Origin of the sequence: Ramlibacter sp. PS4R-6, assembly GCF_037572775.1 — a bacterium.
In the GTDB taxonomy this organism is placed as follows: Bacteria; Pseudomonadota; Gammaproteobacteria; order Burkholderiales; family Burkholderiaceae_C; genus Ramlibacter.
The window spans coordinates 446251-501972 of sequence record NZ_JBBHKA010000001.1 but is presented as its reverse complement, the minus strand read 5'-3'; the positions used below and the strand labels follow the sequence as shown (position 1 = coordinate 501972).

56 protein-coding genes and 1 tRNA gene (1 of these 57 only partly in view) are annotated in these 55722 nt (G+C 69.1%); 30 read left to right on the top strand and 27 right to left on the bottom strand.

All coding sequences use genetic code 11. The features are described 5' to 3' along the window. The 11 genes from rpoC to WG903_RS02390 all read left to right on the top strand — a co-directional run. Nucleotides 1–895 carry the 3' portion of a DNA-directed RNA polymerase subunit beta' gene (gene rpoC / locus WG903_RS02440; RefSeq protein ID WP_340072609.1) on the top strand. The gene continues 3338 nt to the left of window position 1, outside the view, so only the last 895 of its 4233 coding nucleotides appear in the window; the start codon falls outside the window, past its left edge; it ends in the stop codon at nt 893–895. 74 nt (nt 896–969) lie between these two features. After that, a complete protein-coding gene (locus tag WG903_RS02435; protein ID WP_340072608.1) occupies nt 970–1548 on the top strand; it encodes a LemA family protein in 579 nt (192 codons plus the stop codon). Nucleotides 1549–1553: 5 nt separating this feature from the next. Continuing rightward, on the top strand, nt 1554–2885 hold the full coding sequence (gene rsmB, locus WG903_RS02430; RefSeq protein ID WP_340072607.1) for a 16S rRNA (cytosine(967)-C(5))-methyltransferase RsmB: 1332 nt from the start codon (nt 1554–1556) through the stop codon (nt 2883–2885). Continuing rightward, nucleotides 2824–3468 carry a DUF4390 domain-containing protein gene (locus tag WG903_RS02425; protein ID WP_340072606.1) on the top strand — a complete coding sequence of 215 codons (645 nt, stop codon included), beginning with the start codon at nt 2824–2826 and terminating at the stop codon, nt 3466–3468. Before rsmB ends, WG903_RS02425 begins: the two co-directional genes overlap by 62 nt. A 5-nt stretch (nt 3469–3473) precedes the next feature. After that, nucleotides 3474–5729 carry a sensor histidine kinase gene (locus tag WG903_RS02420; RefSeq protein ID WP_340072604.1) on the top strand — a complete coding sequence of 752 codons (2256 nt, stop codon included), beginning with the start codon at nt 3474–3476 and terminating at the stop codon, nt 5727–5729. Between the two features lie 42 nt (nt 5730–5771). Further along, nucleotides 5772–6476: a response regulator gene (locus WG903_RS02415; protein ID WP_340072603.1), complete on the top strand. Its 705-nt coding sequence runs from the start codon at nt 5772–5774 to the stop codon at nt 6474–6476. 27 nt (nt 6477–6503) lie between these two features. Then, a tRNA-Phe gene (locus tag WG903_RS02410) sits at nt 6504–6579 on the top strand. 166 nt (nt 6580–6745) lie between these two features. Next, nucleotides 6746–6931 (top strand): hypothetical protein, encoded by a 186-nt coding sequence (locus tag WG903_RS02405; protein ID WP_340072602.1) that lies wholly within the window; start codon nt 6746–6748, stop codon nt 6929–6931. A gap of 17 nt (nt 6932–6948) precedes the next feature. After that, a complete protein-coding gene (locus tag WG903_RS02400; protein WP_340072601.1) occupies nt 6949–7272 on the top strand; it encodes a hypothetical protein in 324 nt (107 codons plus the stop codon). 365 nt (nt 7273–7637) lie between these two features. Beyond that, complete coding sequence (locus WG903_RS02395; RefSeq protein ID WP_340072600.1) at nt 7638–8129, top strand: hypothetical protein; 492 nt, start codon at nt 7638–7640, stop codon at nt 8127–8129. A 73-nt stretch (nt 8130–8202) separates the two neighbouring features. Further along, nucleotides 8203–9111 (top strand): tetratricopeptide repeat protein, encoded by a 909-nt coding sequence (locus tag WG903_RS02390; protein WP_340072599.1) that lies wholly within the window; start codon nt 8203–8205, stop codon nt 9109–9111. A gap of 15 nt (nt 9112–9126) precedes the next feature. Here the strand turns inward: WG903_RS02390 and WG903_RS02385 are convergent, their stop codons facing one another. Beyond that, the gene (locus tag WG903_RS02385; protein ID WP_340072598.1) at nt 9127–10155 is read right to left on the bottom strand and encodes a lysozyme inhibitor LprI family protein; all 1029 of its coding nucleotides are present in this window, start codon (nt 10153–10155) and stop codon (nt 9127–9129) included. A 179-nt stretch (nt 10156–10334) separates the two neighbouring features. On the opposite strand from WG903_RS02385, the gene WG903_RS02380 reads away from it, so the two are divergent. Continuing rightward, nucleotides 10335–10517 (top strand): hypothetical protein, encoded by a 183-nt coding sequence (locus tag WG903_RS02380; protein ID WP_340072597.1) that lies wholly within the window; start codon nt 10335–10337, stop codon nt 10515–10517. 2 nt (nt 10518–10519) lie between these two features. Beyond that, nucleotides 10520–10687: a hypothetical protein gene (locus tag WG903_RS02375; protein ID WP_340072596.1), complete on the top strand. Its 168-nt coding sequence runs from the start codon at nt 10520–10522 to the stop codon at nt 10685–10687. A 7-nt stretch (nt 10688–10694) separates the two neighbouring features. Here WG903_RS02375 and WG903_RS02370 read toward each other — a convergent pair whose 3' ends face one another. From WG903_RS02370 to gspG, 10 genes are read right to left on the bottom strand one after another with little or no spacing between them, the layout of a single operon-like run. Next, on the bottom strand, nt 10695–12083 hold the full coding sequence (locus WG903_RS02370; protein WP_340072595.1) for a GspE/PulE family protein: 1389 nt from the start codon (nt 12081–12083) through the stop codon (nt 10695–10697). A 5-nt stretch (nt 12084–12088) separates the two neighbouring features. Then, on the bottom strand, nt 12089–14245 hold the full coding sequence (gspD, locus tag WG903_RS02365) for a type II secretion system secretin GspD (RefSeq protein ID WP_340072594.1): 2157 nt from the start codon (nt 14243–14245) through the stop codon (nt 12089–12091). A gap of 1 nt (nt 14246) precedes the next feature. Further along, a complete protein-coding gene (gspN, locus tag WG903_RS02360; RefSeq protein WP_340072593.1) occupies nt 14247–15041 on the bottom strand; it encodes a type II secretion system protein N in 795 nt (264 codons plus the stop codon). Nucleotides 15042–15044: 3 nt separating this feature from the next. Further along, nucleotides 15045–15530 carry a type II secretion system protein GspM gene (gene gspM, locus WG903_RS02355; protein WP_340072592.1) on the bottom strand — a complete coding sequence of 162 codons (486 nt, stop codon included), beginning with the start codon at nt 15528–15530 and terminating at the stop codon, nt 15045–15047. After that, nucleotides 15527–16726 (bottom strand): type II secretion system protein GspL, encoded by a 1200-nt coding sequence (gene gspL / locus WG903_RS02350; protein ID WP_340072591.1) that lies wholly within the window; start codon nt 16724–16726, stop codon nt 15527–15529. Before gspL ends, gspM begins: the two co-directional genes overlap by 4 nt. 31 nt (nt 16727–16757) lie before the next feature. After that, complete coding sequence (gene gspK, locus WG903_RS02345) at nt 16758–17768, bottom strand: type II secretion system minor pseudopilin GspK (protein WP_340072590.1); 1011 nt, start codon at nt 17766–17768, stop codon at nt 16758–16760. Continuing rightward, nucleotides 17765–18469: a PulJ/GspJ family protein gene (locus WG903_RS02340; protein WP_340072588.1), complete on the bottom strand. Its 705-nt coding sequence runs from the start codon at nt 18467–18469 to the stop codon at nt 17765–17767. Before WG903_RS02340 ends, gspK begins: the two co-directional genes overlap by 4 nt. Next, the gene (gspI, locus tag WG903_RS02335; protein ID WP_340072587.1) at nt 18469–18825 is read right to left on the bottom strand and encodes a type II secretion system minor pseudopilin GspI; all 357 of its coding nucleotides are present in this window, start codon (nt 18823–18825) and stop codon (nt 18469–18471) included. Before gspI ends, WG903_RS02340 begins: the two co-directional genes overlap by 1 nt. Next, entirely contained in the window at nt 18825–19283 is a 459-nt protein-coding gene (locus tag WG903_RS02330) for a prepilin-type N-terminal cleavage/methylation domain-containing protein (protein WP_340072586.1), read from the bottom strand. The genes gspI and WG903_RS02330 overlap by 1 nt, the downstream gene beginning before the upstream one ends. After that, complete coding sequence (gspG, locus tag WG903_RS02325) at nt 19258–19698, bottom strand: type II secretion system major pseudopilin GspG (RefSeq protein WP_445263567.1); 441 nt, start codon at nt 19696–19698, stop codon at nt 19258–19260. Before gspG ends, WG903_RS02330 begins: the two co-directional genes overlap by 26 nt. Nucleotides 19699–19741: 43 nt before the next feature. Between gspG and WG903_RS02320 the strand changes: the two genes are divergently transcribed. Beyond that, nucleotides 19742–20182: a type II secretion system protein N gene (locus tag WG903_RS02320; protein WP_340072584.1), complete on the top strand. Its 441-nt coding sequence runs from the start codon at nt 19742–19744 to the stop codon at nt 20180–20182. Here WG903_RS02320 and WG903_RS02315 read toward each other — a convergent pair whose 3' ends face one another. Next, on the bottom strand, nt 20183–20989 hold the full coding sequence (locus WG903_RS02315) for an adenosylcobinamide-GDP ribazoletransferase (protein ID WP_340072583.1): 807 nt from the start codon (nt 20987–20989) through the stop codon (nt 20183–20185). It abuts the gene before it with no gap. Nucleotides 20990–21000: 11 nt separating this feature from the next. Then, on the bottom strand, nt 21001–22545 hold the full coding sequence (gene ilvA / locus WG903_RS02310) for a threonine ammonia-lyase, biosynthetic (protein WP_340072582.1): 1545 nt from the start codon (nt 22543–22545) through the stop codon (nt 21001–21003). Between the two features lie 154 nt (nt 22546–22699). Here ilvA and WG903_RS02305 point away from each other — a divergent pair, with 154 nt between their 5' ends. Beyond that, entirely contained in the window at nt 22700–23143 is a 444-nt protein-coding gene (locus WG903_RS02305) for an OsmC family protein (RefSeq protein ID WP_340072581.1), read from the top strand. Here the strand turns inward: WG903_RS02305 and coq7 are convergent. After that, on the bottom strand, nt 23140–23757 hold the full coding sequence (gene coq7, locus WG903_RS02300; RefSeq protein WP_340072580.1) for a 2-polyprenyl-3-methyl-6-methoxy-1,4-benzoquinone monooxygenase: 618 nt from the start codon (nt 23755–23757) through the stop codon (nt 23140–23142). The genes WG903_RS02305 and coq7 overlap by 4 nt on opposite strands. Before the next feature lie 320 nt (nt 23758–24077). Between coq7 and WG903_RS02295 the strand changes: the two genes are divergently transcribed. The 8 genes from WG903_RS02295 (at nt 24078) to WG903_RS02260 (ending at nt 32484) form a co-directional block, all read left to right on the top strand. After that, nucleotides 24078–25172 (top strand): porin, encoded by a 1095-nt coding sequence (locus WG903_RS02295; RefSeq protein ID WP_340072579.1) that lies wholly within the window; start codon nt 24078–24080, stop codon nt 25170–25172. A gap of 140 nt (nt 25173–25312) precedes the next feature. After that, nucleotides 25313–26293 (top strand): ABC transporter permease, encoded by a 981-nt coding sequence (locus tag WG903_RS02290; protein WP_340072578.1) that lies wholly within the window; start codon nt 25313–25315, stop codon nt 26291–26293. After that, nucleotides 26293–27504: a M20 aminoacylase family protein gene (locus tag WG903_RS02285; protein WP_340072577.1), complete on the top strand. Its 1212-nt coding sequence runs from the start codon at nt 26293–26295 to the stop codon at nt 27502–27504. Before WG903_RS02290 ends, WG903_RS02285 begins: the two co-directional genes overlap by 1 nt. A 28-nt stretch (nt 27505–27532) precedes the next feature. Beyond that, the gene (locus WG903_RS02280; protein ID WP_340072576.1) at nt 27533–29110 is read left to right on the top strand and encodes an ABC transporter substrate-binding protein; all 1578 of its coding nucleotides are present in this window, start codon (nt 27533–27535) and stop codon (nt 29108–29110) included. Then, nucleotides 29107–30042 carry an ABC transporter permease gene (locus WG903_RS02275; protein ID WP_340072575.1) on the top strand — a complete coding sequence of 312 codons (936 nt, stop codon included), beginning with the start codon at nt 29107–29109 and terminating at the stop codon, nt 30040–30042. Before WG903_RS02280 ends, WG903_RS02275 begins: the two co-directional genes overlap by 4 nt. Beyond that, on the top strand, nt 30042–31019 hold the full coding sequence (locus WG903_RS02270) for an ABC transporter ATP-binding protein (protein WP_340072574.1): 978 nt from the start codon (nt 30042–30044) through the stop codon (nt 31017–31019). The genes WG903_RS02275 and WG903_RS02270 overlap by 1 nt, the downstream gene beginning before the upstream one ends. Continuing rightward, nucleotides 31016–32008, top strand: coding sequence for an ABC transporter ATP-binding protein (locus WG903_RS02265; protein ID WP_340072573.1), 993 nt, complete (start codon nt 31016–31018; stop codon nt 32006–32008). Before WG903_RS02270 ends, WG903_RS02265 begins: the two co-directional genes overlap by 4 nt. Continuing rightward, nucleotides 32008–32484 carry a GNAT family N-acetyltransferase gene (locus WG903_RS02260; protein ID WP_340072572.1) on the top strand — a complete coding sequence of 159 codons (477 nt, stop codon included), beginning with the start codon at nt 32008–32010 and terminating at the stop codon, nt 32482–32484. Before WG903_RS02265 ends, WG903_RS02260 begins: the two co-directional genes overlap by 1 nt. Nucleotides 32485–32488: 4 nt before the next feature. Here WG903_RS02260 and zwf read toward each other — a convergent pair whose 3' ends face one another. Next, nucleotides 32489–33952, bottom strand: a complete 1464-nt coding sequence (gene zwf / locus WG903_RS02255) for a glucose-6-phosphate dehydrogenase (protein WP_340072571.1) — start codon at nt 33950–33952, stop codon at nt 32489–32491. Nucleotides 33953–34007: 55 nt separating this feature from the next. On the opposite strand from zwf, the gene tal reads away from it, so the two are divergent. Then, nucleotides 34008–34961 (top strand): transaldolase, encoded by a 954-nt coding sequence (tal, locus tag WG903_RS02250; protein WP_340072570.1) that lies wholly within the window; start codon nt 34008–34010, stop codon nt 34959–34961. Continuing rightward, on the top strand, nt 34958–36505 hold the full coding sequence (gene pgi, locus WG903_RS02245; protein ID WP_340072569.1) for a glucose-6-phosphate isomerase: 1548 nt from the start codon (nt 34958–34960) through the stop codon (nt 36503–36505). Before tal ends, pgi begins: the two co-directional genes overlap by 4 nt. On the opposite strand, the gene WG903_RS02240 is transcribed toward pgi, so the two are convergent. After that, entirely contained in the window at nt 36502–37398 is an 897-nt protein-coding gene (locus WG903_RS02240; RefSeq protein ID WP_340072568.1) for a cupredoxin domain-containing protein, read from the bottom strand. The genes pgi and WG903_RS02240 overlap by 4 nt on opposite strands. A 126-nt stretch (nt 37399–37524) precedes the next feature. On the opposite strand from WG903_RS02240, the gene WG903_RS02235 reads away from it, so the two are divergent. Beyond that, nucleotides 37525–38268 (top strand): BPSS1780 family membrane protein, encoded by a 744-nt coding sequence (locus WG903_RS02235; protein ID WP_340072567.1) that lies wholly within the window; start codon nt 37525–37527, stop codon nt 38266–38268. Between the two features lie 45 nt (nt 38269–38313). On the opposite strand, the gene groL is transcribed toward WG903_RS02235, so the two are convergent. From groL to WG903_RS02220, 3 genes are all read right to left on the bottom strand, one after another. Beyond that, the gene (gene groL, locus WG903_RS02230) at nt 38314–39963 is read right to left on the bottom strand and encodes a chaperonin GroEL (RefSeq protein WP_340072565.1); all 1650 of its coding nucleotides are present in this window, start codon (nt 39961–39963) and stop codon (nt 38314–38316) included. Between the two features lie 24 nt (nt 39964–39987). Then, on the bottom strand, nt 39988–40281 hold the full coding sequence (locus WG903_RS02225) for a co-chaperone GroES (RefSeq protein ID WP_200786432.1): 294 nt from the start codon (nt 40279–40281) through the stop codon (nt 39988–39990). A 244-nt stretch (nt 40282–40525) separates the two neighbouring features. Next, nucleotides 40526–41242, bottom strand: coding sequence for a sensor histidine kinase (locus WG903_RS02220; protein ID WP_340072564.1), 717 nt, complete (start codon nt 41240–41242; stop codon nt 40526–40528). Nucleotides 41243–41367: 125 nt separating this feature from the next. On the opposite strand from WG903_RS02220, the gene WG903_RS02215 reads away from it, so the two are divergent. Together WG903_RS02215 and WG903_RS02210 are read left to right on the top strand one after the other, a co-directional pair. Beyond that, nucleotides 41368–42090, top strand: coding sequence for a Crp/Fnr family transcriptional regulator (locus WG903_RS02215; RefSeq protein ID WP_340072563.1), 723 nt, complete (start codon nt 41368–41370; stop codon nt 42088–42090). Between the two features lie 18 nt (nt 42091–42108). Next, complete coding sequence (locus WG903_RS02210; protein WP_340072562.1) at nt 42109–43119, top strand: asparaginase; 1011 nt, start codon at nt 42109–42111, stop codon at nt 43117–43119. Here WG903_RS02210 and WG903_RS02205 read toward each other — a convergent pair. The 7 genes from WG903_RS02205 to WG903_RS02175 all read right to left on the bottom strand — a co-directional run bounded on the left by WG903_RS02205 (nt 43094) and on the right by WG903_RS02175 (nt 50592). Continuing rightward, nucleotides 43094–44479 carry an enolase C-terminal domain-like protein gene (locus WG903_RS02205; protein ID WP_340072561.1) on the bottom strand — a complete coding sequence of 462 codons (1386 nt, stop codon included), beginning with the start codon at nt 44477–44479 and terminating at the stop codon, nt 43094–43096. The two genes, WG903_RS02210 and WG903_RS02205, sit on opposite strands and share 26 nt — an antisense overlap. Further along, on the bottom strand, nt 44476–45306 hold the full coding sequence (locus WG903_RS02200) for a sugar phosphate isomerase/epimerase family protein (protein WP_340072560.1): 831 nt from the start codon (nt 45304–45306) through the stop codon (nt 44476–44478). Before WG903_RS02200 ends, WG903_RS02205 begins: the two co-directional genes overlap by 4 nt. Further along, nucleotides 45306–46844, bottom strand: coding sequence for a tripartite tricarboxylate transporter permease (locus WG903_RS02195; RefSeq protein WP_340072559.1), 1539 nt, complete (start codon nt 46842–46844; stop codon nt 45306–45308). The genes WG903_RS02200 and WG903_RS02195 overlap by 1 nt, the downstream gene beginning before the upstream one ends. A gap of 17 nt (nt 46845–46861) precedes the next feature. Then, complete coding sequence (locus WG903_RS02190; RefSeq protein ID WP_340072558.1) at nt 46862–47416, bottom strand: tripartite tricarboxylate transporter TctB family protein; 555 nt, start codon at nt 47414–47416, stop codon at nt 46862–46864. Continuing rightward, nucleotides 47413–48420, bottom strand: a complete 1008-nt coding sequence (locus WG903_RS02185) for a Bug family tripartite tricarboxylate transporter substrate binding protein (protein WP_340072557.1) — start codon at nt 48418–48420, stop codon at nt 47413–47415. The genes WG903_RS02190 and WG903_RS02185 overlap by 4 nt, the downstream gene beginning before the upstream one ends. An 80-nt stretch (nt 48421–48500) precedes the next feature. Further along, complete coding sequence (locus WG903_RS02180; protein ID WP_340072556.1) at nt 48501–49568, bottom strand: dihydrodipicolinate synthase family protein; 1068 nt, start codon at nt 49566–49568, stop codon at nt 48501–48503. A gap of 1 nt (nt 49569) precedes the next feature. Further along, nucleotides 49570–50592, bottom strand: coding sequence for an NAD-dependent epimerase/dehydratase family protein (locus tag WG903_RS02175; protein WP_340072555.1), 1023 nt, complete (start codon nt 50590–50592; stop codon nt 49570–49572). Nucleotides 50593–50752: 160 nt separating this feature from the next. On the opposite strand from WG903_RS02175, the gene WG903_RS02170 reads away from it, so the two are divergent. Beyond that, a complete protein-coding gene (locus WG903_RS02170; RefSeq protein WP_340072554.1) occupies nt 50753–53395 on the top strand; it encodes an excinuclease ABC subunit UvrA in 2643 nt (880 codons plus the stop codon). Nucleotides 53396–53440: 45 nt separating this feature from the next. Here WG903_RS02170 and WG903_RS02165 read toward each other — a convergent pair whose 3' ends face one another. Next, nucleotides 53441–54325 (bottom strand): amino acid ABC transporter substrate-binding protein, encoded by an 885-nt coding sequence (locus tag WG903_RS02165; RefSeq protein ID WP_340072553.1) that lies wholly within the window; start codon nt 54323–54325, stop codon nt 53441–53443. Between the two features lie 119 nt (nt 54326–54444). Between WG903_RS02165 and WG903_RS02160 the strand changes: the two genes are divergently transcribed. Continuing rightward, nucleotides 54445–55425 carry a Bug family tripartite tricarboxylate transporter substrate binding protein gene (locus WG903_RS02160; protein WP_340072552.1) on the top strand — a complete coding sequence of 327 codons (981 nt, stop codon included), beginning with the start codon at nt 54445–54447 and terminating at the stop codon, nt 55423–55425. Nucleotides 55426–55722 lie beyond the last annotated feature (297 nt).

The window sequence follows — 55722 nt, the reverse complement described above, 5'->3', positions numbered from 1 at the left end:
CGTGAACCCCGGCGAAGTGCTGGCGCGTATCCCGATCGAAGGCCAGAAGACCCGCGACATCACCGGCGGCCTGCCGCGTGTCGCCGAGCTGTTCGAAGCGCGTTCGCCCAAGGACAAGGGCGTGCTCGCCGAGATCACCGGCACCGTGTCGTTCGGCAAGGAGACCAAGGGCAAGATTCGCCTGCAGATCACCGACCCCGAAGGCAAGGTCTGGGAAGACCTCGTGCCGAAGGAGAAGAACATCCTGGTGCACGAAGGCCAGGTGGTGAACAAGGGCGAAGTCGTGGTCGACGGCCCGGCGGATCCGCAGGACATCCTGCGCCTGCTGGGTGCCGAAGAACTCGCGCGCTACATCGTCGACGAAGTGCAGGACGTCTACCGCCTGCAGGGCGTGAAGATCAACGACAAGCACATCGAGGTGATCGTTCGCCAGATGCTGCGCCGTGTCGTGGTCGAGCAGCCGGGCGATTCGGGCTACATCGGCGGCGAGCAGGTCGAGCGTTCGGAGATGCTGGACACCAACGACAAGATGCGTGGCGACGGCAAGATCCCCGCGACGTACAGCAACCTGCTGCTGGGCATCACCAAGGCCTCGCTGTCGACGGACTCGTTCATCTCCGCCGCTTCGTTCCAGGAAACGACGCGCGTGCTGACCGAAGCCGCGATCATGGGCAAGCGCGACGAACTGCGCGGCCTGAAGGAGAACGTCATCGTCGGCCGCCTGATCCCCGCGGGCACCGGCATGGCGTACCACCAGGCGCGCAAGGTGAAGGACCAGATGGACGAGGCCGAGCGCCGCGCCATCGCCGACGCCGAAGCCGCCGAGCTGGGCGCCGCGCAGGAAGCCGCTGCGGCGGCCGCGCCGGAAGCGAACGAAGGCGCGCACTCCGAGTAAGCAGCAGGCGTTGACCTAAACTGGCGCCCCGGCCCTGCGCATGCAGGCCGGGGCGTCTTGTTTTGTGGAGCGTGATGACCGATTCCGTGCTGTCCTGGGCGATCGCCGCGGTGCTGCTGTTCTGGGCCGTCGGCGCCTACAACCGGCTCATGCGCCTGCGCGCGGAGGCCAACGGCGCCTTCGCCGCGGTGGAGGCCGAGCTCGCGCGCCAGGTGGAACTGGTGCGCAGCCAGCTGCCGCCGCCCGAGCCGACGCAGCCCGCGCCGCTCGAGGTCGAACCGATGTCGTTCTGGGCGCACCTGCACGCCGCCGCCGGGCAGCTGGCCGCGACGCTCGCGGCGGCGCGGCACCGGCCGCTCGATCCCGAAGGCATCGACGCCCTGAGCGCCGCGCAGGAAGTGCTGGGCATGGCCTGGGAACGCGCCGCGCGCGATGACGCCCATGACCTCGCGGGCCCGCGCCTGCCCGACACCATGCTGCTGCGGCGCGCGCAGCTGCTGCTGCAGGCGCATGCGGCCACGGAGGCCTTCAACACCGCCGTGGCGCGCTACAACGAGGCCATCGCGCAGTTCCCGGCGATGGTCGTCGCCTGGCTGTTCGGCTTCCGCCCGGCGCGTGCCCTGTCGCCGGTGATCGTGCCGGCGCTGGCCTGAGCACGATGGCCCACGAAGCCCCGCCGCTGTGGCAGCTCCTGCAGGCCGCCTCCGGCGTGGTGGCCGCGGTGCGCAGTGGCATGTCCGCGTCGCAGGCCATCCCGCGCGTGGAGCCCGAACTGCGCGCCGGCGCGCAGGCGCTGGCGTTCCACGCCTTGCGCGAGCTGGGCCGGGCGCAAGCGCTGCGCGCGCAGCTCGCGAAGCGCGCCCCCCCGCCGCCCGCCGATGCCTTGCTGTGCACGGCGCTGGCGCTGTGCTGGCGGGTCGACAAGGCCCCCTACACGGCCTTCACGCTCGTCGACCAAGCCGTCGAAGCGGCGAAGCGGGACATCGAGACGCGGGCGCAGGCGAGTTTCATCAATGCCTGCCTGCGGCGCTTCCTGCGCGAGCGCGATGAGCTGGTCGCGGCGACTGATGCCGATCCGCTCGCGCGCTGGAACCACCCGAAATGGTGGATCGACCGCGTGCGCGGCGACTGGTCCAAGGACTGGGAGCGCATCCTCGATGCGAACAACCGCCGCGCCCCGATGACCTTGCGCGTGAACGTGCGCCGCTCCACGCGCGACGATTACCTGGCGCGCCTGCAGGCCGAAGGCATCGCGGCCGTCGCCAGCGGCGCATGCGGCGTGACGCTGGCCGAGCCGCGCGACGTCCACGCGGTCCCCGGTTTCGACGAAGGCGTCGTGTCGGTGCAGGACGGCGCCGCGCAACTCGCGGCGCCGCTGCTGCTTGAGGCCATGGACACCGCGCAGCCCCTGCGCATCCTCGACGCCTGCGCCGCACCGGGCGGCAAGACCGCGCACATCCTCGAGCTCACCGACGCCGAAGTGCTCGCGCTGGACATCGCACCCGACCGCTGCGAACGCATCCGCGGGAACCTGGCGCGCCTGTCGCTGCAAGCCGAAGTGGTGGCAGCCGATGCGGCGCAGCCCTCGCTATGGTGGGACGGCAGCCCCTTCGACGCCATCCTGCTCGACGCGCCGTGCACGGCGTCGGGCATCGTGCGCCGCCATCCCGACGTGCGCTGGCTGCGCCGCGCCTCCGACATCGCGCAGCTGGCCCAGGTGCAGGCAAAACTGCTGGCGGCGCTGTGGCCCGCGCTGCGTCCCGGCGGGCGGCTCGTGTACTGCACCTGTTCGGTGTTCCGCGCCGAAGGTGAGCAGCAGGTCCAAACGTTTCTTGCGCACAACAAAGAGGCGCTTTCGCGGCCCGCCCCCGGTCATTTGCTGCCCCATTCCGGGGAAAAGGGGGTGGGCGTCCGGGACAATTCCCCGAGTGACCACGACGGATTCTTCTACGCCGTGCTGGAGAAGCGCGCCCCTGCGCCGCCTGCTTGACCGCGGGCTGGCGCGCGCTTTCGCGTTCCTGGTCGCGCTGTGCCTGTGCAGTGCCGCAGCGGCCGACACCGCCGAGATCGCGCTGCTGCGCGTGGAACGCACCGAGGACGGCGTGATGCTGTCGGCCACCGTGAACTTTGACCTGCCGGCCGTGATCGACGACGCGCTGACCAAGGGCATCCCCATGTACTTCGTGGCCGAGGCCACGCTGCTGCGCGACCGCTGGTACTGGTACGACAAGCCCGTCGCGACCACCGCGCGCCACATGCGCCTGTCGTACCAGCCGCTCACGCGGCGCTGGCGGCTGGTGAGCTCGCCCACGCCGGTGGGCAGCTCGGGGCTGGCGCTGGGGCAGACCTTCGATTCGCGCGACGAGGCCCTGGCCGCCATCCAGCGCATCTCGCACTGGAAGATCGGCGACGCCGCCGACATCGACCCCGACGCGCGCTACAACGTCGACTTCCGCTTCCGCCTCGACGTGTCGCAGCTGCCGCGCCCCTTCCAGATCGGCGCGGTGGGCCATTCCGACTGGAGCATCAACGCGGCACGCAACGTGCGGCTGGTGCTCGACATCCCGAAATAGCCGCCATGGAGATGCCGGCGCCTTCGCGCGCGCTGCTTCGCAACGCCAAGGCCGTGCGCTGGGCCGTGGGCATAGGCGCGGCCATCATGGTGGCGATCGCCATCGTGCTGCTGTTCCTGCTGACGCTGGCCACCAACAACCGCGAGCTCTACGAGCGCAACTACAACCGCCTGCTCGTCGTCAACGTCGTGGTGGCGGGCGTGCTGCTGCTGGTGATCCTGTGGGTGGCGCTGCGCCTGTTCTCGCGGCTGCGCCGCGGCAAGTTCGGCAGCCGCCTGCTGATCAAGCTGGCGGCGATCTTCGCGCTGACGGGGTTCGTGCCGGGACTGCTGATCTACTTCGTGTCCTACCAGTTCGTCTCGCGCTCCATCGAAAGCTGGTTCGACGTGAAGGTGGAAGGCGCGCTGGACGCGGGCCTGAACCTCGGCCGCGTGACGCTGGATGCGCTGTCCAACGACCTCGCCGCCAAGACGCGCAACGCCGCGACGCAACTGGCCGAGGTGCCCGATTCGTCGATGCCGCTCGCGCTCGACCGCCTGCGCGAGCAGCTGCCGGCCAACGACGTGATCCTGTGGAGCTCCACCGGGCAGCTCGTGGCCAGCGCCGGCGAATCGCGCTTCAAGCTCAACCCCGAGCGGCCGACGGCGCAGCAGATCCGCAACGTGCGCACGCAGCGCTCGCTCGCCGTCGTCGAAGGCCTGGACGAACCGGCGCCGGGCAACACGACCAACGCGCGCATCAAGGTGCTGGCGCTGGTGGCGCAGCCGGGGGCGACCTTCGGCGAGCCGCGCCTGCTGCAGGCCACGCAGGCGCTGCCGCCGTCGCTCGCCGCCAACGCCTTGGCCGTGCAGGAGGCCTACCGCGAGTACCAGGAGCGCGCGCTGGCGCGCGAGGGCCTGCGCCGCATGTACATCGGCACGCTCACGCTCAGCCTCTTCCTGGCGGTCATCGGCGCGGTGCTGCTGGCGATCATCCTGGGCAACCAGTTGGCCCGGCCGCTCCTGCTGCTGGCCGCCGGCGTGCGCGAGGTGGCGGCGGGGGACCTCAGCCCCAAGCCCGCACTGCAGGGCAAGGACGAACTCGGCGGGCTCACGCGATCGTTCGCCGAGATGACGCAGCAGCTGGCCGACGCGCGGGATGCGGTGGACCGCAGCATGGGCGAGGTGAGCGCCGCGCGCGCCAACCTGCAGACCATCCTGGACAACCTCACGGCCGGCGTGATCGTGCTGGACGACCAGGGCAACGTGCAGACCACCAACCCCGGCGCCACGCGCGTGCTGCGCGTGCCGCTGGCGGCGTGGGAGGGCCGGCCGCTTGCGGAAGTGGAAGGCCTCGAGGCCTTCGGCGCCTGGGTGCAACAGCGCTTCGACGAATACCTCGACGAGCGCCGCCAGCACGGCCTGGACCACTGGCAGCAGTCGTTCGAGCTCAGCGCCGGATCACCCGGCGCGCCGCAGCACATCGTGACGCTGGTGGCCCGCGGGGCCGAGATGCCCGGCAATGCGCGGCTGCTGGTGTTCGACGACATCTCCGAGATCGTGTCGGCCCAGCGCGCGCAGGCTTGGGGCGAGGTGGCGCGCCGCCTCGCGCACGAGATCAAGAACCCGCTCACGCCGATCCAGCTGTCGGCCGAGCGCCTGGAGATGAAGCTCGCCGGCAAGCTGGCCGAGCCGGAGCAGGCCCAACTGGCCAAGGCCGTGCGCACCATCGTCGACCAGGTCGATGCGATGAAGCGGCTGGTCAACGAGTTCCGCGACTACGCACGCCTGCCCGCCGCCGAACTCAAGCCCGTGGACCTCAACGCCATCGTCAGCGACGTGGTGGCGCTGTATGCGCGCGAGGCCGACGGCGAATCGGCGGCCTCGCACGTGCCGGTGCGCATGGAGCTCGACGCGCAGTGCCCCACCATCATGGGCGACGCCCAGCAGCTGCGCCAGGTGATCCACAACCTGCTGCAGAACGCGCAGGACGCCACGGAGGGCGCGCCGGTGCGCGAGGTGACCATCCGCACCGAATGGCGGCCGCAGAGCAAGCGCGTGCGCCTGGTGGTGCTCGATTCCGGCACCGGGTTCCCGGAGCACATCCTCAAGCGGGCGTTCGAGCCCTACGTCACCACGAAGGCCAAGGGCACCGGCCTGGGCCTGGCGGTCGTGAAAAAGATCGCGGATGAGCATGCCGCGCGGGTGGACCTCAAAAACCGCATCGAAGAGGGGGCCGTCCGGGGGGCCCAAGTCTCGCTATCATTCGCAGTTGCGGCCTAGCAACACCACGTTGCGGGCGTCAAGAACAAAGCAGCTGCACACATGGCAAACATCCTGGTGGTCGACGACGAACTGGGCATCCGCGACCTGCTCTCGGAAATCCTCAACGACGAAGGCCACAACGTGGAGCTCGCGGAGAACGCGGCCCAGGCGCGCGGCGCGCGCACCCGCAACCGGCCCGACCTCGTGCTCCTGGACATCTGGATGCCCGACACCGACGGCGTCACGCTGCTGAAGGAGTGGTCCACCACCGGCCTGCTCACGATGCCGGTGATCATGATGAGCGGCCACGCCACCATCGAGACGGCGGTGGAGGCCACCAAGATCGGCGCGCAGTCCTTCCTCGAGAAGCCGATCACCATGCAGAAGCTGCTCAAGGCGGTGGAAGCGGCGCTCTCCCGCGGCAACGGCCCGGCGGCCGCCGCGGCCCTGCGCAAGCCCGGCATGCCCGGCGTGATGCCGTCGGCGCCCGTTACCGAGCTCACGGTGGAGGCCGCAATGACGGGCGGCCAGAATCTGCCGCCGGTCATGGAGATGGGCCCGCAGGCGCGCCAGGTGTTCGAGCTGGACAAGCCCCTGCGCGACGCACGCGACGAGTTCGAGAAAAGCTATTTCGAGTTCCACCTGGCCAAGGAAGGCGGCTCGATGACGCGCGTGGCCGAGAAGACCGGCCTGGAGCGCACGCACCTGTATCGCAAGCTCAAGCAGCTGGGCGTGGACCTGTCCAGAGGGAAGCGGGGCGCCTGAGCGCCGCTGATATAATTGCCGGCTCACGGCCCGGTAGCTCAGTTGGTAGAGCAGCGGATTGAAAATCCGCGTGTCGGTGGTTCGATTCCGCCCCAGGCCACCAGATTTCATGCGCCTCGGCAGCCCATCCGGCTTCCGGGGCGTTTCTACAAAAGGCGTCGGATTTCTACAATTCCGGCGTAACTGAGCAGTTGTCCTACACCGGATCAGCTGCGAAAGACGCACATTTGGCGCACATGCGGGGCAGCATGCCAAAGGCAAGAATTCATTTGGACAAAGACGAAGCGGAAGCGATCGCGCGATTGGCCGCTCTCGAGACCCTGCGCGAACAAGCCAGGGCGGGTAATCGTTCGGCGATGGTGGAAAACGTCGAGAAACTGATCGAGGCGGAGTTGCGTGCAATCAAACGCATCAGAGGTCACTCGGATCAGGAAGGTACGCACCCGAAGCCTTAAGCATGTCGCAGTCGGACATGAACGAGATCGTCACCGGGCCTTTTCGGGGTTACTACATCGCCGCATACGCGTGCCCGTCCGGTGGGGACCGCGAGGAGTACGCGCCCTACATCAAGCTTTTCGACTCGCGCCCGGAAAGCTACTTCGAGCAAATCGGATGCGTTCTGAAGGCAAGGCCGCCGCTGCTGACGAACAGCGCGGAGCGGGCCCTCTATCTTGCGTTGGCCCACGCGCGGATCATGATCGAAGGGCTACCACCCGCGTCCGAATTGGACCAGATCAAGCATCAGTCTTTGCTCGAGGGCTTCCGCGCTCTGCCAACGCAGCCCGTCCCGCTATAGCTCGCGGTCGAGACGTTTGGCGATGCGAGCGGCAGCCCGCGCACGCTGATCCGCCTTCATGTAGGGGATCACGCTGCGCGCACCCTCGCCGGAGCGCCCCGCCTTCTCTTGCGGCGCGGGGACACGCATTTTCTCGGTGGAGGTTGGCTGTTTGCGCTCGCTGGGCATAGGCTCATTCAACGCATCAGCGGTAGGGGCGCGAGTCAGCAATGGACAGAACCCGGCGTCAGCCATGTCTGGCGTCGAGTCATTGCTGAGATTCGCGAAGTGGCTTGACTCTCCGGGGAACCTCACGGCTCCGGGGGTGTTTTCCATTCGATTTGCACGCGCACCGTGCCAGCGCTACGCTGCGTCTTCCGTTCCCCATGGCCACCAAAAAAGCCGACAAGCAAAACCTGACGCAGCTGCGCGCCACGCTGCCGGCTGCGCTCGAGGATGTGTCGCAGACCGCCTGGGACGAATTCCAGAAGCTGCAGAACCAGCACAACCAGCAGTTCCAGTCGACCAAGCCCAATACCGACCTCGCGCAGCTGCGCAAGATGCGCGCGGACGAGAAGGCCGCTGCAGCGGCGCCGGTGGTCACGCTGGACCAGGCCATGGTCCTGGCCCGGCGCAACAACCGCGTGTGCCCGATGCTGAAGCCGTGGGTTGCGTTCTATGCCGTGCTCGCCGAGGGCGCGCCAGCCGGCCTGATCCCACCGCTGGCCATCGACGGCGGCGCGTGGAACCTGGCGCCCGCGATGCAGAAGCGCCTGCGCCTGAAAGAGCAGCTGGAGTGGGCCGACAAGCACAAGCGGCTCGACAAGGCGTGCGCCTTCCTGATGGCGCTGCCGGAAGAGGACTGGCTGCATTTCTGAACCCCGCACGCGGGAACGTCTTGAATCGCCGGGCGTCGAACGCATATCCGGTGTATCCGACAAAGGCCCAGCCATGCGATCCGTTTTCCGCCTGATGGTGTTGTTCGCTGCCGCCGCGCTGCTGGCCTTCGGCGCCGCCGCGCAGGGCGAACCCACCGTCGCCCAGATCTACCAGGCCGCCAACAGCGGCAACCTCGAGCGCGCCAACGCGATGATCGAGGAGGTGCTCAAGGCGCACCCGAACAGCGCCCGCGCGCATTACGTGAAGGCGGAACTCGCCGCGCGGGGCCGCGAGTTCGATGTCGCGAAGCGGGAGCTCGCGACCGCTGAGAAGATGGCGCCCGGCTTGCCGTTCGCCAAGGCGGAATCGGTGCAGGCGCTGCGCAACCAGCTGTCCAACGCCAACGCACCGGCGACGTCGACCACGCAGCCGCGCGCCAAGCAGATGGGCGCGCCCGCCGACACCGGCAGCTTGCGGCCCCAGGAGCCCGCGGCGCGCGGCTTCCCGTGGGGCACGCTGCTCCTTGTGGGCGCGGTCGTCGCGATTGGCGCGATGCTGCTGCGCCGCCGCCAGCGCGCGATGGAAGCCGCGAGCGCAAATGGCGGCTATGCACCCGGTGCGCAACCGGCTTACTACCCGGCCAACGGCAGCGGTGCGCAGCCCTACCCGCCCGGCTACGGGCCGCCGCAACAACAACCCTCCATGGGTTCGTCGATCGGCCGCGGCGTTGCGACAGGTCTCGCGATCGGTGCCGGCGCGGTCGCCGCGCAGGAGATCGGCCGGCGCATGTTTGAGCACGGCAATGCCAATGCCGCGCCGCTGTCAGGTGACAACGGCCCGCATCCCACGCTCGACCAGATCGACGACGGCATGCGCCGCAACCTCAACACCGACATGGGCGGCGACGACTTCGGCATCGCCGGTGACGGCGGCTGGGATGACGGCGGCGGTGGCGACGCGGGCGGCGGCGGCGACTGGTGACCGCGCGGCGGCAGGCTAGCGCGCGGCGTGGCGGCGGGCGCGCTGCGACTCGATTTCGTCGAGCAACTGCGCGCGCCGCGTGGCGTACCAGTCCACCAGGCAACCACGGTCCCGGCATGACTGCTCGCGGCGTTGCCACTCGGCGTCGCTGCGCCGCCTGAAGTCGCCCATGTCGGGCGCGCCCGCTTTCGCCTGCGCATAAAGGCGGCCCAGTTCGGAATCGAGTTGCGACAGCTGCGCGTCCGCGCAGATCAGCCGCTCGGTGCGCGAAAGGGCCCGCGTGCAATCGAAACTCGGGCGTGGCCGTGCGGCCGGCGCCGGCGCGGAACCGAGCACGCGCGTGTCGTTGTTGTGGGCGACCGCAGGAACGGGGGCGACCGGCGCTGCGGGCGCCTTCGCCTTGGCCGGGGGTGCGGGTGCGGGCGCAGGTGCAACTGCGGGTGCAGGCGCAGGCTGGGCTGCCGCGATCGTGCGCGCAGCGGGTTCGTCGAGCGCGGCCAAACCGTTGGCAGCGAACGTCGCCTTCTCGTGCTCGTTCCCGAGCCGCACGGCGTAGATGCGCAGGCTGTCGCCAAAGAGCACGCGGGCGCGCCGGCGCAGGTCCTCGGCCTGCCGGCTGTCGCGGCCGCGCGCGTTCTCGGCGAAGTGGCGCGCCAACTGGTACTTCGCGTCGGCGAGCAGCACGATGTCGGTGCCCGGTCGCGACGCCACGCGACACGCCATGATGAAGGAGAGTTCGGCATCGCGCGGCCGGCCAGAGGCGGCCGCCTCCTTGCCGATGACGATGAACGCCCGCACGTCCGCGGGCTTGTGGTCGGCCCCTGCCTCGACGAGCTGGAAGCGCGCATCGTCGTTCGCCGAGGCGGGCAGGGTGATGGCGCCGGGGCAAGGCGCTTCCTGCCTCATCGTTGCCGTCTGCACGCGCTTCGGCGCGGCCACCGCCCGCAGCGCGTCCGCGTTCTCGTACACGGCCCAGCCAGCCACGAGGCCGCCGAAGAGCGCCCCGATCGCGAGGATGCCGACGGAGCGCCAGGCAAGGGTCATGCCGACAACATACGCCGTATGGATGGCTTGCCCGCGTCGCCGACACACCTTGCGCCAGCCGTAACCTGCGCGCGGCCAGCCGTGACACTGCGCAGGTAACTTCCGACACCCGCATGCGCTTGCGGCCGAGGTGCGCGCTGCAGCCGGCGGCCAAGAATGGTTGCGAAAGGAGCACGGCCATGCCCCAAGACCAGACGCCGGTGGGCGATGCGATGACGCATCGCTTCCCCGAACAGAAGATTCCCGAGCCCAAGCCGGGTGCCAGCGAGCACAAGCGCATCGAGCGCGACCAGAGCGAAGCCGACCCCACGCAGGGCGCGGACGACGCGGACAAGAACCGGGCCGACCCGGACAAGGAGTGACCATGCCCGAAGTGCCCACCCCGGAAGACATCCCGCCCATGAACAACCCGGACCCGCAGCCGGGGGATCGCAAGCCGCAGTCGCCGCCGTCGCCGGAAGACGAGCCGGGCCGCCGCTACATCCCCATCGACCTGCCCGGCCAGCCGCACGCGCCCGAGCGCGTGGAGTGACGGCGCGCTAGTCGCGCGTCACGCGCAGCACTTCCTCCGGCGAGGTGATGCCCTCGCGCACCAACCGTTCGCCGTCCTCGCGCATCAGGCGCATGCCGCCGGCAAGTGCCGCTTCGCGGATTTCCGATTCGGCGCCGCGGTTGTGGATCAGCTCGCGGATGCGGTCGTTCACCACCATCAGCTCGAACACGCCGGTGCGGCCCTGGTAACCGGTGAAGCCGCAGGCCTCGCAGTTCTTGCCGTGGCACACGGGGCAGATCTTGCGCACCAGGCGCTGCGCCAGCACGCCGAGCAGCGACGAAGACAGCAGGAACGGTTCGACGCCCATGTCGATGAGGCGCGTCACGGCGCTGGCCGCGTCGTTGGTGTGCAGCGTCGCCAGCACGAGGTGGCCCGTGAGCGAGGCCTGGATCGCGATCTGCGCGGTCTCGAAATCGCGGATCTCGCCGATCATGATGATGTCCGGGTCCTGCCGCAGGATCGCGCGCAGCGCCTTCGCGAAATCCAGGTCGATCTTCGGGTTGACCTGCGTCTGGCCGATGCCCTGCAGCTCGTACTCGATCGGGTCTTCCACCGTCATGATGTTGGCGGAGCCCGCGTCCATGCGCGCCAGCGACGCATAGAGCGTCGTCGTCTTGCCCGAGCCCGTGGGCCCGGTCACGAGGATGATGCCGTGCGGCTGCGTGATGAGCTCGGCGAAGCGCGTGAGCGTGTCGCCCGTCATGCCCACCGCCTCCAGCTGCAACTTGCTCTCGCTCTTGTCCAGCAGGCGCAGCACCGCGCGCTCGCCATGCGCGCTGGGCAGCGTGGACACGCGCACATCCACGGCGCGCGTGCCGATGCGCAGCGAGATGCGGCCGTCCTGCGGCAGGCGCTTTTCGGCGATGTCCAGCTCGGCCATGATCTTCAGGCGCGAGATCAGCGCGGCGTGCAGCGCGCGGTTGGGCTGCACCACCTCGCGCAGCGTGCCGTCCACGCGGAAGCGCACGCTCGAATGGCGCTCGTAGGGCTCGATGTGGATGTCGCTCGCGCCGTCGCGCGCGGCCTGCGTCAGCAGCGCGTTCAGCATGCGGATGATGGGCGCGTCGTCGCTGGTCTCCAGCAGGTCTTCCACCGCCGGCAGCTCCTGCATCATGCGCGAGAGGTCCGCGTCGTTCTGCACCTCGCTCACGATCGTGGCGGCGCTGGACTCGCCCTGCGAGTACGCGACCGAGATGCGCTGCGCCAGCTCCGTGGCGTCCAGCTGCTGCAGCGCGCGCACGCCGTACTTGCGCACGATCTCCGACAGCGCCGACGGCGAGGGCGCGGCGCCGTGCCACAGCACGAGCTGGTCGCCTTCCTCCTCCAGCAGCAGCTGGTGGCTGCGCGCGAAGCCGTAGGGCAGCGGGTAGCGCATGCCTTTCAGCGGCCCAGCGGGGCCGGCACCACGCGGATCGGCTGGCCCGGCGGCTGCGGCGGCACGGCCACGGGGCCGACGCCCGGCGGCATCACCGGCCCTTCGTTCACCGGCGTGACGATGCTGGGCGTGGGCTGCGCGTCGGTCTGCTTGCCGCGCATCAGCTCGTAGCGGTCCAGCGAGAGCATCTCGGTGCGCTCGCCGTCGCGCAGCACCACCGGGCGCAGGAACACCATCAGGTTGCTCTTGCTGCGCGTGCGCTGCGTGCTCTTGAACAGGTTGCCCACCAGCGGCAGGTCGCCCAGGCCGGGGATCTTCTGGTCGGAATCGCTGTACGAATCCTTCAGCAGGCCGCCCAGCACGACGATGGAGCCGTCTTCCACCAGAACGTTCGATTCGATCGAGCTCTTGTTGGTGATGAGGCCGCTCACCGCATTGCGCGAGGACTCGTCGACGCTGGACACTTCCTGGAAGATCTGCAGCTTCACCGTGCCGTTGTCGCTGATCTGCGGGCGCACGCGCAGCGTCAGGCCGACGTCCTTGCGCTCGATCGTCTGGAAGGGGTTCACCGAGCCGTTGGTCGAACCCGTGTTGGTGAACTGGCCGGTGACGAAGGGCACGTTCTGGCCGACGACGATCTTGGCCTCCTCGTTGTCCAGCGTCAGCAGGTTGGGCGTGGACAGCACGTTGCCGTCGCCCGTGGACTGCAGGAAGTTCGCGATCGACGACAGCACGAAGTGGCCGGCGATCTTGCTCACGGTGCCGATGTTCACGCCGTTGCCCGGCAGCACACTGCCCAGCGTGCCGTTCTGCGTGGCCAGGCTGACGATGTTGGGCGTGGTGCCCACGCTGAAGTTGGTGCCCAGGATGCCGATGGTCTGCTTGTCGGTGCTGTTCAGCGGCAGCTGCCACTGGATGCCGAACTGCGCGATCTTGTTGTTGTTCACCTCGGCCACCAGGCCTTCGATGTAGACCTGCGCGCGCCGCGTGTCGAGGCGGTCGATCACGGCGCGGATCTGGCGGTACTGCGGCTCGGGCGCGGTGATGATCAGCGCGTTGGTCGCGGGGTCGGCCTGGATCTGGCCGCCGGTCTGCACCTGCGCGGCCGGCTGCGTCGGCGCGGTGGCGGGGCTCGCGCCGCCCGCGGTGGAAGTCGCACCCGTCGAGGCCCCGGCGGAGATGGGCGTTGCCGCGCCGCCCCCGGTGGCGCCCGTGCCCGCCGGCGTCATCGCCGCCATCGCGGCGCGCAGCGTCACGGCCAGGCGCGTGGCCTCGGCGTTCTTCAGGTAGACGACCCAGATGTTGCCGGTGTCGCCCTTGCCGGAGGGCTGGTCGAGCTTCTGCACGATCGAGCGCACGAGGTGCAATCGCGCGGGGTTCGCGGCGCGCACCAGCAGCGCGTTGCTGCGCGTCTCCGCGATGATCGTCGTGCGGAACGACGCGTCGCCCGCCGCCGCAACGCCGGCAGCCGGCGCGCCCGGCGTGGTGCTGGCGCCGCTCGCGTCGATCAGGCGCTGCACCACGGGCGCGATGTCGGCGGCCACCTGGTGCTGCAGCGGGATCACGTCGACGTCGGTGGCATTGGAGACGTCCAGGCTCGCGATGATGCGGCCGATGCGCTGCAGGTTGTCGGCGTAATCGGTGATGACCAGCGAGTTGGTCGACGGGTCGACGTTGATCGTGTTGTTGGGGCTGATTAGGGGCCGCAGGATGGGCACGAGGTTGCCGGCCGGCTCGAAGTTCAGGCGGAAGATCTGCGTGACGATCTGCCCGCCCGCGGGCGCGGCGCCCGCGTTCACCGCGCCGCCTTGCAGCTTGGCGTCGGCCTCGGGCACCAGCTTGAGGATGCCGCCCGAGTCCACCACGGTGAACCCCGACAGGCGCAAGGCAGCGAGGAACTGGTTGTACGCGGCCTGCGGCGGCACCGGCTTGTCGGTGGAGAGCGTGAGCGTGCCCTTCACGCGCGGGTCCACCACGATGTTGCGCCCGGTGATCGCCGCCATCGTGCGCGCCACGGCCTCGATGTCGGCGTTGACGAAGTTCAGCGTGACGGGTTCGCGCGCCGCCGTGCGCGTGCGCGACTGTTGCGCGAGCACGGGCGCCGCCGCCACGACGGCCAGGGCCAGCGCGAGGGATGCGAGGGAACGGGTCGGTCGGTTCATCCTATCCAATCGAGATGATGGAGCGTGCGCCGTTGCGCCGCCCGATGATGTTCAGCAGGTTCGCGAGGGCTTCCTCGCGGCCGGGCGCCGCGGTGGCGACACCGTTGAAATGCAGCCTGGAACCGACCCACTGGCCGGTGCCGCTCAATTGCAGTGCGCCATCGAGCGTTTCCAGTTGCAGGTTCGGTGTCGCGCCGCCGCTGACCGTCATGCGATAGCTTCCCATGGGCCTCAAGGTCGACAGGCGCGACGCCATGCGTTGCGCCACCAGTTCGGCCCGTCCGGCAAGGGCCAGGCGGCCTTCGGCCCATTCTACTGACAGGCCTTGCGTTGCCAGCTGCAAGTCACCGTCGAGCTGGAGCGTGTTCCACGGCGTGCCCAGGCCGGCGAGCAGCGCCGCGGGCCATTGCGAGCGCCCGTCCGCGACGTCCACCTCCACGCGGCGCCAGCCCGCGTGCACGCGCAGCGCGACCGGCTCGCGCGTGCAGCAGGCGGTGGCCAGCTCGATCGCCGCGCCGTTCCAGCGCGGGCGGATGCGCCATTCGACGGGCGTGGGCAGCGCCAGGCTGTCGTTGCTGCCCGTACCGCCCGTGAGCAGCAGCGTCGCGGAGCCGTTCCACAGCGAGCCCTGCGCGTCGGCGAGCTGCACGCGGCCCTCGGTGGCGCCCGCGACACGCGCGGCCAGCCAGCTGGCGGGAAGGAAGAGCAGGACGGCGAGGACCAGGCCGAGGACGATGCCGGCCGCGGCCCAGGGCCACGGGTTGCGCAGCGGTGCGAGGGGTGCCGGCGCTGCCAAGCTTCAGGGCCGCGGCAGGGCCAGCACGATGTTGCCTTCCCAGGTGCCGCCGGCGTTGCGGGTCAGGTGCGCCTCGGCCGGCAGCGAGCGCGCGGTGGCGCGCGCCTGCGCCAGCCACTGCGCCAGCGCATCGGCCTGCGTGCCGGCGAGCGTGACCGTCACGCGGTCGCCCGAGATCAGCACGCGCGCCGTCGTGCCCAGGCGCTGGCGCACGGACAGCTCCAGTTGGCGCACGGCCTCGTCGCGCCCGAGCTTGGGCTGCGACTGCAGCGACTGGGCCTGCGCCTGCAGGTTGGCCATGTGTTGCACCTGCAGGTCGAGCGCGCGGCGTTGTTCCTCGGCGCCGCGCAAGGTGGCCAGCGCCGGGCCGATCGCCAGCACCCACACCAGCGCGAACGCGACCACGGCCACGGCGGCCGCGACCATCGCCTTCTCGCGCGGCGCGAGCGCGGCCCAGCGCGCGCGCAGGGCTTGCACGGCGGCGTTCATGCGCCCGCCTCCGGCGTGACCACCAGCAGGTCGCCCGTGACGGCCGTGTTGTAGCCGCGCGAGCGCATCGCGGCGGCCACGTTGCGCGCTTCCTCGGGGCCGAGCCCGAGCCCGCGCACGCGCAGCTCGCCGTTGGCATAGTCGAGCGCGCCGAGGGCGCGTTGCGGCGGCAGCGATGCTGCGAGCGCCGCCAGCATGGCTTCGAGGTCGCGCCCCGACACGGCGCCGGTGGCCTGGCGCAGGGCGGCCACTTCGCGCTCCATCTGCACCGGGGCGTCGACCACCACCTTCACCTCGGGAAAGGCCTGCGTGAGCGAGCGCCGCATCGCCTCGCGTTTGCCTTCGATGGCCGAGCGCTCGCGCCAGGCGAAGGCGTTGAGCGCCACGAGGTTGAGCACGATGAGGACCAGCGCGCCCCAGCGCGCCGGCCGCCACTGCGGCGAGGCGACCACGTCGGCCCACAGTGCGCCGGCCTTCTTCAGGGTGCGGGCGCCGCCGGAACTCGACAGGTCGAACTGCGCGAGGTCCCAGTCGGACTGCGCGGCGCGCACCCAGCGCTCGGGGGACTGCTGCAGTACGGGTGGGTGCTGCAGCACCTGTTCGGCCAGCGCCGCGACGGCCGGCTCGGACACGAGCGCGGTGTCTGCGGGCAGCGATGGCAGCAGCGCCAGCGCGGCGGAGGCCAGCGGCAACGGCGTGACGCCGTCGGGCGTGACGGCCACCAGCACGGCGTCGTCGGGGTCGCCGATGGCGTACAGCGCCGGCTGCGCCTGCGGCGCGAATTCGGGGACGATGCGCGTGACGGGCCGGCCCGCGTTTTCCAGCGCCTGCAGCGCATCGCGCAGCCATTCACGCTCGCACGTGGCGACCCAGGCCGCGGATTCGGCGCGAGCCTGCGGCTGCAGCGCGAAGTGCAGCGTCTCGGGCTCGTCGAGCAGGCGCTCCTCGAGCAGGCCTTCGAGCACGGCGCGCAGGCGCGGCGAGCGCGGCCCCACGCCCTTGGGCAAATCGACCCGGTGCCACGACAGCTTGGCAATGGGCACCACTGCCACGATCTCGCTGCCGGCCTGCGCGGGCAGGGGCAGCAGTTGCGCCTGCGCACTGCCGTGCCGCGCCGCGTGCACGCCGTCGTTGGTCACGACGTACGCGAACTCGGAGCCGGGCGCGGGCGGAAGGACGACGACGAGGGCGCTCATGGAGGGGGCATTGTAGGAAGGGCGGTGCTCATCATCGCTGCCCGGCCATCGCCAGGCGCGCCATCGTCGTCGGGTCCACGGCGCCGCGCTCGCGCCGCAGCACGCTGATGCTGGGCCCTTGCGACTGCGGGGTGAGGTCGCGGCGCAACACCGAGCGCTCCTCCACGACCAGCTTGTCCAGGCGCAGGCGCGCGCGCACCTCGAAGAAATCGGAGCGGTAGGTGAGGGCGTTGTCGGGCAGCTGCTCGCCGGGGGCCAGGTGCTGCTGGATGTCGGACACCGTCTTGAAATACGCCGCCTGCCGCACCTGCACCAGGCGCTGCGCGTCGGACAGGTCGATGTCGCCGGCGGCGGCGATCACTTCGGCGGCGGCGGTGTTGGCGTTGACGGCGCGGCGCCCCGGCAGCAGCGTGACATAGGGCTCGAGCACGGCGACAGTCTGCGCGCTCAGCCCCAACCACACCAGGTCGGTCACGCGCTGCGGCCGCAGCGGCGCCTGCATCGGGCTGGGCGTCACCTGCCCCGCCGCGATCGAGAAGCGCAGGTTTTCGACCAGCTTCGTCAATTCATTCGCCGGCAGGTTGAGCAGGGCGAACAGGCGCTCGAACGCCTTCACGTCGTCGTCGCTCACCTGCCCGGTGTCGTTCACCAGGTTGTTGACGTTCATCAGCGACTGCAGGTCGACGATCTGCCCCGAAAGGAACGCGTCCATCACTTCGGGGCCGAAGTCGGTGCTGGTGTTGTTGCGGTCGGCGGCGAGGAAGCTCGACAGGCGCGCCTCCTGCAAGGGCACGGCCCAGGGCTCGCCCAGGTGGTCGGCGCCGCCGGCGCTCGCGCCGGTCTGGTCCTCGCGCAGCAGCAGCCGCGCCCAGTCGAGCGCGCCGGTGAGGATCCACGCCGACTGCACACGCGCACGCTCGGCCGTTTCCACCTCGATGCCGCGCCATTGCTGCCACAGCGCCGCCGCCGCGATGGTCGCGACGAAGGCGACGGTGAGCATCGCCATCAGCACGGCCGCGCCGGCGCTGCGCGCGCGCTTCACGACGAGGTCCTCACGTTCGTCACCTGCGGGCGCACCCAGTCGCGCGTGATCGTGCCCGCGACCGCCTGGTTGGCCGGCAGCTGCAGCACCAGGCGCACGCCGTCGGGCTGCTGCGTCGGGTTGACTGCTGCCGCACCGGACGCCGCCGTGCGCGCCACCGAGGCGATGCTGGCGGAGGTGACGTCGCTCGACTGCGGGTTGGTCCACGCGTTCTCGCGGAAGAAGAAGATCTGCCAGTCGTCCAGCGGCGTCACGGCCACTTCGCGTGCCTGGTCGTCGCTGCCCGCGTTCTGCGACCACAGGTCGGCACGCTGCCACGCCTGCTCGATGTCGCCGCGCGTGGTGACCGGCGGCGACTGCCAGCGCAGCCACATGCCCTTGTCGCCGACGATGCGGCGCGTCCACGCCACCACGAGCAGGCCGTCGGTGGGCGAGGCGGTGCTGCGGCGCGTGAGGCGGAGCACGCGGCCGTTCCACTCGATGGCCTTCAACCCGGGGATCTGCTCGATCGCGTCGAGATCGGCCGCCCATTGCGCCAGGCCGATCTGCAGCGTCAGCACGTCGTCGGCGCGCGCTTCGGTGCTGGCCTGCGCGCGCATCATGCCGTCGATGCCGCGGTAGGACATCACGGCCAGGAGCGACAGCGCGAACAGCGCCACCAGCAGCTCGACGAGCGTGAAGCCGGCGTGCGCGCGCCGCATCAGTAACGCCCCACGATGGTGGACAGGCGCAGCACGGGTGTGTTGTCGTCGACCACCTGCGCGTCGACGCGGCGGAAACTCGGGTTGGGCGTGGGTCGCACGCTCACCGCCACCGTGAACTCGCGGCCGGCCTGGTCGCACGCCACCGTCGAATCGCCGATGTCGGGCATCTGCCGCGCCAGGCGTGCTTTCACGAGTTCGTTCTCGGCGCAGATGTGCGCGAGCAGCACCGTGGACTGCCGCAGCGCGTTGTTGGCGAGCGCGCCGGTGGCCTGCAGGCCCGCGGTCAGCGCGATGGCGACGATCGCCAGCGCGACCAGCACTTCCACCAGCGTGAAGCCGCGGGCGCGCCGCATCACGACCCCGCGTCCGCCGCGCTCACGCGGAAGGGTTTCAAGCCGTCGGTGGCGATGCGCAACTGCCGCCCCGGCACCGCGCTGGAGGCGACCAGCACCTGCTGCGGGCCGATGATGGGCTCGGGGCCCAGCACCACGAGCGCGTTGCCGTTGACTTGCGTTGCGGGCGAGAGCCACTGTTCGGGCAAGGTGCCCGGCTGCGCGCCGTCGAAGCGGAAACCTCCTTCGACCACGCGCCAGCGGACCGGCACGCCGCTGGCACGCGACTGCGCGCGCGCAGCTTCGAACAGGGCCGCGAGGCGTTGCGCCTCGCGTTCGAGCTGCGTGGCGCCCGAGTCGCGCAGCGCGAAGCTCACGCCCGCGACGGCAATGGCGATGATGGCGACGACGACGAGCAGCTCGATGAGCGTGAACGCGCCGGCGCGGCGGGCGCTATTGCCAGCTGCCGATGTCCGCATTCTTGCCCTCGCCCCCCGGCTGGCCGTCGGCGCCGAAGGACATGATGTCCACTTCGCCCTTCACGCCGGGGTTGAGGTACTGGTAGGGACGGCCCCAGGGGTCGTTGGGAAGCTTCTCGAGGTAGGGCTTCCAGTTGGCGGGAACGGGTTCCGTGGTCGGCTTGGCCGTGAGCGCCTGCAGCCCCTGCTGCGTCGAGGGGTAGCGCTGGTTGTCGATCTTGTAGAACTTCAGCGCCTGGCTGATGGTGTTGATGTCCGTGCGCGCGGCGGTGACCTTGGCGTCATCCAGCTTGTCGAGCACGTTCGGGACGATCAGCGCGGCGAGCACGCCGATGATCACGACCACGACCATCATCTCGATGAGCGTGAAGCCGGCGTGCGCCGCGCGGCGCAGCGATGTGTGCAAATGATTCATGGATGGGGGGAGCCCGGAAGTCCGTTCAATGATAATTCCCCGCATGGTGAGCAATCCGGGCAACCGCTGGGCCGTGGCCGGCGCCACGTTCGTGGTGTGGGGGCTGGTCGCCGCAAGCGCGGTGTACTGGGGCATGAAGCTCAGCAGTGCGGGATCGGGCTCGCCCGTCGCGCCGATCGCGCGCAGTGCGGCGGTTCCGGACCCTGCCGCGACGGCCCGCCTGCTGGGCGCGGCGCCCGGCGCTGCCGCCGCGCCCATCGCCAGCCTGTCCAGCCGCTTCGCCCTGCAGGGCGTGGTGGCCGAGCCCGACGGCGGCGGCGCCGCGCTCATCGCAGTCGACGGCAAGCCGCCCAAGCCGTACCGCGTCGGCGCGCCCATCGACGAGAACCTGGTGCTGAAGTCAGTCGACCCGCGCCGCGCGACGCTCGCGGCGAACCTGCAGGCGCCGCCGGCCGTCACGCTCGAATTGCCGCTGAAGCGCTGATCAGCCGAACGCGAAGGCGATCGCGGCGCCCAGGTAGAACGCGATCTCGCACACCTGCTGCGTCGCGCCCAGGCAATCGCCGGTGAAGCCCTGCAGGCGCCGCACGAACAGGCGCTGCATCGCCCACCACGCCGCCGCGACCAGCAGTACGCCGAAGATCGCGAAGGCGAAGCCGCGCACCACGACGGCCAGCGCCAGCGGCGGCACGCACCACATCGCCGCGATCCACAGCTCGCGCTTGCCGATGCGGTCGGCCAGCGGCTTGCTCTTGCTCGTGCTTTCGTCGCCGATGTAGGGCAGGCGGCTCGTCACCACCAGCGGCGCGAATCGCGACACGGTGTGCGCCGCGAAGAGGGCGACGAGCACGCCGGCTGCCGACTGGCCGCCGAGCACGGCGAGCAACGCGACTTTCATCAGGAGCGCCATGGCGACCGCGACGACGCCGTAGGTGCCCAGGCGCGAGTCCTTCATGATCGCCAGCGCCTGCTCGCGCCCGGCGCTGCCGCCCAGGCCGTCGGCGACGTCGGCCAGGCCGTCCTCATGGAAGGCGCCGGTGAGCAGCAGCGTGGCGATGGTGCAGCCGATGGCGGCGACGAGCGGCACGAACACGCTGCCGTGAAGCACCACGCCGAGCAGCGCGAAGGCCATGCACGCGACCAGCGCCACGAGCCAGCCGACACCGGGGAAGTGCGCGGCGCTCGCGCGCAGCTGCTCGGGCGACCAGTCGGCCCACTGCGCGAGCGGCCCGGTCACGGGCACGCGCGTGAAGAACTGGACGGCGACGAGGTACTGGCGCAGCAGGTCCATGCGCGCGGCGCTCAGGAGCGCAGGAACAGGCGGTAGGCGGGGTTGTCCGTCTCCTCGACGTAGGGATAGCCCAGCGTCGCGAGGAAGGAATTGAAGGCCTTGGTGTCACTCTTGGGCACCTGCATGCCCACGAGGATCTTGCCGTAGTCGGCGCCCTGGTTGCGGTAATGGAAGAGCGAGATGTTCCAGGTGGGCCGCATGTGCGTGAGGAACTTCGTGAGCGCCCCCGGCCGCTCCGGGAACACGAAGCGCAAGAGGCGCTCGTCGTGCGCCAGCGGCGAGAGGCCACCCACCATGTAGCGCACGTGTTCCTTCGCGAGGTCGTCATGCGTGAGGTCCACGGTGGCGAAGCCGTGCTTGATGAAGTTGGACGCGATGCGCGCCGACTCGCCCTTGCCGTGCGTCGTAAGGCCCACGAACACGTGCGCCTGGCTGGCGTCGCTGATGCGGTAGTTGAACTCGGTGACGTTGCGCGCGCCGCCCGGCAATGCGCCGATCACCTCGAGGAAGCGGCGGAAGCTGCCGCGCTCCTCCGGCATCGTGACGGCGAAAAGCGCCTCTCGCTCCTCGCCCACTTCCGCGCGCTCGGCCACGAAGCGCAGCCGGTCGAAATTCATGTTGGCGCCGCACAGGATCGCCGCGTAGGTCTCGCCCTTGGTCTTCTTCTCGGCGACGTACTGCTTGATCGCGGCGACCGCGAGCGCGCCCGAGGGCTCGACGATGCTGCGCGTGTCGATGAAGATGTCCTTGATCGCGGCGCAGGCGGCATCGGTGTCGACCACGATGAACTCGTCGACGAGTTCGCGCGCGAGGCGGAACGTCTCTTCGCCCACCAGCTTGACGGCGGTGCCGTCGGCGAACAGGCCGACGTCGTCCAGCGTCATGCGCTTTTTCGCCGTGACCGAGCGCAGCATCGCGTCCGAGTCGTTCATCTGCACGCCGATGACCTTGATCTCGGGGCGCACGGCCTTGATGTAGCTCGCGACGCCCGAGACCAGCCCGCCGCCGCCGATCGCGACGAACACCGCGTCGAGCGGGCCCTGGTGCTGGCGCAGGATCTCCATCGCGATCGTGCCCTGGCCCGCGATCACGTCCGGGTCGTCGAACGGGTGCACGAAGGTCAGGCCCTGCGCTTCCTGCAGCTTCAGCGCGTGCTGGTAGGCGTCGGAGTAGCTGTCGCCGACCAGCACGACCTCGCCGCCGAGGCCCTTCACCGCGTCGACCTTCACCTGCGGCGTGGTCACCGGCATCACGATCACCGCGCGCACGCCCATGCGATGCGCCGACATGGCGACGCCCTGGGCATGGTTGCCGGCCGATGCGCAGATGACGCCGCGCTTGAGCTGCTCGGGCGGCAGCTGCGCCATCTTGTTGTACGCGCCGCGCAGCTTGAACGAGAACACCGCCTGCTGGTCCTCGCGCTTGAGCAGCACCTTGTTGTGCAGGCGGCGGCTGAGGTTCTTCGCGGGTTCGAGCGCCGACTCCACCGCGACGTCGTACACGCGCGCGTTCAGGATCTTCTTCAAGTAGTCGGCGGGCTGCAGGTGCTTTTTCATTAACGAGGAATGATAGGGCCCGGAAAAAAGCCCCCGGCCTTGCGGCTGGGGGCTAAATCCACCAAGGGAGGTGGAGGAGACAAACGGTGGTTATCCTGCGAGCCAGTATAGCGAGGTCTGCTGCAATGCAGCAACCGCACAGGAGAAAAGCGAAATGGAATGCACGGTGAGTTGGACGGGGGCCACGGGCGCCCGTTCGGGAATGGGTTTCCTGGCCGAGACCGGCAGCGGCCATGTCCTGGTCATGGATGGCGCGCCGGACGCGGCGCGGCCCGAAAACGGCGGCCAGAACCTGGCGCCACGGCCGATGGAGACGGTGCTGGCGGGCACGGGCGCCTGCACGGCCTACGACGTCGTGCTGATCCTCAAGCGCGGGCGCCACGACGTGCGCGCCTGCAGCGTGAAGCTCACGTCCGAGCGCGCGGCCACCGACCCCAAGGTGTTCACGAAGATCCACATGCACTTCACGGTGTCGGGCAGCGCGCCGGCCGAAGCGGTGGAGCGCGCCATCGCCCTGAGCCACGAGAAGTACTGCTCGGCGAGCGCCATGCTCGCGAAAACCGCCGAAATGACGACCAGCTTCGAGCTCGTGGCCTAGATGTAGTGCGCGGTGGTGGTCATCACCTTGGCCGCCGCGCGCATCGCGAGCTTCACTGGCGCAGGCAGCTCCAAGCCGCCGGCGTCGAGCGCCTTGGCGGCGTGGGTGGCCTCGTCTTCCTTCATCTGCACGACGATCGCGCGCGATGCGTGGTCCCCGGCGGGAAGCCGCTCGAGGTGGCTTTGCAGGTGCGACTCCACCTGGCGTTCCGTCTCCACGACGAAGCCCAGGCTCACGCGGTCGCCGAAACGCCCTGCGACGAGGCCGAGCCCGAAGGCGCCCGCATACCAGAGCGGGTTGAGCAGCGAGGGCCGCGCGCCCAGCTCCTTCAGGCGCTCCGACGTCCACGCGAGGTGGTCCGTTTCCTCGTCGGCGGCTTTCTCGAAGTGGCGGCGCAGCTGCGCGTTCGGCGTGGCCAGTGCCTGCGCGGTGTACAGCGCCTGCGCGCACACCTCGCCCACATGGTTCACGCGCATCAGGGCCGCCGCGTGGCGCTTTTCCTCGGGCGCCAGCCGCGTTTCATCCGCCGGCACGACCGGGCACGGGCGCGTGGCCCGCGGGCGCGCGAACAAGGTGCGAAGCGCGCTGTCGGCGGCGGCCAGAAGCAGGTCCATGCACCGAGTGTAAGAACCCCCGCGCCCCAGCTGTGGCGCGGCCGTGGATTCAGCGAAATGACAGCCTTGTTTTCGCCATCCGAAACCCGATCCGGGGCTGTTGCGTACCGTCCACTGAGCGGTTTTTGTTTGTTGTCCATGTGCAACGAAACACGCCCGTGAGGCCTAAATACTTTGCGCAAGAAAAGCCCCTCTGGTGCAATTAGCCCAACTTCCCAAAAGGAGGTTGGCCCGGGGATCCGGCGGGAGCACTCGATGCTGCCCATCGTTCGTGACCCCTTCTTCACCGGAGCCCTTCGTTTAACCTTGGAGAAACTTGCATGAAAAAGTCCCTCATTGCTCTGGCCGCGCTGGCTGCTACCAGCGCCGCCTTTGCCCAGTCGTCCGTGACGCTGTTCGGCGCCCTGGACGCGATGGTCTCGCGCTACAGCCAGAACGGCGTGCACAAGACGATGATGTCCACCTCGGGCAACACGTCCAGCGCCCTGGGCGTTCGTGGCGTGGAAGACCTCGGCGGCGGCATGTACGCCGGCTTCTGGCTCGAGGCCGCGATCCTGAACGACGCGGGCCTGGGCAACGGCACGGGCGGCGCGGTCGTCTTCCAGCGTCGCAGCTACCTGTCGCTGGCGGGCCCGTTCGGCCAGCTGCGCCTCGGCCGTGACTACACCCCGTCCTTCTGGAACCACACCGTGTTCGACCCGTTCGGCACGTTGGGCGCCGGCTCGGGTGCGAACGTCTCGCAAGGCGGCGGCACGAACGGCGCGGCGGGCGACAACCCGACGACCGCTGCTCGTACCAACAACGGCCTGTCGTACCTGTGGGGCATGGGCCCGAACGCCTCGTCGCACATCGGCACCGGCGTGTACGCGCAAATCACGTACGCCTTCGCCGAGAACCTGAGCACCGCCGCCGCCACGAACCGCTACCTCGGCGCGCGCGTCGGCTACGCCGCCGGCCCGTTCAACGTCGCTGGTGCCGTGTCGCGTTCGAACTCCGCCGCCGGTCCCGTGTTCAAGTACAAGAACTGGAACCTCGGTGGTTCGTACGACTTCGGCATGGCCAAGGTCATGGCCAAGATCGGCGTGAACGACTCCGACCTGGCTGGCACGAAGCACACCTACTGGTCGCTGGGCGGCACGATCCCGGTCGGCGCCGGCTACATCCCGCTGTCGTGGGGCCACATCAAGGTCAACAACGCAGCCGGCTGGAAGGCCAACCAGCTCGCCCTGGGCTACGTGCACAACCTGTCCAAGCGCACCGCCGCCTACGCGACGTACTCGCACATCTCCAACAAGAACGGTGGCAACTTCACGTTCCTGGGCGGCAACGGCGGTGGCAACCCCGGCTTCGCCGGCACGGCTGCTGCTGCGGGTTCGGGCACCGGCATCGACGTGGGTATCAAGCACTCGTTCTGATCCCGGCCGGCCGCAAGGCCGGTTTGATGAAGAAACTTGAAGGCCGCCCGAATGGGCGGCCTTTTTTATTGCCGTAAGCCCTCAGTGGGGCACCGAACTTGCTCTGCTAGCATGCCCTCTCGCCTGCGTTGCCAGACTGCATGTTCGCTTTCATCCTGCGCCGCTTGTTCCAGGCCGCGATCGTCATGGTGGCGGTGGCCTTCATCGCCTTCCTGCTGTTCCAGTACGTCGGCGACCCGGTCGTGTTCCTGCTGGGCCAGGACGCCACGCCCCAGCAGATCCGCGAGCTGCGCCGCGACCTAGGCCTCGACCAGCCCTTCTACGTCCAGTTCATGCACTTCCTCGGCAACGCGGCGCAAGGCGAGTTCGGCCTGTCGCTGCGCCAGGGCGCCAAGGTCTCGCGCCTGATCGGCGAGCGCTTTCCCGCCACGCTTGAGCTGGCGCTCGTCGCCGCCGTCATCGCGGTGGTGATCGGCATCCCGATGGGCGTGTACTCGGCGCTGCGCCGGGGGACTTTCCTGTCGCAGGTCTTCCTCACGATCTCGCTGCTGGGCGTGTCGCTGCCCACCTTCCTGATCGGCATCCTGCTGATCCTGGTGTTCGCGGTGCTGCTGGGCATCGCGCCCAGCTTCGGCCGCGGCGACGTCGTGAAGATCGGCTGGTGGTCCAGCGGGCTGCTCACGCGCGACGGCTGGGCGCACATCGTGCTGCCGGGCATCACGCTCGCGATCTTCCAGCTCACGCTGATCATGCGGCTGGTGCGCGCGGAAATGCTGGAGGTGCTGCGCACCGACTACATCAAGTTCGCGCGCGCCCGCGGCCTGACGGACCGCGCCATCCATTTCGGGCATGCGCTGAAGAACACGCTGGTGCCCGTGATGACCATCATCGGCCTGCAGCTGGGCACGCTCATCGCGTTTTCGATCATCACCGAGACGGTGTTCCAGTGGCCCGGCATGGGCCTCCTGTTCATCCAGGCGGTCACCTTCGCCGACATCCCGGTGATGGCCGCCTACCTGTGCCTGATCGCGCTGATCTTCGTGATCATCAACCTCGTCGTCGACATGCTGTATTTCGCCGTCGACCCGCGCCTGCGGGTCGAGGCGGCCAAAGGACACTGATGCTTGCCCCGCGCCTGAAGGCCAACGGCCGCGCCTTCGCCCACATCGCCCAGTTCGTGCCCGAGCTCACCGCGCTGCGCCGCGACCTGCACGCGCACCCGGAACTCGGCTTCGAGGAGGTCTACACCTCCGCGCGCGTGGTCGAGGCGCTCAAGGTCTGCGGCGTCGACGAGATCCACACCGGCATCGGCAAGACGGGCGTCGTTGCAGTGGTGCGCGGCAAGAGCACGCAAAGCGGCCGCATGATCGGCCTGCGTGCCGACATGGACGCGCTGACCATGACCGAGCAGAACGACTTCGCGTGGAAGTCGACCAAGAGCGGCATGATGCACGGCTGCGGCCACGACGGCCACACGGCGATGCTGGTGGGCGCCGCGCGCTACCTCGCCGAGACGCGCAACTTCGACGGCACCGCGGTGCTCGTCTTCCAGCCCGGCGAGGAAGGCTTCGCCGGCGCGAAGGCCATGGTCGACGACGGCCTGTTCGACCGCTGGCCGGTCGAGGCGATCTTCGCCATGCACAACTGGCCCTCGATGAAGCCCGGCACCATCGGCATCAACATGGGGGCCATGATGGCCGCGGCCGACCGCGTGACCATCGAGGTGACCGGCAAGGGCGGGCACGGCGCGCATCCCTACCTTGCGGTCGATCCCGTGCTCGTGTGCGCGCACATCATCACCGCCGCGCAGAGCATCGTCTCGCGCAACATCCGCCCCATCGACAGCGCCGTGGTGAGCCTGTGCGCGATCAACGCCGGCGACGTGCACGCGATGAGCGTGATCCCTGGCAGCGCCACCATCGTGGGCACCATCCGCACGTTCAAGACCGAAGTGCAGGCGCTGGTCGAAAGGCGCCTGCAGGAGATCGCGTCGGCGGTGGCGCTGGGTTTCGGCGCGACGGCCTCGGTGAGGTACGAGCGCTCGTATCCCGCCACGGTGAACACGCCGGACGAAGCGAGCTTCGCCGCCGACGTGGCCGAAAGCCTCGTGGGCCCCGAGCACGTGGACCGCGACCTCGAGCCGAGCATGGGCGCCGAGGACTTCTCGTTCATGCTGCAGAACAAGCCGGGCGCCTACCTGCGCCTGGGGCAGGGCGCGGACAACTGCTTCCTGCACAACGCCCGCTACGATTTCAACGACGATGTCCTTCCGCTTGGCTCCGCGCTCCACGCGAGCCTGGCCGAGCAGGGGATGCCGCTGGCCGCCTCATGAGGGCACACACTCGGAAGGAGAACAAGGAATGACGAAGACGAAGAACTGGCTGTACGCCATCGCCGCGGCCGCGGCGCTGGCCACGGGCGCCGCGCAGGCCGTGACCATCAAGATCGGCAACCAGGGCGATGCGCTGTCGATGGACCCGCACTCGCTCAACGAGTCGCTGCAGCTGACCGTCACCGAGAACCTGTACGAGCCGCTCGTCACGCGCGACCGCAACTACAAGCTGGCGCCGGGGCTCGCGACCTCGTGGAAGCAGACTTCGCCGACCGTGTGGCACTTCGACCTGCGCAAGGGCGTGCAATTCCACGACGGCACGCCGTTCACGGCGGACGACGTGATCTTCAGCTACGAGCGCGCCAAGGGCGAGGGCTCGGACATGAAGACCTACGTGGGCCAGATCAAGGAGATCAGGAAGCTCAACGACCACTCGATCGACATCGTCACGACGCAGCCCTTCCCGATCCTGCCGGACGTGTTCTACCGCTGGTTCATCATGAGCAAGAAGTGGTGCGAGCAGAACCAGGCGACGCGCCCGGTGGACCGCCGCCGCGGCATCGAGAACGCGGCGTCGTTCCGCGCCAACGGCACGGGCCCGTTCCGCCTGCGCGAGCGCCAGCCCAACGTGCGCACGACCTTCGTGCGCAACGGCAACTACTGGGGCAAGATCGACGGCAACGTCGACGAGGTGATCTTCAACGTCATCGGCAACGACGCCACGCGCGTGGCGGCGCTCATCTCCGGCGAGATCGACTTCATGGAGCCGGTGCCCGTGCAGGACATCGACCGCATCAAGGCCGCGTCCAACCTGAAGGTGCTGCAGGGCCCCGAGTTGCGCGTGATCTTCCTGGGCATGGACCAGAAGCGCGACGAACTGCTCTTCTCCAGCGTCAAGGGCAAGAACCCCTTCAAGGACAAGCGCGTGCGCCAGGCCTTCTACCAGGCCATCGACGTCGAGGGCATCAAGCGCACCGTGATGCGCGGCGCCTCCAACCCCATCGCCGAGATGTGGCCGCAGCAGGTCAACGGCTTCGCGCCCGACTTGAACAAGCGCCTGCCCTTCGACCCCGAGGCGTCGAAGAAACTGCTCGCCGACGCCGGCTACCCGCAAGGCTTCGAGGTGACGATGAACTGCCCCAACGACCGCTACGTCAACGACGCCGCGATCTGCCAGGCGGTGTCCGCCAACCTGGCGCGCGTGGGCGTGAAGGTGAACCTGCAGGCCGAGACCAAGGGCACGTACTTCCCGAAGATCCTGCGCCGCGACACCAGCTTCTACATGCTCGGCTGGACCTCCAGCACGGTCGACGCGCACAACGTGCTGTACTCGATCATGTCGAGCCCCGGTGACGGCGGCCGCGGCCAGTTCAACCTGGGCGCCTACAGCAACGCCAAGCTCGACGAGCTCACCGACAAGGTCGCCTCCGAAACCGACGTGAAGAAGCGCGGCGAGATGATCCACGAGGCCGTCAAGCTGCACCTGGACGACATCGGCCACATCCCGCTGCACCAGCAGTACCTGAACTGGGCGATGAAGAAGAACGTCGAGGTCGTGCAGCACCCGGGCAACGAGATGCCCTGGAAGTTCGTCACCGTCAAGTGACCGCGGCCTCCCACCCCGGCCTGCTCGCGCGGGCCTGGCACAGCGACATCGGCTACAGCTTCCGCACGTCGCCCGTGGCGGTGACGGCGGCGGTGATCGCCTTCGCCTGCATCTTCTGCGCGGTGTTCGCCAACTGGGTGGCGCCGCACAAGCCCTTCGAGCTGGCGACGCTGGAGCTGGGCGACGCCTTCCTGCCGCCGCGCTGGGCCGAGGGCGGCAACCCCAAGTACTTCCTGGGCACCGACGACCAGGGCCGCGACATCTTCTCGGCGCTGATGTTCGGCGCCCGCATCTCGCTGATGGTGGGCTTCGCGTCGGTGGTGTTCTCGATGCTGATCGGCGTCAGCCTGGGGCTGCTGTCGGGCTTCGTCGGCGGGCGCATCGACGCTTTCATCATGCGCGTCTGCGACGTCGTGCTGTCGTTCCCGGCGATCCTGGTCGCGCTGCTGATCGCGGGGGTGGGGCGGGCGATGTTCCCCAACGCCAACGAAGCGGTCGTGTTCGGAACGCTGGTGCTGTCGATCTCGCTGGCGGGCGGCAGTGGCTTCGTGCAGTACGCGCGCACGGTGCGCGGCTCCACGCTGGTGGAGCGCAACCGCGAGTACGTGCAGGCCGCGCGCGTCACCGGCGTGTCGAACCTGCGGATCATGCGGCGCCACGTGCTGCCCAACATCCTGGGGCCGGTGATGGTGCTCGCGACCATCCAGGTCGCCACGGCGATCATCACCGAGGCGACGCTGTCCTTCCTGGGCGTGGGCGTGCCGCCCAACTCGCCGTCGCTGGGCACGCTGATCCAGGTGGGCAACAAGTTCCTGTTCTCGGGCAACTGGTGGATCACCGTGTTCCCGGGCGCGGCGCTGGTGCTGATCGCGCTGTCGGTCAACCTGCTGGGCGACTGGCTGCGTGACGCCTTGAACCCCCGGTTGCGCTGATGACCCTGCTGCAAGTCAAGAACCTCGTCGTCGAGTTCCCGCACCGCCGCGGCACGCTCCGCGCGCTGGACGACATCAGCTTCGACATCGCGCCGGGCGAGATCCTCGGCGTGGTCGGCGAATCGGGCGCGGGCAAGTCGCTCACGGGCGCGTCCATCATCGGCCTGCTGGAACCGCCGGGGCGCGTCGCCTCCGGCCAGGTGATCCTCGAGGGTCAGCGCATCGACCAGTTGCCGAACGACCAGATGCGCCACATCCGCGGGCGCAAGATCGGCGCGATCTTCCAGGACCCGCTGACGTCGCTGAACCCGCTCTACACGATCGGGCGGCAGCTGACGGAGACCATCCTCGCGCACCTGCCCGTCGGCGGCGACGAGGCGCGCCGCCGCGCCATCGCGCTGCTGGAAGACACCGGCATCCCCGCGGCCAAGGAGCGCATCGACCACTACCCGCACCAGTTCTCCGGCGGCATGCGCCAGCGCGTGGTGATCGCGCTGGCCCTCGCGGCCGAACCGAAGCTGATCGTGGCCGACGAGCCGACCACGGCGCTGGACGTCTCGATCCAGGCGCAGATCATTTCGCTGCTGAAGAAGGTGTGCAAGGACCGCGGCGCGGCCGTCATGCTGATCACGCACGACATGGGCGTGATCGCCGAGACCTGCGACCGCGTCGCCGTGATGTACGCGGGCCGCATCGCCGAGATCGGCCCGGTGCACGAGGTGATCAACCAGCCGGCGCATCCGTACACCATGGGCCTCATGGCGGCGATCCCCGACATCACGGTGGACCGCGAGCGCCTGAACCAGATCGACGGCGCGATGCCGCGGCTCAACGCGATCCCCACCGGCTGCGCCTACAACCCGCGCTGCCCGCGCGCGTTCGACCGCTGCCGCATCGAGCGGCCCGACCTGCTCGCCGCCGGCGCCACGCGTGCGGCCTGCTGGCTGCACGACGCCACGGCGGGTGTGACGGCATGAGCCAGCCCCTCGTGCAAGTGCGCGACATCGCGCGCACCTTCGACGTCTCGCCGCCGCTGCTCAACCGGCTCATCGAGGGCAAGGGGCGTTTGCTGCTGCATGCCGTGGACGGCGTGAGCTTCGACATCGCCAAGGGCCAGACGCTCGCGCTCGTGGGCGAATCGGGCTGCGGCAAGAGCACGGTGGCCAAGCTGCTGGTGGGCCTGTACGAGCCCTCGCGCGGTTCGGTGAGCTTCGACGGCCAGGACGCCCATGCGGCCTATCGCTCGGGCAGTCGCGAGATCCGCCGGCGCATCCAGATGATCTTCCAGGACCCGTATGCCAGCCTCAACCCGCGCTGGACGGTGGAGGACATCGTCGGCGAGCCGCTCAAGGAGCACGGCCTGCTCACCGAAGGCCCGCAGCTGGAGGCGCGCGTCGGCGAACTGCTCGCCTCCGTCGGCCTGGCGGCGCCCGACATGGACAAGTACCCGCACCAGTTCTCCGGCGGGCAGCGCCAGCGCATCTCCATCGCGCGCGCGCTGGCGACCGAGCCCGAGTTCCTCGTGTGCGACGAGCCGACCTCGGCGCTGGACGTCTCGGTGCAGGCGCAGGTGCTGAACATCATGAAGGACCTGCAGCGGGCGCGCGGCCTCACCTACCTGTTCATCTCGCACAACCTCGCCGTGGTGCGCCACGTGAGCGACACGGTCGGCGTGATGTACCTGGGGCGCATCGTCGAGCTCGCGGGCAAGCACCACCTGTTCGGCAACCCGCAGCACCCGTACACGAAGATGCTGCTGGAGGCGATCCCCAAGATGCACGCCACCGGCAAGTCGCGCACGCCGGTGCAGGGCGAGGTGCCCAACCCGCTCAACCCGCCCAGCGGCTGCGCGTTCAACCCGCGCTGTCCGCATGCCAACGAACGCTGCCGCGTCGAGCGTCCCGCGCTGCTGGAGCTGCGCGGCATCCGCGTGGCCTGCCATGCGGTCGAGGAGGGCCGCATCTGATGGACCTGCTGCTGCGCAAGGGCGAGCTGCGCGACGCCGACACCATCGCGCGTTTCAATGCGCAGATGGCCTTCGAGACCGAGGGCAAGGAACTCATCCCCGAGGTGATCGGCGCCGGAGTGCGGCGGCTGCTTGAATCCCCGTCGCTCGGCTTCTACATCGTGGCGGAGCACGAAGGCCGCGTCGTCGCCTGCCTATTGATCACCAACGAGTGGAGCGACTGGCGCAACGGCCTGTTCTGGTGGATCCAGAGCGTGTACGTCGAGCAGCCCTTCCGCCGCCAGGGCGTGTACCGGCGGATGTACGAGCACGTGCGCGAGCTGTCCAAGGCCGACGCGGGCGTGTGCGGCTTTCGCCTGTACATGGAGAAGGACAACGCGGTGGCGCACGCCACTTACACCTCGCTCGGCATGGCGCCCACCGACTACCTGCTGTACGAGGAACTCAAGCCGGGCGTGAAGTTCCTCAAGGACTGAGGCGCTAGCACTCCTCCAGCCAGCAGTTGCCGTCGCGCGCAATCATGGCGCTCGATGCACTCGGCCCCCAAGTGCCCGCCGCGTAAGGGCGCGGCCCCTCCGCCTCGTTGCGCCAGTGCTCGAGGATCGGCTCGACCCAGCGCCATGCCTCCTCCTGCTCGTCGGCGCGCACGAACAGGTTCAGGCGCCCCTCGATCACGTCGAGCAACAGGCGCTCGTACGCGCCCACGCGCTCGGAGCCGAAGCGCTTGTCGAAGTCCAGGTCCAGGTGCACGGGCGTGAGTTGCTGCTGCACGCGGCCGGCCTGCTTGCCGTCCTGCGCCTGCGCCAGCAGGTGCAGCTCCAGGCCGTCCTTGGGCTGCAGGTGGATGACGAGCCGGTTGGCGCCGTTGCCGGGCGAACGGTAGATGGCATGCGGCGCCGGGCGGAACGACACGACGATGCGCGCATCGCGCCCCGCCAGGCGCTTGCCGGTGCGGATGTAGAAGGGCACGCCGGCCCAGCGCCAGTTGGCGATCTCGGCGCGCAGGGCGACGAAGGTCTCCGTCGTGCTGTCCGGCCTGACGCCCGGCTCCTCGGTGTAAGCGGGCACCGACTCGCCGTGTACCGTGCCCGGCCCGTACTGCCCGCGCACCACGTGCTGCGACAGCGCCTGCGGCGTCCACGCCTTCATCGAGCGCAGCACCTTGAGCTTCTCGTCGCGGATGGCGTCGGCGTGGGCGTTGATCGGCGGCTCCATCGCCAGCGCGCACAGCAGCTGCAGCGCGTGGTTCTGCACCATGTCGCGCAATGCGCCGGTGCTGTCGTAGAACGCACCGCGCTTTTCCACGCCCAGGTCCTCGGCGATGGAGATCTGGATGTTGGCGATGGTCTCGCGCCGCCACAGCGGCTCGAACAGGGCGTTGCCGAAGCGCAGCGCGAACAGGTTCTGAACCGAGGGCTTGCCCAGGTAGTGGTCGATGCGGAAGATCTGCCGCTCCTGTAGCACGCGCCGCACGGTCTCGTTGATGGCGCGGTTGGACTGCAGGTCGTGGCCCAGCGGCTTTTCCAGCACCAGGCGCGTGTTCGGCGTGTTCAGGCCCGCGGCTGCCAGCTGCTCCACCGTGCAGGCGAACAGGGACGGCGCCGTGGCCAGGTACATGACTACGACGTCGGCGCCGCGCTGCCGCAGCAGTTCGCCCAGGCGCTGGTAGTCGGCCGGCTGCGACAGGTCCATGCGCAGGAAGTGCAGCAGCTGCGCAAAGCGCTCGAACTCGCCGGCGCCCGGCCGCTTGGAGCCCTCGACCTCGTCGAAGCGCGAGCGGATCAGCTCCCGGTACTGCTCGTCGGACAGCGGGTCGCGTGCCACCCCGATGATGCGGCCGCCGGCCGGCAGGCTGCCGTGGCGAAACGCTTGGAACAGCGCGGGCATCAGCTTGCGCCAGGCCAGGTCGCCGGTGCCGCCGAAAAGGACCAGGTCGAAACTCATGGAGCTACTTTAGCCAATGCGCGCGGAAGAGGCACATGCGCCGGATAATGCGCCCATGTCCCAACTCGAAGCGCTGCGGCAGCACACCACCGTCGTCGCCGACACCGGCGACTTCCGGCAGCTCGCGCAATACCGCCCGCAGGACGCCACCACCAACCCCTCCCTCATCCTCAAGGCGGTGCAGAAGCCCGAGTACGCGCCGCTGCTGAAGGACACCGTCACGCGCTTCAAGGCGAAGCCCGTCGACGAGCAGATCGACCGGCTGATCGTGCGCTTCGGCTGCGAGATCCTGTCGCTGATCCCCGGGCGCGTGTCCACCGAGGTCGACGCCCGCCTGAGCTTCGACACCATGGCTTCGTTCACGCGGGCCGAGCGGATCATCGAGCTGTACCAAGCAGAAGGCGTGCCCGCCGACCGCATCCTGATCAAGGTTGCGGCCACCTGGGAGGGCATCCGCGCCGCCGAGATGCTGGAAAAGCGAGGCATCCACACCAACCTGACGCTGCTGTTCTCCTTCGTGCAGGCGGTGGCCTGCGGCGAGGCCAAGGTGCAACTGATCTCGCCCTTCGTCGGCCGCATCTACGACTGGTACAAGAAGGAAGCCGGCGCCAAGTGGGACGAGGCAGCCAATGCCGGCGCCAAGGATCCGGGCGTGCAGTCGGTGCACCGCATCTACAACTACTACAAGCATTTCGGCGTCGCCACCGAGGTGATGGGCGCGAGCTTCCGCAACAAGGGCCAGATCGTGGCGCTGGCCGGCTGCGACCTGCTCACGATCAGCCCGGAGCTGCTCGGGGAACTCTCGGCTTCGAACGAGCCCGTCCCACGCGCGCTGGACCCCGAGGCCGCCAAGCGCCTGGACCTGGTGCGCGCGCACTACGACGAGCCGCATTTCCGCTTCGCCCTGAACGAGGACGTGATGGCCACGACCAAGCTGTCGGAAGGCATCCGCACCTTCGTGGCCGACGCAATCAAGCTGCAGACGCTGATGCAGGAGACGGCGGCATGATCGCCGGGCTGTCGCGCCCGCACTGCGACCGCACGCAGGCCTGGCAGCTGCTGCGCCAGCACTACGCGCAGCAAGGCCGCGTGTTCGACCTGCGCGAGGCCTTCCGTTCGGATCCGAAGCGCGTGGAGGAATTCAGCCAGCAGGCGCCGCACGTGTTCGCCGACCTGTCGAAGAACCTGGTGGATGCGCACGTGCGCTCGCTGATGTACGAGCTGGCGCGCGAATGCCTGTTCGAGCGCCACCGCGATGCGATGTTCGCGGGGCAGCCGGTGAACAACACCGAGAACCGCGCGGTCAAGCACTGGCTGTTGCGCTCGCCGAAGGGCGCGAGCAGCGACCCGGATGCACGCGCCGTCCACGACACGCTCGATGCGATGCTGGGCTACGCCGAGCGCATCCGCGCCGACGGCGCGATCACCGACGTCGTCAACATCGGCATCGGCGGCTCGGACCTCGGACCGCAGATGGCGGTGGCTGCGCTGGCGGAGTTCACCGCGCCGGGCAAGCGCTTCCACTTCGTCTCCAACGTCGATGGCCATGAGCTGGCGGCGGTGCTGGCGCAGCTCAAGCCCGAAGCCACGCTGTTCCTCATCGCGTCCAAGACCTTCACGACGGTCGAGACGATGACCAATGCGCGTTCGGCCAAGGCCTGGTTCGAGCAGCGCGGCGGCAAGGACATCGCCCGCCACTTCGCGGCGCTGACGACCAACGTCGAAGCCGCGCGCCAGTTCGGCATCGCCACCACCTTCGGCTTCTGGGACTGGGTCGGTGGGCGCTACTCGATGTGGTCGGCCATCGGCCTGCCGATCGCGATCAGCATCGGCGCGCAGGGCTTCCGCCGCATGCTGGCCGGCGCGCATGCGATGGACGAGCACTTCCGCACCGCGCCCATCGCGGCGAACCTGCCCGCGCGCCTGGGCCTCCTGGACGTCTGGTACCGCGACTTCCACGCCTTTGCCAGCCGCTGCGTGGCGCCGTACCACAGCGCCCTGCGCCGCTTGCCCGCTTACCTGCAGCAGCTGGAGATGGAGAGCAACGGCAAGCGCGTCGACGCGCAGGGCCGCGCGCTGTCGGTCGCGACCTCGCCGGTGGTGTGGGGCGAGCCCGGCACCAACGGCCAGCACGCCTACTTCCAGATGCTGCACCAGGGCACGGACGTCATCCCCGTCGAATTCATCGCGGTGAAGGGCGCCGCGCACGCCCTGGCGGGCCACCACGAGCAGCTGCTGGCCAACGCGCTGGCGCAGGCGCAGGCGCTGATGCAAGGCCAGGGCGATGCCGGAGGCCACAAGGACTTCCCCGGCAACCGCCCCAGTACCTTCTTCGTGCTGGACCGGCTGGACCCGGAGAGCTTCGGCGCGCTGGTGGCGATGTACGAGCACCGCGTGTTCACCAGCGGCTCGATCTGGGGCATCGACAGCTTCGACCAGTGGGGCGTGGAGCTGGGCAAGGTGCTGGCCAAGGACATCGCGCCGCGGCTGCAAAGCGGCGAGGTGCAGGGCCTGGACCCGTCGACGGCGGGCCTGCTGCAGCGGCTGCGCTAGTGCTTGTGCGTCGCGCCTGAATGCGGCGCGCGCGGCGCGGCTTCCGCTGCCGCGACCTCGACGGTGCCCCGCATGCCGGCCTCGTAGTGCCCGGGCACCAGGCAAGCCATCTCCAGCATCGCCGCCTGCTGGAACGTCACCACCAGCTCGCCCGTGGCGCCGGGCGCAACCGTGATGGCTGCCGCGCCATGCGTGTGCTCCTTGCCGGCGCGCATCGCCTGCGCGTGGTCCCGGATGGCGGCCGTGTCGCCGATGACCAGCTCGTGGGCGACGCGGCCGGCGTTGCGCGCCACGATGCGCAGCGTCTCGCCGGGCTTCACCGCGATCGCCGCCGGCGTGAACCGCATCGTGTCGTCCATGACGACCTCCACGCTGCGCGTGACGACCTGGGCCACCGCGCCCCGCGGCGATCCCTCGTGGGCATGGCCGGTCTGTGCTTCCTGCGGCCGGCCTTCGAGCCACTGCCATGCCGCGGCGCTCGCGCCGGACACGAGGAGGGTGCCGGCGAGCACATAGGCGGCAACCGTGCGGCCCAGGGCCTGGCGCTCGCCCATGAACAATGCGGCGGCGGAGAGCGCGAAACCCAGCGGCACGACCCAGCTGCTGCGTGCCGGCGAGTCGGGAAAGTGCTGCAGCCCGCCGGTGAAGAATCCCAGGCCGATGGACAGCAAGGTGCCCCACAGCAGGGTGCGGGCAAGGCTCGTCTCGTCGCGGTCGACGGCCAGGCGGTGTTCCATCCAGGCGCCGGCGACGAACAGCGCGATGCCGGCGGCGGCCGTCCACAACGAGCGCTCGCCGCTGAAGAAGCCGTGGTTGACCGCCCCGGAAATGAAGCTGATCCCGGAGTAGCGAAGGAGCATGGCCACGTGGTGGCGCTGGAAAGAAACAGTCATGTGCGGGATGCTAGACATTGCCACGGTGGGAAGGTCAAGCCCCGCGCGCACCCCTTGCGCTGGCGCGGCAGCGCGTCATACTCCGCAGCGGTTCGATCCGAACCGACTCACGACTGGAGGGGCACGATGGACGAAGCAGTGGTCGAAAGTGCGGGCGCGAGCGGACGCCGCTCGGTGGATGCCGGCCGGGGCCTGGCCTGGTGGACGGAGGCCTGGGGGCTGTTCATGAAGAATCCCGGCATGTGGCTGGTGTTCGGCGTGATCTTCTTCGTGGGGTGCGCGGTGCTCGGCTTCATCCCCGTGATCGGCGGGATCGCCGCGGCGGTGCTGGCGCAGGTGATTGCCGGCGGCTGGATGCTGAGCGCGCACAAGCTCGATGGCGGCGGCACGCTGGAACTCAACGACCTGTTCTCGGGCTTCAAGGACAAGCTCAACCCGCTGCTGGTGCTGGGCGCGGTGGCCATCGTCGCCACGCTCATCATTGCCGCGGTGATGTTCGTCCTGGGCGCGGGCGCGGTCATGGGCATCATTGCGGGCGGCGCGAACCGCAGCGGCTCCGGCATGCTGGCCGGTGCGGGCTTCGGGCTGCTGGCCTTGATCGTCTGCCTGGGCCTGAGCTTCGTCTTCGCGATGGCGTTCTGGTTCGCGCCGGCGCTGGTCGTGCTGCGCGGCGTGGAGCCGGTGGCAGCGCTCAAGCAAAGCTGGTCGGCGACGGTCGCCAACCTGGCGGCGTTCGTCGTCTTCGGCGTGCTCTGGATCGTGGCCGCGGTCATTGCGTCGATCCCCTTCGCGCTGGGCTGGCTCCTGCTGGTACCGCTGACGATGCTGGGGATGTACGCGTCGTTCCGCGACGTCTTCGGACAGGCGTAAAAAAAGGGCCCCGAGGGGCCCTTTTCGATGGCGGATGCGCCGGACTTACATGTCCATGCCGCCCATGCCGCCCATGCCACCCATGCCGCCGCCCATGCCGCCGGCAGGCGCTTCGTCCTTCGGCGCTTCGGCGACCATGGCTTCGGTCGTCAGCATCAGCGACGCGACGGACGCCGCGTTCTGCAGCGCGGTGCGCGTGACCTTCGTCGGGTCCAGGATGCCCATCTCGATCATGTCGCCGTAGGTGTCGTTCGCGGCGTTGAAGCCGAAGTTGCCCTTGCCTTCCAGCACGCGGTTGATCACGACGCTGGCTTCGCCGCCGGCGTTGTAGACGATCTCGCGCAGGGGCGACTCGACGGCCTTCATCACCAGCTTGATACCGGCGTCCTGGTCGGGGTTGGAGCCCTTGAGCTCGCCCACGGCCTGGCGGGCGCGCAGCAGCGCCACGCCGCCGCCGGCCACGATGCCTTCTTCAACGGCGGCACGGGTCGCGTGCAGCGCGTCTTCGACGCGCGCCTTCTTTTCCTTCATCTCGACTTCGGTGGCGGCACCGACCTTGATCACGGCAACACCGCCGGCCAGCTTGGCCACGCGCTCTTGCAGCTTCTCGCGGTCGTAGTCGCTGGTGGCTTCCTCGATCTGCACGCGGATCTGCTTGACGCGCGCTTCGATGTCGGCGCCGGCGCCCGAGCCGTCGATGATGGTCGTGTTTTCCTTGCCCACCTCGATGCGCTTGGCCTGGCCCAGGTCGGCCAGCGTCACCTTCTCGAGCGTCAGGCCCACTTCCTCGGCGATGACCTTGCCGCCCGTCAGGATGGCGATGTCTTCCAGCATGGCCTTGCGGCGGTCGCCGAAGCCCGGCGCCTTGACTGCCACGACCTTCAGGATGCCGCGGATGGTGTTGACCACCAGCGTGGCGAGCGCTTCGCCTTCGACTTCCTCGGCGATGACCAGCAGCGGACGGCCGGCCTTGGCGACCTGCTCCAGCACGGGCAGCAGTTCGCGGATGTTGCTGATCTTCTTGTCGAACAGCAGCACGAAGGGGTTGTCGAGGACGGCGCTCTGCTTCTCGGGGTTGTTGATGAAGTAGGGCGACAGGTAGCCGCGGTCGAACTGCATGCCTTCGACGATGTCGAGCTCGTTGTCGAGCGACTTGCCGTCTTCCACCGTGATCACGCCTTCCTTGCCGACCTTGTCCATCGCCTTGGCGATGATCTCGCCGATGGATTCGTCGGAGTTGGCGGAGATGGAGCCGACCTGGGCGATTTCCTTGCTGGTGGTCGTGGCCTTGGAGGCCTTCTTCAGCTGCTCCACCAGGCCCGTGACGGCCTTGTCGATGCCGCGCTTGAGGTCCATCGGGTTCATGCCCGCGGCCACGTACTTCATGCCTTCGCGGATGATGGCTTGCGCGAGGACCGTGGCGGTCGTCGTGCCGTCACCAGCGTTGTCGCTGGTCTTGGAAGCGACTTCCTTGACCATCTGCGCGCCCATGTTCTGGAGCTTGTCCTTCAGCTCGATTTCCTTCGCGACCGACACACCGTCCTTGGTGACGGTGGGGGCGCCGAAGGAGCGCTCGAGCACCACGTTGCGGCCCTTGGGGCCCAGGGTGACCTTGACCGCGTTGGCCAGGATGTTCACGCCATCGACCATGCGGGCGCGGGCGTCACCGCCGAAAACGACGTCTTTAGCTGCCATGTGATTGACTCCTTGAGTGTTGGTTTACTTTTCGACGACCGCGAACAGGTCGTCTTCCTTCATGACGAGGAGCTCGTCGCCATCGACCTTGACGGTCTGGCCGCTGTACTTGCCGAACAGCACGCGGTCGCCCACCTTGATGTTCAGGGCGATGAAGTCGCCGTTCTTCTCGTTGCGCTTGCCGGGGCCGACGGCGAGCACTTCACCCTGGTCGGGCTTCTCGGCGGCGTTGTCGGGGATGACGATGCCCGAGGCGGTCTTCGTCTCGTTTTCCAGGCGCTTGACGATCACGCGATCGTGCAGGGGGCGAAGTTTCATGGCTTCTCCTTGGTTCTCTCTAATGAAGGACATCAAAAAGCGCCAACGATCCGGGGAAAGTTAGCGCCAATTAACTGAGTACGCCCCGGGGCTGCGAGCCAACTCGGCTGTTAGCACTCGGTTGCGGCGAGTGCCAATGATAAGGCTTTTTGGGGAGGTTTCAAGTGATGCGCCTACAGATCGCTGCGGTCGCGTCCCGCAGCGGAAGAGCTGGGGTCAGTCGCCGGGGCGCCCCCCCGGCGCGCTAGTCGCCGAAGGAGAAGGTGAACACGGTGGGCCCGCCGTCGCGGGAATGCGCGCGGATCCAGCCGCCATGGCGCTCCAGCAGCCGGCGTACCACGGCGAGGCCGACGCCCGTGCCGGGATAGGCGGGGTCGCAGGTGACGCGGTGGAAGGGCTCGAACACCGACTGCGCCTTCGCCAGCGGGAAGCCGATGCCGTTGTCGGTGACCATGAAAGCGCCATCCGAATCAAGCGCGACTTGCACCAGCGGGTCCGGTGCCAGCGCGGAATACTTCAAGGCGTTGCCGACGAGGTTCACCAGCACCTGCCGCGCCAGCGCGGGGTCGGCGTGCACCAGCGGCAGCTCGCTCACGATGACGCGCGTCGCGGGGTAGGCCGGGCGCAGCTCGCGCAGCACCTCCCGCACCAGTTCGTCGATGGCCACCGGCTGCTTGCGCAGGCTGATGCGGTCGGCGCGCGCCAGCGCCAGCAGGTCGTCCAGCAGGCGCTCCATCTGCGCCGCCGCGGCGATCACGCGGCGCAGGCGCGAGCGCCCCTGCTGCGACAGCTCGCCCGCGTCGTTCAGCTCGATGGCCCGCGCGAAGCCCGAAATCGACTGCAGCGGCGCGCGCAGCTCGTGCGCCACCGTGTAGGTGAACGCATCGAGTTCTTCCACCCGCGCCTGGAGCTGCGCGGTGCGGCGCTCGAGATCGGCCGCGGGATCGAAAGTTGGTGTCATGGCAGCCACTTGGTGCGATGATGCGGCGCCACAAGGGGCCGGATTGTTCCCTTGGGCACAGTCGGGCCGGTCCGCGCCGCGAATGTGCCCTTGCGGACATTCGCGCCCGGGCCACGAGGAGCGAGATGGCACCGAAGCGTCCGGAGTACGCGCGCATCCGGCTGGCGTTCGCCGCCAGCGCGCACTTCCGCGACCTGCCGGCTGCCACGCTCGATGCGCTGGCCGAAGCCGCGACGCTGCGGCACTGCGAAACCGGCGGCCTCCTGCACGAGGCGAACACGCCGCTCGATACGTTCTGGGTCGTGGTCGAAGGCTCGCTGCTCATGTGCTGCCTGAACACGCGCGGCGAGCGCATCCCCGTGGGCATCCTCGGGCCCGGCAGCTTCTACAGCGCCGCCTTGCTCGTCGAAGGCGGCGGGGTGCCCGTCACCGAGTGCCGCGCCGAGCGCGACACGGTCGGCGCGGCGATTCCCGTCGCACGCCTGCAGCAACTGGTGCGCGAGCTGCCGGCGCTGCGTGAGTTGTTCCCGAAGCTGCTCCTCCACCGTTTCCAGGCTGCATTGACCTTCTACGCCGACGCGGTTTCGGCGTCGCTGCGTGACCGGCTCGCGCGCCGTCTCATGAGCCTCGTCGTCGTTTCCGGCCACATGCCCGCGCGCGAAGAGGTGGAACTGCGCGCCTCGCAATCCGACCTGGCCGCGCTGCTCGGCGCCAGCCGCTCCAAGCTCAATGCCGAATTGCGCTCCCTCGAAGCCGACGGCGTGCTGCGCCTCGGTTACCGCCGCATCTACGTGCGCGACGCCCACAAGCTGGCCGACCTGGCGGGCGGGCCCGTGATGCTGATCTGAGCTGGCCATAATGGCCGCGTGACTTCCCTCGTTCCCCTCATCGAGACCATGCGCGGCGGCACGCGCGAGAACGTTCACTTCGGCGCCGTCGCCGTGTGCGACACGCGCGGCCGCGTGCTGGCGTCGGCCGGCGACGCGCAGTGGCTGACCTTCACGCGCTCCACGCTCAAGGCGATGCAGGCGCTGTCTTTCATGGAGTCGGGCGGCGCACAGGCGTTGCGCTTCACCCCGCCGGAGCTCGCGCTGATGTGCGCCAGCCACAACGGCGAGCCGGTGCACGTGGAAACGGCGCAGGCCATGCTGGACAAGGCGGGCCTGACGTACAAGCGCCTGCGGTGCGGCTGCCACGTGCCGTACTACGTCGAGCAGGGCGTCGGCCCGGCGCCCGCGCACATCGACGAGCGCATGCACAACTGCAGCGGCAAGCATTCGGGCTTCCTCGCGCACTGTGTCCACAGCGGCTGGGACGTGGCCACCTACCTCGAGCCGGCGCACCCGCTGCAGCAATCCGTGCGCGCGCACGTTGCGCGCGCCGCGGGGCTGGACGCATCGCAGATGAAGATGGGCATCGACGGCTGCTCGGCGCCCAACTACGCGATGCCGCTGACGGCGCTGGCGCGCTCCTACGCCCGGCTGGCCAGCGGCGAGCGCGACGGCGAGTTCGGCGCGAGCTTCGCGCAGCTGGCGGCGGCGATGACGGCACATCCGCACCTGGTCTCCGGCACCGGCCGCAACGACCTGGCCTTCATGCAGGCGGGCCGCGGCGACTGGGTCACCAAGGTCGGCGCCGAGGGCGTGCAGGTGTTCGCGAGCGCCAGCCGCGGCGAAGCCTTCGCCATCAAGGTTTCCGACGGCAACAAGCCGGCGCTCTACGCCGCGACGGTGGAAGTGCTGGCGCAGCTTGGCTGGCTCGACGACGCCCAGCGCGAGGCGCTGCGCCCGTGGCGCGGCGAAGACATCCCGAGCATCCGCGGCGACGTCGTCGGTGCGCGCCGCGCGGTGTTCAAGCTAAGCGCGTCATCGCGCTGAAACCGGGCATCGCGCCGCTGGCGAAGCCGGGGCCGGCAAGCGAGCCCAGCGCGATCTTCCCGCCGTCGATCTTCAGGCGCACGGCGCCGTGGGTGCGCTCGTACACGTCGGGATGCGCATCGAGGAAGACCTGCTGCTCCTCGCGCGATTGCGCGGCCAGGCCGTTCACGTAGTAGTGGCCGTTGCGCTCGACGTGCGTGACGCCCAGCAGGTTCACCAGCGCCAGGTCCTGCTGCACCGACAGGCCGGCCTGCGTCGTGAGGTCCTCGGCCGACAGGAAGTAACCCGGGCCCCATTGCCGGCAGCGCGCGGCGTTGAGCACCGACTTGTAGAAGCCCTTGCAGGTCTTGGACGACACGCCCGCATAGCCGCGCTCGCGTGCCTGCACGAAGGTGTCGAGCTCGCCATCGCTCTCGTCGACGATCACCGGCTTGCCCAGCTTCGCATCGCGCAGGTCGACGTCCAGCGCCACCTTGCGCGCGATCGGCTGCTCGATGAAGAGGATGGATTGCCACAGGCGTGCGAGCGAGGGGTGCGTGCGGATGGCGTCGACCAGCTGCGCGACGCCCTGGGCGTCGGCGTACTGCTCGTTGCCGTCGAGCGACGCGAAGTAGGGCTCGCGAGCGCGGTCGAGTACTTGCGCGATGGCTTCGAGACGTGCCACGTCGGCCTGCAGGTTGCCGCCGACCTTCAACTTGAAGTAGCGGTGGCCCCACGCGGCGATCACTTCTTCCAGTGTTTCGGGAAGGCCGTCGTTCACGCGCTCCGTGAGGTCGGCCGCGGTGATCGCGTCGACCATGCCGACCGTGTGGCGGGCCTCGATGGTGGCCGCGGGCCGCAGCGACGACAGGAACGCACCGAAGTCGAAGCCGGCGAACTCGCGCCGCTCGCCGCCGATGCCCGGGAGGTTGGCCCGCATCGCTTCGTAGAACGACACGCCCTGCAGGCGGCACAGTGCGTCGAGCACCGCGCGGTCGATGAGCGCGGGGCCGTAGGCCGCCAGCAGCGGGTTGTAGCCCTGCGCCGCGCCGGCGGCCATCTGCGCGTCGTGATGGCGCGCGAAATGGCCAAAGGCCGTCGCGGCGCCCGCATCCGACAGGTAGGCGTCGCGCGCGAGGCGCAGCGTGCCGCGCAGCTGCTCGAAGTTCTGCTCGTTGGTCAGCTGCAGGTTCTTGTCGAACCACTTGGGCGCCATCATCTCGGCGGCCGCGCCCCAGCCGCTTGCGCCGCCTTCGGTCTCGATGCGGGCGCGCACGAAGGCCTGCGGGCAGTCGCGCAGCGTCACCACGCCGAAGCGGAAAGGCAGGCGCAGGTGCACCGGCCGCTCGTACAGCTCGATCTCGCGGATGCGCAGCTTCATGCCAGTGACCGTTCGATGCCGAGCAGGTAGTCGATCGCAAAGGCGGCGCAGCCCGGGCCGTCGGGCACGTAATCGAAAGGCTCGACCGCGACGATGCCCCGGTAATCCACGTCGCGCAACGCACGCAGGATCGGCTCGAAGTCCATCTCGCCCTGGCCCGGCGCGCGCCGGTTGGGATCGTTCGCCTGCACGTGCGCGACGTGACCCGACGGTATCCAGCGACGGATCAGGTCGGCAACGGAATCCATCTCCACCTGGCCGGCGGCGCTGCAATCGATCATCGTCCGCAGACCCGGCGAATTCACGTGGTCGACGATGCGTACCGCTTCCGCCACCGAGTTGACGAGGTCGGTCTCGCGAGTCGACAGGGGCTCCACGCAATACACCAGCCCCAGCGACGCCGCAACCGGCGCAATCTGCGCGAAACAGTCCGTCGCACGCGCAAGCGCCGCTTCCTTCGTCGAGCCTTGGGGAACGGAGCGCTGCTTGGGAGAGCCGTGAACGAGGTAGCTGCCGCCAAGCGCCGCGCACAATTCCGCGAGCCGCTTCATCACGCCAACCGTGCGCGCCCGCAGCGCGGCGTCCTCGCTGACGATCGACAATCCCGCCGGCGCGACCAGCAGCCAGTGCAGCCCGCAGATCGCCAGGCCCGCGTCATCCGCCATGCGACGGAACTGTTCGGCCTGTCCATCGGTGATGGTCGTCGGATCTTCCGCGAGGGTGAACGGCGCAACCTCGAGCCCGTCATACCCGAGTTTGGCCGCTGCGGCGCATTGCTCCGCAAAGCCGAGCGGCGCGAGGACTTCGTTGCAAAGCGCGAAACGCATCAGCCCGCTCGGCGCACGAAGAGGGATTTGATCCCGCCCAGCGTGGCGTCCTTCGCCCGCACGACGGCTCGCTTGAACGGCGGCACATACAGCAGGATGGTGAAGATCGTCACGATGGCGAACGCCAGCGCGATCGGCCGCGTGAAGAACGGCGCGATGCTGCCGTCCGACAGCACGAGGCCGCGGCGCAGGCTCTTGTCCAGCAGCGGGCCGAGCACGAGGCCCAGCACCAGCGGTGCCATCTCATAGCCGCGCCGGCGCAGGAAGAACGCGCCGACGCCGATGGCCATCATGATGTACACGTCGAACAGGCGCGATGCGGTGGCGAACGCGCCGACCAGGCACAGCAGGTACACGATGGGCATCAGGATGTTGCGCCGCACCTTCAGCACGTGCAGCAGCGGGCGCACGCCGAACAGGCCGAAGAGAAGGATGGTGAACGTGGCCAGCGTCGTCATCGCCACCATGTGGTAGATGAAGTGCGGGTGCGTGATCATGAGCATGGGCCCCGGCTGCACGCCGTGGATGATCATCGCGGCCATCAGCACGGCGGAAGGCGCGGAGCCCGGGATGCCGAGCGCCAGGCACGGAATGATGTGGCCCGGGATCGACGACATGTCGCCCGTCTCAGCCGCCATCAGGCCGTCGATGGAACCCTTGCCGAATTTCTCGGGCTCGTCGCTCAGGGCCTTGGCGGCTGCGTACGACATCCACGCGCCCGCGTCTTCGCCCACACCGGGCAGCAAGCCCGTGCCCACGCCGATGATCCCCGAGCGCAGCACCGTCCACTTGTACTGGATGATCTCGGCCCAGCGCGGCAGGACCGAATCCTTCAGGTCTGCGATCCGGCGCTCGATGGGATCCGCGAGCGTCGACAACACTTCCGCGAGCCCGAACGCGCCGACAAGCGCGGGTATCAGCGCGATGCCGCCGGCAAGTTCGTCCCAGCCGAACGTGAACCGGTTGTATGCGTACAGGCTCTCCTGCCCGACCTGCGCGAGGAAGAGGCCGAGCAGGCCCATCAGCCAGCCCTTGAGCGCGTCGCCACCGACGATCGAGCCGGACATCGTCACGCCGAAGAGCGACAGCCAGAAGAATTCGAACGCGCCGAACGACAGCGCGACCTCCGCCAGCAGTGGCGTGAACAGCGCGAGGCAGACCACGCCGATCAGCGTGGACACGAACGCGCCCGACGTCGCGATGCCGATCGCGCGGCCCGCCTGGCCTTGCTTGGCAAGCGCGTAACCGTCGGCGCACGACGCCGCATTGGCCGCCGTGCCGGGGATGTTCAGCAGGATCGCCGTGCGCGAGCCGCCGTACAGCGCCCCGACGTACGAACACACGAGGACCAGGATGGCCTGGTTCGCTTCGAGCTTGATCGTGAGCGTGGTCAGCAGCGCGATCGCCAGCGTTGCGGACAAGCCGGGCAGGATGCCCATCACGATGCCGACGAATGCGCCGCCCAGCCCGTAGAGCAGCGTCATCGGGTTCATGAAGCTGAGGTACGCGTTGCCGAGGTCGGCGAGTCCCGAGAACATGGCTGTGGAAACCGGGGTTAGGGCAGGCGCACCAGGAACAGGTCCTGGAACACCACTTGCGTGATGACGGATGCGAGCACGCCGATGACGACGGCCTTGGCCCACAGCTTTGGCGTCAGGCGGCGCTCTTCAGGGTCGCGGCTCATGCGCTGCAGGATGAGGATGCTGCCCGTGATGAAGATCGCCGAGGCCAGCCAGAACGGCAACCCATGGCCGACGAGCACCACGGAGTACACCGTCACCAGCACGACGACGGACCACACGCGCTTGCGCACCTCCCACTGGTGGGCCGTGAACGGTTCGCGCGGATGTTCGAACGCGCCGCGCCGCCAGCTCCGGATGGCGACCACACCGCCCACCAGCATCATCGCGATGCCGAGGAAGCCCGGCAGCAGGCCCGGAATGGTGTACGGGTTGATGTTCTGCGCTTCGAGGCGGTCCATGGTGATGGACCCCACGAGCACCGCAAGGCCGAACACCACCCAGCCGACTCCTTGCCAGAAGTCGGAGCGCGGGGTGATGTCCTCTTCTTCGTCGGAGCCGGGGTTTTCGGCTTGCGGCTCGGTGATCACGGCTTCGGGATGCCGACGGTGTCCGGCGCCACCTTGGTCTTGCCCGCGGCGTGCAGGTTCCACGCGTTCGCCTGGACCGCCGGGAATACTGCCTTCTGCGCGGCGTCACCCGACGTCGGGTTGAAGAGCGCACCGCGGCTTTGCGCATACTTCTTGAGCGCTTCGCTCTTCGCGATGGTGTCGGTCCAGATCTTCTCGACGGTCTTCACCACGTCGTCGGGCACGCCCTTCGGGATGAAGATGCCGAAGTAGTTGGCGGGCGCCGTGAAACCGGGGATCGTTTCGGAAAGCGGCGGGATGCGGCCGTAACCTTCGAGCTCGACGGCCTTGTCGCTCACGGTGGCCAGCGGGCGCAGGCGCTTGCCGCGGATCATGTCGGCCTGCTCGACGGCCAGCTGCGTCGTCGCATCGGCTTCGCCGGCCACGGTCGCCACGACCGCGGGGTTGCCGCCGTCGTACGAGACTTCCTTGTACTTCGCGCCGGTGGCCTTGACGATGAAGTCCATCGCGTTGTGGCCGGCGGACGTGACGCCCGCGGTGGCGACGCTGATCTGGCCAGGCCTGGCTTTCAGGTCGTCGATGAACTGCTTGGCGTTCTGCCACGGCCGCGTGGGGTTCACGCCGATCACCTGGATGTTGGCGACCGACAGGAACAGGTGCCAGTCCTTGATGTCGGTGGCGACCGAGCCGAGCGATTGGTACGCGCCCAGGTCCTGCGCGGCGCCCGCGGTCCAGGTGTAGCCGTCCTTCGGAGCATCCATCGCGCTCTTGGTGCCGATGGCGCCGGAAGCACCGGGCTGGTTGACGATCACGATGGTCTGGCCGAGCTGCTTTTCCATCTCGGCCGCGGCCACGCGCGTGACCTGGTCGGTGGAACCGCCGGCAGCCCACGGCACGATCAGGTTGATGGGGCGCGTGGGCTTCCACTGCGCCATGGCCGGCGTGGCGAGGGCGAACGCGGCGACGGCCGCACCGAATACCTGGATGAATTGGCGCTTGCGCATGTTGTCTCCTGTTTAATTCACCAAACGGTTAATTGCGTCACTTTACGGGCTGGCCGCGCCGGTTGTCAACGCGGGGAACACTAGGCGAGCCACCGCTCGCGGTGGGCCGCCACGAAGTCGTCGTCCACCAGGTGCGGGTAGTCGCGCTGCACGCGGCTGAGTTCCGCCGCCTGGCCCTCGCTCAGGCCCTCCAGCGGGTCCAGGCACCAGGTGCCCTGCAGCAGGCCCTGGCGCCGCAGCACCTCGTGGCAGCCGGCGATGCAGCCGTGGAAGTCGTGCGCCACGTCGAACAGCGCGGCATTGCAGTCGGTGACCTGCGCGTCCAGCGCGAGCATCTCCGGCGACAGCGGCCCGGCCGCGACCTCGCGGTGGATGCGCTCCAGCAGGTCGACGGCGCGCTTCGTCCACACGCTCCAGTGGCCGAGCAGGCCGCCGCGGATGCGCACCGTGACCGGCCGGCCTTCGCGCATGAAGGTGAAGGGCACGGCGAGGTCCAGCACGATGTGGTCGTCGTTGCCGGTGTAGAGCGTCACGCGGTCCTCAGCGCGCGCCTGGACGACGCCGCGGATCACGTCGAGCGTGCGGTAGCGGTTGAACGGCGCCATCTTGATCGCGACGACGTTGTCGATCGCGGCGAAGCGCCGCCAGAACGAAGCGGGCAGGTGGATGCCGCCGACGGCGGGCTGCAGGTAGAAGCCGACCACCGGCATCACGTCCGCCACGGCGCGGCAATGCGCGACGAGTTCGTCCTCGCTCGCGCCCTTCATCGCCGCGAGGCTGAGCAGGCCCGCGTGGTAGCCCAGGCCTTGCGCCAAGGATGCTTCGCGCACCGCCTGCGCGGTCTTGCCTGCGAGGCCGGCGACCATGAAGAGCGGGCGCTTGCCGCCGATGGGCGTCCACTCGCGCGCCGTTTGCATGGCGAGCTCCAGCACCGGCTGGTACAGGCCGACGTCGCGGATCGCGAACTGCGTGGAATGCACGCCGACCGCCACGCCGCCGGCGCCGGCGTCGAGGTAGTAGCGCGTCATCGCGCGCTGGCGGCGCGTGTCGAGCTTGCGTTCGCCATCCAGCGCGAGCAGGTGCGCGGGAATGACCGAACCGCGGCGGAGCACCGCCAGGCTGTCTTCGGGAATGTCTTGCCAGTGCATCTCAGTACTTCCCGTCGCGCGCTTCGTAGTGCGTGGGCTTGCCCAGGCTCTTGCCACCGCGCTGCACCCAGTCGGCGGTCCAGTCGAGCATCGTGTCCAGCGTGACCTGCGGCGGGCCGAACAGGCGGTACGCCTCGCTCGAATCGATCAGCCAGGCCGTCGGCGCCTCGGCTCCGGTGAGGACGGGCGCGATGCCCAGCCTTTGCCCCAGCGCGACGGCGACGTCGCGGATGCGGATCTTCGGCCCGCTGAGGTTCAGCGGCGACGTCGGCGCGGTGCAGTGCGCCAGCGACCGCAGCGTCCAGTCGTTGGCCTCGCCCTGCCAGATCACGTTGGCGTAGCCCATGGCTAGGTCGATCGGCTCGCGCGCGATCACCTTTCGCGCGACGTCGTGCAGCACGCCGTAGCGCATGTCGATGGCGTACGACAGGCGGATCAGGCGGCCGGGCGTGTCGTAGGCATGCGAGAAGTGCTCGAACATGCGCTCGCGCGCGACGCAGGAGTTCGCGTACTCGCCGGGCGGCGCGGTAGGCGGCACGTCCTCCTTCGCGCCTTGCGTGTCGACGCCCACGAAGGGGTACACGCAGGCCGTGGAGAAAGCGACGATGCGCGAGCGCGGGAAGCGCTCCGCGACCAGCGCCGGCACGTGCGCGTTCATCGCCCATGTCAGCCACTCGCTGCCGGTGGAGCCGAACTTGCGGCCCGCCATGTAGACGATGTTGGGCACGTCGGGCAGTCGCGCGAGGGCCTCGCGCGAGAGCAGGTCGGCGGCGATGCACTCGACGCCGTGCGCCTGCAGCTGCTCGCGCAAGCCCGGTTCGCTGAAGCGTGCCACGCCGATCACGCGCTTGCCCGGGGCCGCACGCCTGGCCATGCGCGCGAGCGTCGGCCCCATCTTGCCGCCGACGCCCAGCACCATCAGGTCGCCGGCAACCCTCTGCAGGTCCGCGACAAGGCCCGGGGAGGGCGTGCTCATCACGTCCTCGAGCCGAGCGACGTCTTCGAAGCAGGAAGGAAGGCTCATCGGTACTTCTCGGGTGGGAAACCGCACTTTAACCAGTTGGTGAATTGCGGTGTGTGCGGCGAACCCGTACGCGGTGCCGCCGCACAGTCCGACTTCTGCGGCGGGGCGCGGCCGCTAGGGTCGAGCCATGGCGCGAGAACACAAGGATGCGGGAGCCGGGATGCCCGCGGAAGAAAGTTCACTTAGGCCCGACGACGGCTTCGTGCGGGTGCGCGGCGCCCGCGAGCACAACCTGAAGGACGTGGACGTCGCGATCCCGCGCGACGCCATCGTCGTCTTCACCGGCGTGTCGGGGTCGGGCAAGTCCTCGCTCGCCTTCGGCACCCTGTATGCCGAGGCGCAGCGCCGCTACCTCGAATCGGTGTCGCCGTATGCCAGGCGGTTGATCGACCAGGCCGGCGTGCCCGACGTCGATTCCATCGAAGGGCTGCCGCCGGCGGTCGCGCTGCAGCAGGCGCGCGGCACGCCCAGCGCGCGCTCGTCGGTGGGCAGCGTGACGACGATCTCCTCGCACCTGCGCATGCTGTACTCGCGCGCCGGCAGCTATCCCGCGAAGCAGCCGATGCTCTACGCCGAGGACTTCTCGCCCAACACGCCGCAGGGCGCGTGCCCGCGCTGCCATGGCCTCGGGCGCATCTACGACGTGACCGAGAAAGGCATGGTGCCGGACCCCTCGCTCACCATCCGGGAACGCGCGATCGCGGCTTGGCCACCGGCCTGGCACGGCCAGAACCTGCGCGACATCCTGGTCACGCTGGGCTACGACGTCGACACGCCGTGGAAGGACCTGCCGAAGAAGGACCGCGAGTGGATCCTGTTCACCGACGAGACGCCGACGGTGCCGGTCTACCCGGGCTTCACGCCCAGGGAAACGCGCGCGGCGTTGCGCCACAAGACCGAGCCCGCGTACATGGGCACCTTCACCGGCGCGCGCAACTACGTGCTGCAGACCTTTGCGACGACGCAGAGCGCGCTGATGAAGAAGCGTGTGTCGCGCTTCATGGAAGCGGCCTGGTGCCCCGTGTGCCACGGCAAGCGCCTGAAGCCCGAGGCGCTCTCGGTGAAGTTCGCGGGCTACGACATCGCGGAGATCTCGCAGCTGCCCCTGTCGCGGCTGGCCGAGGTGCTGCGGCCCGTGGGGCGGGGCGAGATGCACGGCCACACGGGCGGCGCGGTGCTCGACCGCGCGAGTGCGCGCGAAGCGGTGCGCCACCGCGTCGCAGGCGGAGGCTCGGCGCACGCGGGCGCGCCGGACGTGCGCCGCACCCCGAATCTTTCCGAAGAGAAGGTGATGGCCGCGCAGCGCCTGGCGCGCGAACTGCTCACGCGCGTCGCGACGCTGGAACAGCTCGGTCTGGGCTACCTGTCGCTTGACCGCAGCACGCCCACGCTCTCGCCCGGCGAGCTGCAGCGCCTGCGCCTGGCGACGCAGCTGGGCTCGCACCTGTTCGGCGTGGTGTACGTGCTCGACGAGCCGTCCGCGGGCCTGCACCCGGCCGATGGCGAGGCGCTGCTCGAATCTCTGCAGCGCCTGAAGGCCGCGGGCAACACCATCTTCATCGTCGAGCATGACCTGTCGGTGATGCGCCGCGCCGACTGGCTGGTCGACGTCGGCCCCGACGCCGGCGAGAAGGGCGGCCGCATCGTCTACAGCGGCCCGCCGGCAGGACTCGCCGACGTCGAAGCCTCACGCACCCGCGCGCACCTGTTCGGCCACGAACGCCCGCCGCCGCGCGAACGCATCGCGCCGCGTGACTGGTTGCGGCTGGAAGGCGTTTCGCGCAACAACGTGCAGAAGCTCGACGTCGCGTTCCCGCTCGGCTGCTTCACGGTCGTGACGGGTGTCTCCGGCTCCGGCAAGTCCAGCCTGGTGAGCCAGGCGATGGTGGACCTCGTGACCGCGCACCTGGGCGTCAAGCCCGATGCGCCGGAGGCGGTCGAGGCCGAAGTCCTCGAGAGCCTGGACACGGCCGCGCCGAGCGAGGGCCGCATCGCGGCGGGCGCCGATCGCATCCGGCGGCTCGTGCAGGTCGACCAGAAGCCGATCGGCCGCACGCCGCGCTCCAACCTCGCGACCTACACGGGCCTGTTCGATGCCGTGCGCAAATTGTTCGCGGCGACGCCGGCCGCGCGCCGCCGCAAGTACGACGCCGGCCGGTTCTCGTTCAACCTGCCCAAGGGCCGCTGCGACACCTGCGAAGGCGAGGGCTTCGTGTCGGTCGAACTGCTGTTCATGCCCAGCGTCTACGCACCGTGCCCGCAATGCCACGGTGCGCGCTACAACGAGGCGACGCTGCAGGTCGACTGGAACGGCAAGAACATCGCCGAGGTGCTGCGCATGACCGTGGACGAAGCGGCGCAGTTCTTCGCCGACGAGCCCGCCATTGCGCGGCCGCTGGCGGTGCTGCAGCAGATCGGGCTGGGCTACCTGCGCCTCGGGCAGCCGGCGACCGAACTGTCCGGCGGCGAGGCGCAGCGCATCAAGCTGGCGACCGAGCTGCAGCGCATGCAGCGCGGCGACACGCTGTACGTGCTGGACGAGCCCACGACGGGACTGCACGCGTGCGACGTCGACCGGCTGATGAAGCAGCTGGCCACGCTGGTGGCCGCGGGCAACACGCTGGTGGTGGTCGAGCACGAGATGCGCGTGGCCGCGCAGGCCGACTGGGTGATCGACTTCGGGCCCGGCGCGGGCGCCGAAGGCGGGCGCATCGTCGCGCAGGGGCCGCCCGAAAAAGTTGCGGCTGCCAAAGGCAGCCGCACCGCATCCTATCTCGCCGAGTGCCTGAAGTCGCTGAAGTAAGACACTGGGCCCCGGCCTGCGCCGGGGCGGCGACCTTCGCTGCGCTCAGGTCGCCGGCTTGTCGCTCAGGTCCTTGAGGTTCTGCTTCAGCTCCGCCGGCATCGGCATGTTCACCACGATGTTGTTCGGCGGGATGGGCGACATGAACCACTTGTTGTACAGGCGCTCGAACTGTCCGTTCTTCATCATGTCGCCGATGACCTTGTTCACCAGCGCCTGGAACTTCGGGTCGTCCTTGCGCAGCATGCAGGCGTAGGGCTCGACCTGGATCGAGTCGCCCACCACCTGCCACGCCGCGGGCGTCTTGGCCGTGGCGATCAGGCCGAACAGCAGGATGTCGTCCATCGCGAAGGCGACGGCGCGGTCGGCCTCGACCAGCAGCATCGAATCGGAATGGTCCTTGCCGAAGATCACCTCGGTCTTCAGGGCCTTGTCGGCGATGTACTTGCGCATCACCTGCGCGTTGGTCGTGCCGGTGGTGGTCGAAATCGTCTTGCCGTTCAGGTCGGCGTAGTTGTTGATGCCCGAGGTCTTCTTGGTCAGCAGCCGCGTGCCCGTGTAGAAGTGGTTGATGGCGAACTGCACGTCCTTGCCGCGCGTGCTGTTGTTGGTGGTCGAGCCGCATTCCAGGTCGATCGTGCCGTTCACCAACAGCGGGATGCGGTTGGCAGACGTGACCGACTGCCACGCGACGTCGACGTTCTTGCCGATCGCGCGCTTCACTTCGGCGGCAATGGCTTCCGACATCTCCACGGCCAGGCCGGCCGGCTTGCCGGCGCCGACTTCGTAGCTGAAAGGCACGGACGATTCGCGGTAGGCGAGCGTCATCTTGCCGCTGTCGGCGATCTTCTTGAGCGTGTCCGATTGGGCCCAGGCGCCCGCCGCCGCGACGACCATCACCGCGGCCAGCACCGATTTCTTCATCTGCATGGGTCTTCTCCTTGAAAGCGCGCATCGTAGTGGCAGCGCGACTTTGTGGGAAGCGCGTAGGCCGATTGACAGCTGCGCGTGGCACAGTCCGTGGCTCAGCCATTTTCATTACGCCCACCATGACGCTCCACCGCCGAGACTTCATCGCCGCCAGCGGCGCGCTCCTCGCGGGCGCCTTGCACGCCCGTGCCCATGCCCAAGGCCAGTGGCCGTCCAAGCCGGTGCGCTTTGTCGTGCCGTTCGCGCCGGGCGGCAGCTCCGAGATCATCGCGCGCTCGGCAGCGGGCGAGCTGACCAAGTCGCTCGGGCAGAGCGTGTTCGTCGACAACAAGCCCGGCGCCTCGGGGAACATTGCGATGTCCGAAGTGGCGCGCGCCGACGACCAGCACACGATCATCCTGGGGCACATCGGCACGCTGGCCGTGAACCCGTACATGTTCGACAAGCTGCCCTACGACGCCAACAAGGATTTCAAGCCGGTGAGCCTGCTGGCCAAGGTGCCCAGCCTCTATGTCGTGCACCCCAACGTGCCGGCGAAGAACCTCAAGGAGTTCGTCGAGCTCGCCAAGAAGAAGCCGGGCCAGCTCAACTACGGCTCCGCCGGCAACGGCAGCGCGGGCCACCTCGCCTTCGAGTACCTGAAGATGACCACCGGCATCTTCGTGCTGCACGTGCCGTACAAGGGCACCGGCCCGCAGCTCACCGACCTGCTGGCCGGCCGCCTCGATGCGGCGTCGGTGGGTGCGTCGGCGATCCTGCAGCACATCAAGGCCGGCAAGCTGCGCTGCATCGCGACCGGATCGACGCAACGGCTGCCGCAGCTGCCCGACGTGCCGACGGTCGCGGAGCAGGGCTACCCCGGCTTCGAGATGACGCAGTGGTACGGCATCCTGGCGCCGGCGAGCATGGCCCAGGCCAACATCGACAAGCTCGCGGCCGAAACCACCAAGGCCATGCGCTCCTCGTCGGCTCTGGAGCGCCTGAACCAGGACGCCGCGCAGTCCGTGGGCAGCACGCCGCAGCAGTTCGCCGCCTTCATCGCGCAGGAACAGAAGCGCTGGAAGGCCGTGGTCGAGCGTGCGCACATCAAACCCGAGTGACCGCCCGTAACTTCTGCGGCTGAGGCAGATACAGCTGTCGTCCGTGCGCGACATGCCTGGGGCCGCTCCCGTCGCCCGATAAACACAGCCCTGCCTCAGCGGCAGGCTTGATGAGCCAAGGCTCGCCGCGCTTTCCCGCTCAGTTGCGCGGTGCGCGCCGCTACCGCCTGCGCGCGACAAATTCCACACGCATCTGCCGCGCGGCGCTCAGCAATTCGAAACGAACGTAGGCCGCTTCGCAGTCGCGTTGTCGGACTTCTCCTACTACAGTGCATCGCTTCCGCTGAGGCAGTACCG

Coding starts and splice junctions, on each gene's coding strand:
- WG903_RS02435 (WP_340072608.1), top strand. CDS start 970: ATGACCGATTCCGTGCTGTCCTGGGCGATCGCCGCGGTGCTGCTGTTC.
- rsmB (WP_340072607.1), top strand. CDS start 1,554: ATGGCCCACGAAGCCCCGCCGCTGTGGCAGCTCCTGCAGGCCGCCTCC.
- WG903_RS02420 (WP_340072604.1), top strand. CDS start 3,474: ATGGAGATGCCGGCGCCTTCGCGCGCGCTGCTTCGCAACGCCAAGGCC.
- WG903_RS02415 (WP_340072603.1), top strand. CDS start 5,772: ATGGCAAACATCCTGGTGGTCGACGACGAACTGGGCATCCGCGACCTG.
- WG903_RS02400 (WP_340072601.1), top strand. CDS start 6,949: ATGAACGAGATCGTCACCGGGCCTTTTCGGGGTTACTACATCGCCGCA.
- WG903_RS02395 (WP_340072600.1), top strand. CDS start 7,638: ATGGCCACCAAAAAAGCCGACAAGCAAAACCTGACGCAGCTGCGCGCC.
- WG903_RS02390 (WP_340072599.1), top strand. CDS start 8,203: ATGCGATCCGTTTTCCGCCTGATGGTGTTGTTCGCTGCCGCCGCGCTG.
- WG903_RS02385 (WP_340072598.1), bottom strand. CDS start 10,155: ATGACCCTTGCCTGGCGCTCCGTCGGCATCCTCGCGATCGGGGCGCTC.
- WG903_RS02380 (WP_340072597.1), top strand. CDS start 10,335: ATGCCCCAAGACCAGACGCCGGTGGGCGATGCGATGACGCATCGCTTC.
- WG903_RS02375 (WP_340072596.1), top strand. CDS start 10,520: ATGCCCGAAGTGCCCACCCCGGAAGACATCCCGCCCATGAACAACCCG.
- WG903_RS02370 (WP_340072595.1), bottom strand. CDS start 12,083: ATGCGCTACCCGCTGCCCTACGGCTTCGCGCGCAGCCACCAGCTGCTG.
- gspD (WP_340072594.1), bottom strand. CDS start 14,245: ATGAACCGACCGACCCGTTCCCTCGCATCCCTCGCGCTGGCCCTGGCC.
- gspM (WP_340072592.1), bottom strand. CDS start 15,530: ATGAACGCCGCCGTGCAAGCCCTGCGCGCGCGCTGGGCCGCGCTCGCG.
- gspL (WP_340072591.1), bottom strand. CDS start 16,726: ATGAGCGCCCTCGTCGTCGTCCTTCCGCCCGCGCCCGGCTCCGAGTTC.
- WG903_RS02340 (WP_340072588.1), bottom strand. CDS start 18,469: ATGCGGCGCGCGCACGCCGGCTTCACGCTCGTCGAGCTGCTGGTGGCG.
- gspI (WP_340072587.1), bottom strand. CDS start 18,825: ATGCGGCGCGCCCGCGGCTTCACGCTGGTGGAAGTGCTGGTCGCGCTG.
- WG903_RS02330 (WP_340072586.1), bottom strand. CDS start 19,283: ATGCGGACATCGGCAGCTGGCAATAGCGCCCGCCGCGCCGGCGCGTTC.
- gspG (WP_445263567.1), bottom strand. CDS start 19,698: ATGAATCATTTGCACACATCGCTGCGCCGCGCGGCGCACGCCGGCTTC.
- WG903_RS02320 (WP_340072584.1), top strand. CDS start 19,742: ATGGTGAGCAATCCGGGCAACCGCTGGGCCGTGGCCGGCGCCACGTTC.
- WG903_RS02315 (WP_340072583.1), bottom strand. CDS start 20,989: ATGGACCTGCTGCGCCAGTACCTCGTCGCCGTCCAGTTCTTCACGCGC.
- ilvA (WP_340072582.1), bottom strand. CDS start 22,545: ATGAAAAAGCACCTGCAGCCCGCCGACTACTTGAAGAAGATCCTGAAC.
- WG903_RS02305 (WP_340072581.1), top strand. CDS start 22,700: ATGGAATGCACGGTGAGTTGGACGGGGGCCACGGGCGCCCGTTCGGGA.
- coq7 (WP_340072580.1), bottom strand. CDS start 23,757: ATGGACCTGCTTCTGGCCGCCGCCGACAGCGCGCTTCGCACCTTGTTC.
- WG903_RS02295 (WP_340072579.1), top strand. CDS start 24,078: ATGAAAAAGTCCCTCATTGCTCTGGCCGCGCTGGCTGCTACCAGCGCC.
- WG903_RS02290 (WP_340072578.1), top strand. CDS start 25,313: ATGTTCGCTTTCATCCTGCGCCGCTTGTTCCAGGCCGCGATCGTCATG.
- WG903_RS02285 (WP_340072577.1), top strand. CDS start 26,293: ATGCTTGCCCCGCGCCTGAAGGCCAACGGCCGCGCCTTCGCCCACATC.
- WG903_RS02280 (WP_340072576.1), top strand. CDS start 27,533: ATGACGAAGACGAAGAACTGGCTGTACGCCATCGCCGCGGCCGCGGCG.
- WG903_RS02270 (WP_340072574.1), top strand. CDS start 30,042: ATGACCCTGCTGCAAGTCAAGAACCTCGTCGTCGAGTTCCCGCACCGC.
- WG903_RS02265 (WP_340072573.1), top strand. CDS start 31,016: ATGAGCCAGCCCCTCGTGCAAGTGCGCGACATCGCGCGCACCTTCGAC.
- WG903_RS02260 (WP_340072572.1), top strand. CDS start 32,008: ATGGACCTGCTGCTGCGCAAGGGCGAGCTGCGCGACGCCGACACCATC.
- zwf (WP_340072571.1), bottom strand. CDS start 33,952: ATGAGTTTCGACCTGGTCCTTTTCGGCGGCACCGGCGACCTGGCCTGG.
- tal (WP_340072570.1), top strand. CDS start 34,008: ATGTCCCAACTCGAAGCGCTGCGGCAGCACACCACCGTCGTCGCCGAC.
- pgi (WP_340072569.1), top strand. CDS start 34,958: ATGATCGCCGGGCTGTCGCGCCCGCACTGCGACCGCACGCAGGCCTGG.
- WG903_RS02240 (WP_340072568.1), bottom strand. CDS start 37,398: ATGACTGTTTCTTTCCAGCGCCACCACGTGGCCATGCTCCTTCGCTAC.
- WG903_RS02235 (WP_340072567.1), top strand. CDS start 37,525: ATGGACGAAGCAGTGGTCGAAAGTGCGGGCGCGAGCGGACGCCGCTCG.
- groL (WP_340072565.1), bottom strand. CDS start 39,963: ATGGCAGCTAAAGACGTCGTTTTCGGCGGTGACGCCCGCGCCCGCATG.
- WG903_RS02225 (WP_200786432.1), bottom strand. CDS start 40,281: ATGAAACTTCGCCCCCTGCACGATCGCGTGATCGTCAAGCGCCTGGAA.
- WG903_RS02220 (WP_340072564.1), bottom strand. CDS start 41,242: ATGACACCAACTTTCGATCCCGCGGCCGATCTCGAGCGCCGCACCGCG.
- WG903_RS02215 (WP_340072563.1), top strand. CDS start 41,368: ATGGCACCGAAGCGTCCGGAGTACGCGCGCATCCGGCTGGCGTTCGCC.
- WG903_RS02205 (WP_340072561.1), bottom strand. CDS start 44,479: ATGAAGCTGCGCATCCGCGAGATCGAGCTGTACGAGCGGCCGGTGCAC.
- WG903_RS02200 (WP_340072560.1), bottom strand. CDS start 45,306: ATGCGTTTCGCGCTTTGCAACGAAGTCCTCGCGCCGCTCGGCTTTGCG.
- WG903_RS02195 (WP_340072559.1), bottom strand. CDS start 46,844: ATGTTCTCGGGACTCGCCGACCTCGGCAACGCGTACCTCAGCTTCATG.
- WG903_RS02185 (WP_340072557.1), bottom strand. CDS start 48,420: ATGCGCAAGCGCCAATTCATCCAGGTATTCGGTGCGGCCGTCGCCGCG.
- WG903_RS02180 (WP_340072556.1), bottom strand. CDS start 49,568: ATGCACTGGCAAGACATTCCCGAAGACAGCCTGGCGGTGCTCCGCCGC.
- WG903_RS02175 (WP_340072555.1), bottom strand. CDS start 50,592: ATGAGCCTTCCTTCCTGCTTCGAAGACGTCGCTCGGCTCGAGGACGTG.
- WG903_RS02170 (WP_340072554.1), top strand. CDS start 50,753: ATGCCCGCGGAAGAAAGTTCACTTAGGCCCGACGACGGCTTCGTGCGG.
- WG903_RS02165 (WP_340072553.1), bottom strand. CDS start 54,325: ATGCAGATGAAGAAATCGGTGCTGGCCGCGGTGATGGTCGTCGCGGCG.
- WG903_RS02160 (WP_340072552.1), top strand. CDS start 54,445: ATGACGCTCCACCGCCGAGACTTCATCGCCGCCAGCGGCGCGCTCCTC.